At 36.5% G+C, this 57,404-nt stretch carries 60 protein-coding genes (2 of these 60 only partly in view); 23 read left to right on the plus strand and 37 right to left on the minus strand.

The window, feature by feature from the left end; all coding sequences use genetic code 11:
* From ASG31_RS10855 to ASG31_RS10915, 13 genes are all read right to left on the minus strand, one after another.
* Nucleotides 1-96, minus strand: partial view of an RNA polymerase sigma factor gene (locus tag ASG31_RS10855; protein WP_056032053.1) — the beginning only. Its footprint begins 483 nt before the window's first position; only the first 96 of its 579 coding nucleotides appear in the window; it begins with the start codon at nucleotides 94-96; the stop codon falls past the left edge of the window.
* 344 nt (nucleotides 97-440) lie between these two features.
* A complete protein-coding gene (locus ASG31_RS10860) occupies nucleotides 441-884 on the minus strand; it encodes an SRPBCC family protein (protein ID WP_056032055.1) in 444 nt (147 codons plus the stop codon).
* Nucleotides 885-1,084: 200 nt separating this feature from the next.
* Nucleotides 1,085-1,513, minus strand: a complete 429-nt coding sequence (locus tag ASG31_RS10865) for a hypothetical protein (RefSeq protein WP_056032580.1) — start codon at nucleotides 1,511-1,513, stop codon at nucleotides 1,085-1,087.
* A gap of 164 nt (nucleotides 1,514-1,677) precedes the next feature.
* The gene (locus ASG31_RS10870) at nucleotides 1,678-2,538 is read right to left on the minus strand and encodes a VOC family protein (protein ID WP_056032058.1); all 861 of its coding nucleotides are present in this window, start codon (nucleotides 2,536-2,538) and stop codon (nucleotides 1,678-1,680) included.
* A gap of 9 nt (nucleotides 2,539-2,547) precedes the next feature.
* Nucleotides 2,548-2,784, minus strand: coding sequence for a hypothetical protein (locus ASG31_RS10875; RefSeq protein ID WP_082504543.1), 237 nt, complete (start codon nucleotides 2,782-2,784; stop codon nucleotides 2,548-2,550).
* A 194-nt stretch (nucleotides 2,785-2,978) separates the two neighbouring features.
* Nucleotides 2,979-3,392: an SRPBCC family protein gene (locus ASG31_RS10880; RefSeq protein ID WP_056032061.1), complete on the minus strand. Its 414-nt coding sequence runs from the start codon at nucleotides 3,390-3,392 to the stop codon at nucleotides 2,979-2,981.
* A 95-nt stretch (nucleotides 3,393-3,487) separates the two neighbouring features.
* Complete coding sequence (locus tag ASG31_RS10885; protein WP_056032064.1) at nucleotides 3,488-3,925, minus strand: VOC family protein; 438 nt, start codon at nucleotides 3,923-3,925, stop codon at nucleotides 3,488-3,490.
* Nucleotides 3,926-4,092: 167 nt separating this feature from the next.
* Complete coding sequence (locus tag ASG31_RS10890) at nucleotides 4,093-4,875, minus strand: alpha/beta fold hydrolase (RefSeq protein WP_117585843.1); 783 nt, start codon at nucleotides 4,873-4,875, stop codon at nucleotides 4,093-4,095.
* Nucleotides 4,876-4,947: 72 nt separating this feature from the next.
* Entirely contained in the window at nucleotides 4,948-5,472 is a 525-nt protein-coding gene (locus ASG31_RS10895) for a hypothetical protein (RefSeq protein ID WP_056032070.1), read from the minus strand.
* Nucleotides 5,473-5,626: 154 nt separating this feature from the next.
* Nucleotides 5,627-6,034, minus strand: a complete 408-nt coding sequence (locus ASG31_RS10900) for a VOC family protein (RefSeq protein ID WP_056032073.1) — start codon at nucleotides 6,032-6,034, stop codon at nucleotides 5,627-5,629.
* A gap of 78 nt (nucleotides 6,035-6,112) precedes the next feature.
* Nucleotides 6,113-6,697 carry a Crp/Fnr family transcriptional regulator gene (locus ASG31_RS10905; protein WP_056032076.1) on the minus strand — a complete coding sequence of 195 codons (585 nt, stop codon included), beginning with the start codon at nucleotides 6,695-6,697 and terminating at the stop codon, nucleotides 6,113-6,115.
* Between the two features lie 132 nt (nucleotides 6,698-6,829).
* Nucleotides 6,830-7,423 carry a hypothetical protein gene (locus tag ASG31_RS10910; RefSeq protein WP_131725543.1) on the minus strand — a complete coding sequence of 198 codons (594 nt, stop codon included), beginning with the start codon at nucleotides 7,421-7,423 and terminating at the stop codon, nucleotides 6,830-6,832.
* Between the two features lie 83 nt (nucleotides 7,424-7,506).
* Nucleotides 7,507-7,947 (minus strand): RNA polymerase sigma factor, encoded by a 441-nt coding sequence (locus tag ASG31_RS10915; protein WP_410493191.1) that lies wholly within the window; start codon nucleotides 7,945-7,947, stop codon nucleotides 7,507-7,509.
* A 185-nt stretch (nucleotides 7,948-8,132) separates the two neighbouring features.
* Between ASG31_RS10915 and ASG31_RS10920 the strand changes: the two genes are divergently transcribed.
* Nucleotides 8,133-8,963: an alpha/beta fold hydrolase gene (locus ASG31_RS10920; RefSeq protein ID WP_056032082.1), complete on the plus strand. Its 831-nt coding sequence runs from the start codon at nucleotides 8,133-8,135 to the stop codon at nucleotides 8,961-8,963.
* 62 nt (nucleotides 8,964-9,025) lie between these two features.
* Here ASG31_RS10920 and ASG31_RS10925 read toward each other — a convergent pair whose 3' ends face one another.
* Nucleotides 9,026-9,442 carry a VOC family protein gene (locus ASG31_RS10925; protein ID WP_056032586.1) on the minus strand — a complete coding sequence of 139 codons (417 nt, stop codon included), beginning with the start codon at nucleotides 9,440-9,442 and terminating at the stop codon, nucleotides 9,026-9,028.
* 225 nt (nucleotides 9,443-9,667) lie between these two features.
* The gene (locus ASG31_RS10930; protein ID WP_056032085.1) at nucleotides 9,668-11,296 is read right to left on the minus strand and encodes an NADP-dependent glyceraldehyde-3-phosphate dehydrogenase; all 1,629 of its coding nucleotides are present in this window, start codon (nucleotides 11,294-11,296) and stop codon (nucleotides 9,668-9,670) included.
* A gap of 199 nt (nucleotides 11,297-11,495) precedes the next feature.
* On the opposite strand from ASG31_RS10930, the gene tpx reads away from it, so the two are divergent.
* From tpx to ASG31_RS10950, 4 genes are all read left to right on the plus strand, one after another.
* Nucleotides 11,496-11,993, plus strand: coding sequence for a thiol peroxidase (gene tpx / locus ASG31_RS10935; protein WP_056032088.1), 498 nt, complete (start codon nucleotides 11,496-11,498; stop codon nucleotides 11,991-11,993).
* 93 nt (nucleotides 11,994-12,086) lie between these two features.
* Complete coding sequence (locus ASG31_RS10940) at nucleotides 12,087-14,093, plus strand: adenylate/guanylate cyclase domain-containing protein (protein ID WP_056032092.1); 2,007 nt, start codon at nucleotides 12,087-12,089, stop codon at nucleotides 14,091-14,093.
* Between the two features lie 208 nt (nucleotides 14,094-14,301).
* The gene (locus ASG31_RS10945) at nucleotides 14,302-14,886 is read left to right on the plus strand and encodes an HD domain-containing protein (RefSeq protein ID WP_056032095.1); all 585 of its coding nucleotides are present in this window, start codon (nucleotides 14,302-14,304) and stop codon (nucleotides 14,884-14,886) included.
* 7 nt (nucleotides 14,887-14,893) lie between these two features.
* Nucleotides 14,894-15,775 (plus strand): YitT family protein, encoded by an 882-nt coding sequence (locus tag ASG31_RS10950; RefSeq protein WP_056032099.1) that lies wholly within the window; start codon nucleotides 14,894-14,896, stop codon nucleotides 15,773-15,775.
* Between the two features lie 113 nt (nucleotides 15,776-15,888).
* Here ASG31_RS10950 and ASG31_RS10955 read toward each other — a convergent pair whose 3' ends face one another.
* A complete protein-coding gene (locus ASG31_RS10955) occupies nucleotides 15,889-17,424 on the minus strand; it encodes a S41 family peptidase (protein ID WP_056032101.1) in 1,536 nt (511 codons plus the stop codon).
* Between the two features lie 117 nt (nucleotides 17,425-17,541).
* Here ASG31_RS10955 and ASG31_RS10960 point away from each other — a divergent pair, with 117 nt between their 5' ends.
* Nucleotides 17,542-18,633 (plus strand): MBL fold metallo-hydrolase, encoded by a 1,092-nt coding sequence (locus ASG31_RS10960; RefSeq protein WP_056032103.1) that lies wholly within the window; start codon nucleotides 17,542-17,544, stop codon nucleotides 18,631-18,633.
* 1 nt (nucleotide 18,634) lies between these two features.
* Here the strand turns inward: ASG31_RS10960 and ASG31_RS10965 are convergent, their stop codons facing one another.
* Nucleotides 18,635-18,922 carry a GNAT family N-acetyltransferase gene (locus ASG31_RS10965; RefSeq protein ID WP_056032106.1) on the minus strand — a complete coding sequence of 96 codons (288 nt, stop codon included), beginning with the start codon at nucleotides 18,920-18,922 and terminating at the stop codon, nucleotides 18,635-18,637.
* Between the two features lie 329 nt (nucleotides 18,923-19,251).
* On the opposite strand from ASG31_RS10965, the gene ASG31_RS10970 reads away from it, so the two are divergent.
* Nucleotides 19,252-20,460: an MFS transporter gene (locus ASG31_RS10970; RefSeq protein ID WP_231433751.1), complete on the plus strand. Its 1,209-nt coding sequence runs from the start codon at nucleotides 19,252-19,254 to the stop codon at nucleotides 20,458-20,460.
* A gap of 65 nt (nucleotides 20,461-20,525) precedes the next feature.
* On the opposite strand, the gene ASG31_RS10975 is transcribed toward ASG31_RS10970, so the two are convergent.
* From ASG31_RS10975 to bla-A, 5 genes are all read right to left on the minus strand, one after another.
* Nucleotides 20,526-20,765, minus strand: a complete 240-nt coding sequence (locus ASG31_RS10975; protein WP_056032111.1) for a hypothetical protein — start codon at nucleotides 20,763-20,765, stop codon at nucleotides 20,526-20,528.
* Nucleotides 20,766-20,803: 38 nt separating this feature from the next.
* Nucleotides 20,804-22,120 (minus strand): hypothetical protein, encoded by a 1,317-nt coding sequence (locus ASG31_RS10980; RefSeq protein WP_056032113.1) that lies wholly within the window; start codon nucleotides 22,118-22,120, stop codon nucleotides 20,804-20,806.
* A gap of 102 nt (nucleotides 22,121-22,222) precedes the next feature.
* Entirely contained in the window at nucleotides 22,223-23,116 is an 894-nt protein-coding gene (locus tag ASG31_RS10985) for a 3-hydroxybutyryl-CoA dehydrogenase (protein WP_185113212.1), read from the minus strand.
* Nucleotides 23,116-23,547 (minus strand): hypothetical protein, encoded by a 432-nt coding sequence (locus ASG31_RS10990; RefSeq protein WP_056032589.1) that lies wholly within the window; start codon nucleotides 23,545-23,547, stop codon nucleotides 23,116-23,118. The genes ASG31_RS10985 and ASG31_RS10990 overlap by 1 nt, the downstream gene beginning before the upstream one ends.
* Nucleotides 23,548-23,578: 31 nt before the next feature.
* Nucleotides 23,579-24,457: a CGA/CIA family class A beta-lactamase gene (bla-A, locus tag ASG31_RS10995; protein WP_056032119.1), complete on the minus strand. Its 879-nt coding sequence runs from the start codon at nucleotides 24,455-24,457 to the stop codon at nucleotides 23,579-23,581.
* A 334-nt stretch (nucleotides 24,458-24,791) separates the two neighbouring features.
* On the opposite strand from bla-A, the gene ASG31_RS18465 reads away from it, so the two are divergent.
* Nucleotides 24,792-24,983 (plus strand): hypothetical protein, encoded by a 192-nt coding sequence (locus ASG31_RS18465; protein WP_131725544.1) that lies wholly within the window; start codon nucleotides 24,792-24,794, stop codon nucleotides 24,981-24,983.
* Between the two features lie 128 nt (nucleotides 24,984-25,111).
* Here the strand turns inward: ASG31_RS18465 and ASG31_RS11005 are convergent, their stop codons facing one another.
* Nucleotides 25,112-26,074 (minus strand): Gfo/Idh/MocA family protein, encoded by a 963-nt coding sequence (locus ASG31_RS11005; protein WP_056032125.1) that lies wholly within the window; start codon nucleotides 26,072-26,074, stop codon nucleotides 25,112-25,114.
* Nucleotides 26,075-26,384: 310 nt separating this feature from the next.
* Between ASG31_RS11005 and ASG31_RS11010 the strand changes: the two genes are divergently transcribed.
* The 7 genes from ASG31_RS11010 (at nucleotide 26,385) to ASG31_RS11040 (ending at nucleotide 36,564) form a co-directional block, all read left to right on the plus strand.
* Complete coding sequence (locus ASG31_RS11010; protein ID WP_056032128.1) at nucleotides 26,385-27,035, plus strand: protein-L-isoaspartate(D-aspartate) O-methyltransferase; 651 nt, start codon at nucleotides 26,385-26,387, stop codon at nucleotides 27,033-27,035.
* 2 nt (nucleotides 27,036-27,037) lie between these two features.
* Entirely contained in the window at nucleotides 27,038-27,436 is a 399-nt protein-coding gene (locus tag ASG31_RS11015) for a DUF1801 domain-containing protein (protein WP_056032131.1), read from the plus strand.
* Nucleotides 27,437-27,555: 119 nt separating this feature from the next.
* Complete coding sequence (locus ASG31_RS11020; RefSeq protein WP_056032134.1) at nucleotides 27,556-28,527, plus strand: 2-hydroxyacid dehydrogenase; 972 nt, start codon at nucleotides 27,556-27,558, stop codon at nucleotides 28,525-28,527.
* Between the two features lie 248 nt (nucleotides 28,528-28,775).
* Complete coding sequence (locus tag ASG31_RS11025) at nucleotides 28,776-29,141, plus strand: hypothetical protein (protein WP_185113210.1); 366 nt, start codon at nucleotides 28,776-28,778, stop codon at nucleotides 29,139-29,141.
* Nucleotides 29,142-29,341: 200 nt separating this feature from the next.
* Complete coding sequence (locus ASG31_RS11030) at nucleotides 29,342-33,541, plus strand: T9SS type B sorting domain-containing protein (protein WP_056032137.1); 4,200 nt, start codon at nucleotides 29,342-29,344, stop codon at nucleotides 33,539-33,541.
* A 393-nt stretch (nucleotides 33,542-33,934) separates the two neighbouring features.
* Nucleotides 33,935-34,351, plus strand: a complete 417-nt coding sequence (locus tag ASG31_RS11035; RefSeq protein ID WP_056032140.1) for an endonuclease domain-containing protein — start codon at nucleotides 33,935-33,937, stop codon at nucleotides 34,349-34,351.
* A gap of 227 nt (nucleotides 34,352-34,578) precedes the next feature.
* Nucleotides 34,579-36,564 (plus strand): urocanate hydratase, encoded by a 1,986-nt coding sequence (locus ASG31_RS11040; RefSeq protein WP_056032143.1) that lies wholly within the window; start codon nucleotides 34,579-34,581, stop codon nucleotides 36,562-36,564.
* A gap of 152 nt (nucleotides 36,565-36,716) precedes the next feature.
* On the opposite strand, the gene ASG31_RS11045 is transcribed toward ASG31_RS11040, so the two are convergent.
* Genes ASG31_RS11045 through ASG31_RS11055 form a run of 3 tightly spaced genes read right to left on the minus strand, consistent with a single transcriptional unit; the run spans nucleotide 36,717 to nucleotide 38,710 of the window.
* Complete coding sequence (locus tag ASG31_RS11045) at nucleotides 36,717-37,445, minus strand: hypothetical protein (RefSeq protein WP_056032148.1); 729 nt, start codon at nucleotides 37,443-37,445, stop codon at nucleotides 36,717-36,719.
* A 54-nt stretch (nucleotides 37,446-37,499) separates the two neighbouring features.
* Nucleotides 37,500-38,087, minus strand: coding sequence for a Swt1 family HEPN domain-containing protein (locus ASG31_RS11050; RefSeq protein WP_056032151.1), 588 nt, complete (start codon nucleotides 38,085-38,087; stop codon nucleotides 37,500-37,502).
* Complete coding sequence (locus ASG31_RS11055; RefSeq protein WP_056032153.1) at nucleotides 38,084-38,710, minus strand: DUF5343 domain-containing protein; 627 nt, start codon at nucleotides 38,708-38,710, stop codon at nucleotides 38,084-38,086. The genes ASG31_RS11050 and ASG31_RS11055 overlap by 4 nt, the downstream gene beginning before the upstream one ends.
* Before the next feature lie 402 nt (nucleotides 38,711-39,112).
* Between ASG31_RS11055 and ASG31_RS11060 the strand changes: the two genes are divergently transcribed.
* From ASG31_RS11060 to ASG31_RS11085, 6 genes are all read left to right on the plus strand, one after another.
* Nucleotides 39,113-39,520, plus strand: a complete 408-nt coding sequence (locus tag ASG31_RS11060; protein WP_056032156.1) for a DUF6261 family protein — start codon at nucleotides 39,113-39,115, stop codon at nucleotides 39,518-39,520.
* 678 nt (nucleotides 39,521-40,198) lie between these two features.
* On the plus strand, nucleotides 40,199-40,657 hold the full coding sequence (locus ASG31_RS11065; RefSeq protein ID WP_056032159.1) for a hypothetical protein: 459 nt from the start codon (nucleotides 40,199-40,201) through the stop codon (nucleotides 40,655-40,657).
* 17 nt (nucleotides 40,658-40,674) lie between these two features.
* A complete protein-coding gene (locus ASG31_RS11070; protein ID WP_056032162.1) occupies nucleotides 40,675-41,433 on the plus strand; it encodes an NAD(P)-binding domain-containing protein in 759 nt (252 codons plus the stop codon).
* A gap of 114 nt (nucleotides 41,434-41,547) precedes the next feature.
* Nucleotides 41,548-41,889 (plus strand): hypothetical protein, encoded by a 342-nt coding sequence (locus ASG31_RS11075; RefSeq protein WP_056032165.1) that lies wholly within the window; start codon nucleotides 41,548-41,550, stop codon nucleotides 41,887-41,889.
* Entirely contained in the window at nucleotides 41,873-42,175 is a 303-nt protein-coding gene (locus ASG31_RS11080; RefSeq protein WP_056032168.1) for a type II toxin-antitoxin system RelE/ParE family toxin, read from the plus strand. Before ASG31_RS11075 ends, ASG31_RS11080 begins: the two co-directional genes overlap by 17 nt.
* An 11-nt stretch (nucleotides 42,176-42,186) precedes the next feature.
* Nucleotides 42,187-43,194: a cytochrome-c peroxidase gene (locus ASG31_RS11085; protein WP_082504538.1), complete on the plus strand. Its 1,008-nt coding sequence runs from the start codon at nucleotides 42,187-42,189 to the stop codon at nucleotides 43,192-43,194.
* 47 nt (nucleotides 43,195-43,241) lie between these two features.
* Here ASG31_RS11085 and ASG31_RS11090 read toward each other — a convergent pair whose 3' ends face one another.
* Together ASG31_RS11090 and ASG31_RS11095 are read right to left on the minus strand one after the other, a co-directional pair.
* The gene (locus ASG31_RS11090) at nucleotides 43,242-43,742 is read right to left on the minus strand and encodes a hypothetical protein (protein ID WP_056032171.1); all 501 of its coding nucleotides are present in this window, start codon (nucleotides 43,740-43,742) and stop codon (nucleotides 43,242-43,244) included.
* Nucleotides 43,743-43,786: 44 nt separating this feature from the next.
* On the minus strand, nucleotides 43,787-44,473 hold the full coding sequence (locus tag ASG31_RS11095) for an RDD family protein (RefSeq protein ID WP_056032174.1): 687 nt from the start codon (nucleotides 44,471-44,473) through the stop codon (nucleotides 43,787-43,789).
* 398 nt (nucleotides 44,474-44,871) lie between these two features.
* On the opposite strand from ASG31_RS11095, the gene ASG31_RS11100 reads away from it, so the two are divergent.
* Nucleotides 44,872-47,091, plus strand: coding sequence for an NADP-dependent isocitrate dehydrogenase (locus ASG31_RS11100; protein WP_056032177.1), 2,220 nt, complete (start codon nucleotides 44,872-44,874; stop codon nucleotides 47,089-47,091).
* A 91-nt stretch (nucleotides 47,092-47,182) separates the two neighbouring features.
* Here the strand turns inward: ASG31_RS11100 and ASG31_RS11105 are convergent, their stop codons facing one another.
* The 9 genes from ASG31_RS11105 to ASG31_RS11145 form a co-directional block, all read right to left on the minus strand.
* Entirely contained in the window at nucleotides 47,183-47,626 is a 444-nt protein-coding gene (locus ASG31_RS11105; protein ID WP_056032180.1) for a nuclear transport factor 2 family protein, read from the minus strand.
* Nucleotides 47,627-47,799: 173 nt separating this feature from the next.
* Nucleotides 47,800-48,222 carry a hypothetical protein gene (locus ASG31_RS11110; RefSeq protein ID WP_056032183.1) on the minus strand — a complete coding sequence of 141 codons (423 nt, stop codon included), beginning with the start codon at nucleotides 48,220-48,222 and terminating at the stop codon, nucleotides 47,800-47,802.
* Between the two features lie 251 nt (nucleotides 48,223-48,473).
* Nucleotides 48,474-49,553, minus strand: a complete 1,080-nt coding sequence (locus ASG31_RS11115) for a diphosphomevalonate/mevalonate 3,5-bisphosphate decarboxylase family protein (RefSeq protein WP_056032186.1) — start codon at nucleotides 49,551-49,553, stop codon at nucleotides 48,474-48,476.
* Nucleotides 49,554-49,742: 189 nt separating this feature from the next.
* Nucleotides 49,743-51,512 (minus strand): AMP-dependent synthetase/ligase, encoded by a 1,770-nt coding sequence (locus tag ASG31_RS11120; protein WP_056032188.1) that lies wholly within the window; start codon nucleotides 51,510-51,512, stop codon nucleotides 49,743-49,745.
* Nucleotides 51,512-52,528, minus strand: a complete 1,017-nt coding sequence (locus ASG31_RS11125; protein ID WP_056032191.1) for an NAD-dependent epimerase/dehydratase family protein — start codon at nucleotides 52,526-52,528, stop codon at nucleotides 51,512-51,514. Before ASG31_RS11125 ends, ASG31_RS11120 begins: the two co-directional genes overlap by 1 nt.
* Nucleotides 52,529-52,814: 286 nt before the next feature.
* Nucleotides 52,815-53,600, minus strand: a complete 786-nt coding sequence (locus ASG31_RS11130) for an alpha/beta fold hydrolase (protein ID WP_056032194.1) — start codon at nucleotides 53,598-53,600, stop codon at nucleotides 52,815-52,817.
* Between the two features lie 177 nt (nucleotides 53,601-53,777).
* Entirely contained in the window at nucleotides 53,778-54,083 is a 306-nt protein-coding gene (locus ASG31_RS11135; RefSeq protein ID WP_056032197.1) for a DUF6922 domain-containing protein, read from the minus strand.
* A 20-nt stretch (nucleotides 54,084-54,103) separates the two neighbouring features.
* Nucleotides 54,104-54,823, minus strand: a complete 720-nt coding sequence (locus ASG31_RS11140; RefSeq protein WP_056032200.1) for a pyridoxine 5'-phosphate synthase — start codon at nucleotides 54,821-54,823, stop codon at nucleotides 54,104-54,106.
* Nucleotides 54,824-54,914: 91 nt separating this feature from the next.
* Complete coding sequence (locus ASG31_RS11145; protein WP_056032202.1) at nucleotides 54,915-56,180, minus strand: mechanosensitive ion channel family protein; 1,266 nt, start codon at nucleotides 56,178-56,180, stop codon at nucleotides 54,915-54,917.
* Between the two features lie 168 nt (nucleotides 56,181-56,348).
* On the opposite strand from ASG31_RS11145, the gene ASG31_RS11150 reads away from it, so the two are divergent.
* On the plus strand, nucleotides 56,349-57,404 hold the 5' portion of the coding sequence (locus ASG31_RS11150) for a carboxypeptidase-like regulatory domain-containing protein (protein WP_056032205.1). Its footprint extends 120 nt past the window's final position; the window shows 1,056 of its 1,176 coding nt (coding positions 1-1,056); it begins with the start codon at nucleotides 56,349-56,351; its stop codon lies off the right edge, out of view.

The raw sequence follows: 57,404 nt of genomic DNA on the forward strand, positions 1-57,404 counted from the left end.
AAAAGACATCAGTTTTCCGCCGTAATTCGATACGGTCTGCGAGATGATATTTTCTTTCTCCTTCTGTGGCATTGTTATTTTCTCGGCAATCTCCATATTGCTATGACGATTGTGATTTTTATTTTACTTTAATGAATGTAAAGATTTTTTCTGACATTACAATTTTCCTCTTTCAATCGTGTTTTTATAGATTTTTTTAGGAGCTAATCCGGCTATCCACTATTACTCCTCACGCCATCGCTTCTGCCTTGGCCTGCTGTGGGGTAACCGTTACTATCCGGGCTAGGAGACAATTCCGCTTAATTTTAAACGTGTTTTTCCGCTAAAACCTGTAAATCTAAATCTTTTTATCATTAGAAAATTCAACAGTATACAAACAACACTGCCAGCGTTTGAAACGCTGGCAGGGATCACTCAGTTTTATCGTATTTTTAAACTTATTAATTGCCCTCAGCAATCTTTTTCACCACTTCAAGTCCTTTTGTAAAGCCGGTTGCAATGTGTTCCTCCCATTCCTTTTCCACCTGAACTTCTACGTGAAGTTTGGTCTGTGCATCATAATCGATAAGAAAATATTTCTCTGAACAACCACTCCACTGCTTGATTTCCATGCTTTCGGTATCTTCCACGCCGTCTTTGTCAACCATGCCCAAATGTTTAAAAACAACCTGATTGGGTTTTTCCAGACTGCCAATCGTAGACACCATTCCTGCGCCTTCCTGATTGACAAAATAGGTTTTTCCATTCACCTGCCAATCTGTTTTCATCTGCGATCCCGGGCTGAAAAACTGCGTCCACTGTCCATAATTTTCGCTTGCGAAAAGTGCGTCCCAGACCTTTTCTTTTGGAGCATTGATGATGATTTCGTAATCTAATGTTTCCATATTTTTGTTTTTTTAAATTAATTTAAAATAATTCTCAATTTTATTTCATATAAATTGACATAAAAACAGTTGAAATTACTGATTCTATTCAAACCCAAATTTTAAATTCCCGATTCTACAGCAAAGATTAAATCATTTTTCAATACAGATTAAAGATGCATTTTTGCGAAAATTCGAAGAAATTCAGGTCATTTGTAGAATTACAATTGATTTTCAGCAAGATGCTTCACATTTTGAATAGCCATCGGAACCTTTTCTTCGAAAAAGCTTTTAAATTCTTCAGAGCTTTTGATTTCCAATGTCAGTTTTGTAAAATATTCTGTTTCTTCAAGAAAATAAGATTCGGTAGCATCGCCCCAATCCATAGGCGTTTCAATACCGCTGTAAATTTCTCCCAAATGCAGAAAAACCATTTCTTTCTGAGGAATATTTTTTACTACTTTGCTGAACATTCCGTTATTTTCGGGGTCTAAAAACTGAACTTTGCTGCCTTCTTCCAGCGTTCCCATATAATAGGAACCTTCAGTAAAAGCAGAGGTCCATTGACGGAAAGATAACTCATCCCAGAGTACACTCCAGACTTTTTCTGGCGTTGCATCTATTGTAATTTCAAATTTTAAAAGTTCCATTTTCATTAAGTTAAGGTTAAGGTTGAGGCGGAAGTACGATGAATACTTATATAGTCTGCCAAACAGTTGCAAACAGCAAGCCGAAAATTATTTCCACAATCGTTTAAAAAAATCCCGTCCACATGGCTCACTATATTTTTACCGGGTTCTTTTACTTTTACCTCTTAACTCGCCGCTTCTTCCAAATCTTTAATCACAATTTTCTGCATTTTCATCATCGCCATCACCACTTTCCGGGCTTTTTCCTGATCTGCATCATTCATCAGCTCGATCAGTCTTTTAGGAACAATTTGCCAGCTAACTCCAAACGGATCTTTAAGCCAGCCGCACATGCTCTCTCTGCCTCCATTCTGGGCTAAAGAATTCCAGAGATGATCTGTTTCTTCCTGATTATCGGTCATCACCACGATTGAAACACCTTCATTAAAATCAAATTTGTGGTCATAAGAATTATCCATACAGAAAAAACTGTAACCATTGATTTCAAAGTGGGCATGCTGCACATTTTCAGGAATTTCGTGGCTCTCATTACCCACCCCTTCGCCGTATTTTAGAACTCCGACGATTTTTGAATCCGGAAATGTTCTGGTGTAAAGTTCCATTGCCTGCACTGCTTTTCCGTTGTTCTGATGAATGTACATAAGCGTGGGAACTATTTTCTGTTCGCCCTGTTTTTCGCCCAAATAAACCTGCCAGGTCACGCCAAATCTATCACGCACCCAACCGTATTTTTTACTCCACGGGTATTCGCCAAGTTCCATCAGAATGATTCCGCCATCGGCTAAGTGATCCCAATAATTCTGAACTTCGTCTGCACTTTCACACAAAACCATAAAAGAAATAGAAGCGTTTTTCTCGAATTGCGGACCGCCATTTAGCAGCATTATTTTCTGACCGAAAAGTTCAATATTCAAGACCATCTGCATATCTGCAGTGATTTTTCCACCGAAAACTTTGCAGTAAAATTCAGCTGATTCTCTCGCATCACCGTCATACCAAAGGCATGGAAATATATTGTTATTCATTACTAAAGTTTAAGATTTTAAAGTAACATTTTTTTCTTTAAGATGATTTTTAAGTTTCAGCATTGCATTTTTTCCGAAACCGTGCAGCTTCATCAGTTCAGATTCTGAAAAGCCGGAAAGTTTTTCCAGAGAATCTATTTTTTCTTTTGCCAGTGCTCTTCTTGCAGGCATGGCAATAATTCCCTGCAAAAATGAGTTCTCCAGATTCGAACTCTCCGGATTACAAGTTGTAAGGCTTTTTGCCATAATTATGAGATTAATGATGATGAAAAAATTTATCAGTTTATTTAGATAGTAAGTATTACTGAACAGAGTTTGGAAACTCTTATTTATCGCATATCCTTCGATAACCTCAGAGTGATCATTCCTATATTCAGATATTTTCAGACCGTGCGCGTAGAAGCCTTTACTGTCAAAAACATTAGTCCGAATTTCATTACTCAATTATTTTCCACATACTTGTGAAAATTATTGAGAATAGCATACCACCCGTCGCGCTGCATTTCTGCTGAATTCTGCGTTTCAGGCTCGAAAATTTCGGTTACTTTGGTTGTGTTGCCGTCGATTTTTTCAAAAAAAACCTCTACTTTTCTTCCGTCTTCGAGGTGATACAGCAATTTTTCGTTGGGAATGATTTCATCGTAGATTCCCACCAAATCAAATCCGAAACTTCCGTCTTTGGCTTCCATTCTGTTTTTCAGTTTCCCTCCTACTTTCAAATCGTTTTCAGAACTCGGGCAATGCCAGGATTCGTGTGCAAAATTCCACTGAACGATGTCTTCGGGACTGTTAAAACACTTCCAGACCTTTTCCACAGGAGCTAAAATGGTGATGTCTATTTTTATTTTTTCCATTGTTTTGAATTTTATAATAAGTCTTTGATGAATTGTTTTGTACTTTTTTGGGATTTTACGATTTAAAAATCTGTCTTCAGGTTAAGAAATATTATTTATCCTTCGTAGCCTTGATCTGTAGAAAAATTAATCATCCAGTAGACACCAAATTTATCCTGAAAACTACCAAAGTAATCTCCCCAAAACTGGTCTTCAAGCGGCATTTCAATATTTCCACCTTCAGAAAGCATTTTGAAAATTCTGTCTGCATCTTCTCTGGAATCGGGGAAAATCGAAACGTAATTATTGTTTCCAACGGTTAAATTCTGTCCGAATGACGGCACAATGTCTGATGCCATCAAAAGGTCACCTCCCACGGGAAGTGCAATATGCATGACTCTGTTTTTTTCTTCGTCTGAAAGATTTTCGGTTCCGGGAGCGTTGCCCATTTTGCGCACGCCACCTACAAACTCACCTCCGAAAACAGATTTGTAAAATGTGAAAGCCTCTTCTGCTTTACCGTCGAAATTGAGGTAGGGATTTAATTTTGCCATGATTTTTAGGTTTAAAATTAAGATTATTTTTTTTTAGTTGGGGCTGTTTCTAATGTTTAAATGGTATTCACTTTCAATGAGACCACGAATTTTGGGACAAATGTTTTAAAAATTTAGAGGTTAAGATTTAAAGTTTACTGACAAAACATCGTTGATATCTAAAAATTCTACTTTCCATTTAGAAATTTCTCAACCTCGTTTGCTGTAAAATCTATTGTTTTGAAGTCAATATTTCCTTCAAAATCAGGCATCATGTATGAGCCGTGAGTGGCAGGAAGAATCATCAATTCAGAACCTTTTATCAGTCGCCACATTTCCACAGTATGTTCCGGTCTCGGCATATCTTTATCGCCGGAAATCAGTAATACAGGAACTTTTATTCCTTTTAAAATATCTTCACTCCAATCGGTGAAAGTCTGCATTCTTTTGCTGTCTTTTTCAAACATATTTTTGAGCGCAGACTGATCAGGATTCAATTCTAAAAAATTATCTTTCAGTGATTTCGGCATTGATTCGAATGTGATGTTTTCCATTCCGTCAAAAAAGCCATCGGGCATCCCACTTTTTTTGTAAAATGAAGAGGCAACCACCAATTTTTCAACCCTCTCAGGATATTGATGAGCGATCTGCATTACGGTATTTCCGCCATTGCTGAAACCCCAGAATGAAGCTTTATCAATTTTAAGTTTTTTCAGAAGTTCGGCTACATCTTTTGCATCCTGCTCGAACGTTTCAGGAATATCCCGATGTTCTGATCTGCCGTGATTCTGAAGATCAATGCCTATCAAAAGAAAATTTTTGTGTAATCTTGGAATGATTTCTTTAAAATCAAAACCTATCGAGCCGGCACCACCGTGAATCAAAACCAAAGGCTTTCCCGACCCGTAAATTTCGTAGTACATTTTGATTCCGTTGACCGTTTCGTATCCTTTTTTTACCGGATTTACCATTTTTGATTGTGAATGAAGCATAATTGTTGTTAAAAAAAAGAGTTGCTAGCAAAATCTTCGTCATCGCATGAGTTAATATTTCATTTCTTCATCGAAGTTGTATTTCATCCCTTCGTAGTTGAGGATTCTCCGCATGAGGCCGATTTGTCCCGAGAGGTAATCTTCACGTCCGATGCACATTCCTACGAAATTTAACACATTTTCGGGGAAGAAATCGATATTCATTCCCATTGGAAAGGCTTTATCTAAATCTTCATCAGTTGCTTCCAATAATTTATTATAAACCAGCGGAGAAATATGATGAAAACTCTTTTTGAGCTGCTCCAGCGTGGGATATTTAAAACTTTCATCCAAAGCTTTTCCTTCAGAGAAACACTGTCTGAATTCAAATTTTTCTTCCAATCCAAGTACATTTCCCATAGCATAACGCATGTCGAGGAAGTTTCCGATCATCCAGATGATGTGGTTGGTTCGGCCTTCAATTCTTTTCAAAGCATCTTCCTCAGAAATTCCGTCGAGCACCATCAGAAAATTCTGACTGTGACCGCGAAACGCCGGAATGATAATGTCTAATTTTTGTGATTTTGGTTTGTCCATATTATTTGAGATTTACGATTTTGATTTCGCACAGATTTCACAGATTGCACGGATTGCACGGATGATTTGGGGAATTAATTTGAGGTTTGAGATTTGAGATTTGACGTTTGAGGAGATTGGCTGAAAAATCTGCTAAATCTGCCCGGGTTAAAGCCTACTCTGTCGGCATTTGAGACATATCTGCAAAAGTGACGTTCCAGCCGTGGCCGTTGATATCCCAAAAAGAATTCTGGTACATCCAGCCATAGTCCTGTGGCTCTTCGTGCTGCGTGGCGCCGTTGGCAACTGCCGTATTGACGATCTGATCAACCTCCTCACGGGAATTCATTGATATGGCTACTAAAACCTGTGTGGTATCGCCCTTTGGGACGGGTCTTTCTGAAAACGTCATGAAATATTCTTCAGTAATAAACATTACGCAGATATTGTCTGCGAAGATGAAGCAGACTGCTTTTTCGTCACTGATCTGTTCATTGACTGGGAAACCGAGACGGGTCCAGAATTCTTTGGTTTTCGGGATATCTTTAACGGGAAGATTCACATAAATCTGATTGATTTTCATGCTGTAATTTTTAAATTAACTTTTATCAAAGTTACCTGATTACAGTAAAAATCCACTTGCCATAAGACAAGAATTAATTTATCCTGGATGAGAAACCAGTTCTTTGCGGATTCTGCTCAGCGAGGTGTCTGTAACTCCCAGATAGGAAGCGATTTGCTTAAGTGGAGCATACTGTACCACCTGTGGTTTCTGCTGTAAAAGATTGAGATAGCGTTTTGTTGCCGAAAGGGCAAACATCTCTACCGACCGCTGTTTATAGCTGAAAAGTTCCTGAGACATCCACGCTCTTCCCCACTCGCTTAAATTTGGAATTCTGTGGTAAAGTTCCTGGAAAACTTCAAAATCAATCTTCCACAATTCACAGTCTGTGATGCAGACAATATTCTCCTGAGTGGGAATTCTCTGAAATAATGATGACACTTCTATTACGATTTCATTTTCCACAAAAAAGTGTGTGGTAACTTCGTTTCCGTTAAAATCATTGACGAAAGATCTGGCTAAGCCTTTTTCAAGAATCAGATATTCATTTGCAGTTTTGCCTTCTTTAAGAATATATTCACCTTTCTGAAAAAATGCTTTTGTGTGAGCGTTTTTTATTTCTTCAAGTTCTTCAGGAAAGAAAAACGGAAAATCGTGATAAACGTTAAAAGCCTGTGTTGTCATTAAATTATGTTTTTTCAGCCCTTAAATTTAATTTTTTTTTCTGGAACTGAAAGTGAAATATGTGCAGTAAAAAATATTGTTCTGCTATTTTTAACCCAGTCCCTGTCTTTCATAGAACAAAATCCGGTAAAGCTATTTTTTAAGATCATCAACAAGTTTTTTGATGGTGTCTATATTTTTACCGTAAAATCTGTTAAACCACCATTTTCCTATATAATACAGAGCAAAAATGCCTGCAATCAAAGTGCCTATTGAAACAGAGGCAATCTGAATATTGGTAAGGGGAACCGGCCTTGGAATAAATTCCAGAACGATGATCATTTCGCAAACCAAAAACGGGACAAATGCAATATAAAAGGAAAGATAATACTGTTTATTAAGCTCCAGCTGATGCAGAAGATCCCGCAAACCGTCGTAAGTGCTGAGTTCAGGATTTCCCATCTCTTTATAGAGTGTAAAGAATTTAGAAAAGAAAAATGCAGTCACAAACATCATCGAAGTTACTAATAAATTGATGTAAAAATTAAATTTGAAGGGAGCCGGACTGAACGCCATTAAAACAAACGCAAAAACGAAGATTCCTACGGTGGACCAAAATTCGCCACGCATATTTTTGCGCATTTTTTCCAGAGGGAGATTAAGTGTTTTACGCTGTTCTGTACTTATTTCGGGAATGTAATCAAGATTTTCTTCATTCCAAGTATTTTTCAGGTCGTCGATATTCATACTGTTTGTTTTTATAATTTCTTGGCTGGAAGATGGGAGTTCGAAGCTGGAAGACTTCCAGCTTCGAACTCCCATCTTCCCATTTATTTATTCAAAATTTCTTTTAATTTATTTTTGGCCCGGTTCATTTTCACTCTTACGTTTCCTTCAGAAATACCCACCTGTTCAGCAATCTGTTTTCCTGAAAAATCTTCGAGATAATAAAATATGAAAGCTTTGTCTATGGCATTCAGTTGGTGCACAGCTTTGTATATTTGACTCAGTTTTTCTTCTTTTTCCCAATCATAATCATCCTGAGTAATTTTAAAATTTGAAACATCCCCGTTGGCAATAAAGCTTCTTTTCTTCTCAGATTTCAGAAATACAATTGCGGTGTTCAGGGCAATTCTGTACAGCCAGGTAGAAAATTCAGATTCTCCACGAAATTTCGGGTACGCTTTCCAAACCTGATACGTGATTTCCTGAAAAAGATCGGCACGGTCTTCAGCATCATCCATATACATTTTCGAGATCTTAAAAATGATCTTTTTATGTTTTTCGATACGTTATGTAAATTCTTTTTCGAAACTCATGGTTTTTGTTAAACTCTGATATGTTAGTCAGGATTTTAAAAAAATGTTACAGAATTTTTAAATCCTGAGATGCGAAGATGTTTTGCTGGCTCAGTATTTGTAAAAATTGAGTTACATCAAATTAAAAATTTTAAATTATGCCTTACATCACAAAAGAAAATGACAAAAATTTCAATCTTTATTACGAAGACTTCGGTTCCGGGCAGCCTATCATTTTGATTCATGGCTGGCCTTTGAGCGGCAGAAGCTGGGAACTGCAGATACCTGCTCTTACAGATTTGGGTTACCGAGTAATTACCTATGACAGAAGGGGCTTCGGGAAATCTTTACCTACAGGAGATTTGTATGATTATAATGCTTTAACGGCAGATTTACATGAATTAATCACTCAGCTGGAGCTTAAAAATGTAATCCTGATGGGCTTCTCTATGGGCGGAGGCGAAGTGGTAAGATATTTCACCAATTTTGGTTCAGAAAATATTGATAAAGTTGCCCTGATAGCATCTATAATTCCTTTGGTGAAACAGAAAAACGACAATCCGGACGGAGTTCCTGTTGCCGATCTGAATGGAATTTTAGAAAGTCTGAAAAAAGAAAGAGTAACATTCTTAGAAACATTTCACAAAAATTTCTACAATTACGGACTGTTATCACAAACTGTAAGCCAGGCACAGCTGAATTATGACTGGCAGACATCATCTCAGGCATGCCCGATGGCAACGTTAAAAACAGCCGAAGCGTGGGCTGACACAGATTTCCGATCAGAATTGGGAAATGTAGATAAAAAAACACTGATCGTTCACGGTGATGACGATAAAATTGTTCCCATTGAAACCTCTGCAAGACAGGCTGCTACAGGAATTGCAAACAGCGAACTTGTAGTCATTGAAGGCGCACCACACGGACTGAATATAACGCATGCAGAAAAACTCAATGAAATTCTGAGAAGGTTTCTGACTTCAAATTAGACATTACTATATCATTGATTCGGGCGGTCATTTTTGGCCGCCCGAATTTTTTTAATTTAGCTTTACATACCTTTTCCGACCAGTAAAACATTGAATTTATGCCCGTCAGGATCCGAAAAAACGCAATAATAATAGCCATCCTCCTGCATTTTTGCTTCTTTATGGATCTTCCCGCCTGCATTCTTAACTTTGTCAGCCCATTCATTTACCTCGTTCTCTGTATTAGCAGAGATTGAGAAGATAATTTCATTACCATTTTCCAGGTCACTTGCTTTTCCGTTCATTGCAAATTCAAGCTGTTCTTTTTCGAAAAAATGAATTACAAAATCAGATTCGCCAAAGAAAAAACTCACGATCTTTGGTTTGTCTGTTGTTTCTACACAAGAATAATTTAATTTTAAACCTAAATCTCTATAGAATATTTCTGTTCTATGAAGATTTGCTACGGCAAAATTTGCCCAGATTTGTTTGAATTTCATATTATTTTGCATTTTGATAATGTTGGAATTATGAACAAGAAGTTCACTATGCTTTTCAATATTAAGCATCTTTTTGCTTTACAAAGGAGCTAAAGCTTATAAAAGTTATATCAATTTTAATTTTTAAAACTCATTAATCTTCTGCAGGTTTATGACTTTGTGAAGCTTCCTAAATTCTGCAGGAAAAAATCTCTGTGCACTCTGTGTTTAATTATATTCTAAATCTTAAAACAGATAATCTGTACTCAGAAAATTAGAATCATGATCTCTCACAATGGTGTTCAGAAGATTTTTGTTGGAATCTGTAGCTTTTGCAGCAACCAGTGACCGAATTGAGAACGAACGCAATGCATCGAACACAGAGAGGGTACCTTCTGCACTGTCTTTTCTCCCCGTAAACGGAAATACATCCGGGCCACGCTGTGACTGACAGTTGATATTTACTCTGCTCACCAAATTGACAAAAGGATCAATAAGTTTTGAAATTTCTACGGCATCTTCACTGAAAATACTTACCTGCATCCCGTGGGAAGCATTCACTTGATATTCAATTGGTTCCTCAATACTATCAAAAGGTACAACCGGGATCACCGGACCAAACTGCTCCTCATGATACAGTTTCATTTCAGAATTTACAGGAAAGACAACGGCAGGAAAGACCAATGATTCTTCGGTAAAACCTCCGTTTTTGTTTAAAATTGCGGCGCCTTTTTTCTTTGCATCGTCAAGGCATTCTTTCAGGTAATCAGGTTTATTGGTTTCCGGAAGCGGTGTGATTTTCACATCTTTTTCCCAAGGCAGGCCTGGTTTCATTTCGCTTACCGCTTTACTCAGTTTTTGGGTAAATTCTTCTGCAACCTCTTTCTGAACAAAAATTAATTTCAAAGCCGTACATCTCTGTCCGTTAAATGACAAGGCACCCAAGAGACATTCACTCACAGCAACATCGAGATTGGCGTTTTTTGTAACAATTGCAGCATTTTTGGCATCCAGACTTAAAATTGCTCTTAGACGGTTCACTTTCGGGTGTATTTTTTTTAATCCGTTGGCTACTTTACTCGATCCGATGAAGGCTAAAACATTTACTTTTCCGCTTTCCATGATGGGAGTGATAATTTCTGAACCTTTTCCGTAAAGAGTATTCACCGTACCTTTCGGGAAGGCCTCACGGAAGGCTTTCAATAAAGGATAATGTGCCAAAACGCCGTGTTTCGGAAGTTTAAAAATAATCGTATTCCCCATAATTAATGCGGGAATAAGCGTGGTGAAGATTTCATTTAAGGGATAATTAAAAGGCCCCATACTTAAAACCACACCGAGAGGAGCTCTCCGGATCTGGGCAATTGTGCCTTCAGCCTGCTGAAAACGGGAAGATTCACGGTCAAGATCTTTTAAGGCATCAATGGTTTGGTTGATATAATCTACAGTTCTGTCGAATTCTTTTGTAGAATCCGGGAGTGTTTTTCCGATTTCCCACATCAGGAGCTTAATCACCAAGTCCCGCTCCTGAATCATGAGATAGACAAATTTCTGCATGCATTTAATTCTTGCGTCTACAGACATCGTTGGCCAATCGCCGAGGCCGTTGTCATAGGCTTTTACAGAAGCTTCCAAAACGTCCATGGCTTCTTTTACGCCGATGTTTGGGATGCTTCCCAGAAGTTTTCTTTCTAAACCATTCTCTGTGCGGATGCACACCGGAGAGTAAATATTAGTGGTTTCTCCGTTCCAGGGGACAAGTTCACCGTTGAGAAGATATTCTCTCTGATGGATTACTTCGGTTTTAAATTCTGAAGGAATTTGGTTTTCGTGTTTAAAGATTTCTCCAAAGGGATTTTCGTTGCCTGAATTCATTAGAAATAGTATTAATAGTTTTGATATTTAAAGATTAAAGTTAGTGGGAAATATTGGTTTTACAAGACAGGTTTTTACAAATTAAATTTCTATTTTATACTTCATGACACAGAATAATTTTAAGAATTATTTAACCATTCCGAAGAAGACATTATTTTATGATTTACCTAAATTTGATACAACTTAAAAAAAATAAATTATGTCTACAATTACATTTAAAGGAAGCCCGATCAATACAATAGGAAGCCTGCCGGAAATAGGAAAAAACGCGCAGGAATTTACAATGGTATCTTCAGATTTGTCTGAAAAAAATCTTGCTGATTACACTGGGAAAAGAGTGGTTCTAAACATCTTCCCAAGTATTGATACAGGAATCTGTGCGGCTTCTGCAAGAAAATTCAACGAGGAAGCTTCTACGCTTGAGAATACTGTTGTGATTAATGTTTCGAGAGATCTTCCATTTGCTTTATCAAGATTTTGTGCTGCAGAAGGTTTAAATAATGTGGAAACATTATCAGATTTCAGAGGGAACTTTGGAGAAGATTATGGTGTAACTCTTACAGATTCTCCTTTCAAAGGACTTTTGAGCAGAGCTGTGGTTGTTTTGGATGAAAAAGCAAAAGTAATTTATACAGAGCAGGTGCCTGAAATTGGCCAGGAGCCAGATTACGAAGCGGCGATTGCATCATTGAAGTAAAGAGTAAATTTTTTCTCAATTAAAATCATTCTGTTGTTTAACAGAATGATTTTTCTATTTTTGTGCATAAGCTAATCGCCAAAACTCTGTATCTTGAAAAAAAATATACTCTTCACTTTTTTAATTGTAACACTGGTTGCTGTGCACAACTTGTTTTTTGCACAAAATTCACGTGAGAAACCAAAAATCTTTACTGCAAAAGAAATTAAAGATGGTGCAGAAATAAATGAACCAGGCAAATTCTTTGCGGGAGACAACCCTGATTTTTCGTCTTTTGAATTTGATGATTCTAAATGGAAAAATCAAGAATTTGCTTTAAAAAAAAATTACACCAAAGATCATCCTTACTGGGTGCGATTTTATTTTAAAATAGATTCTACACTGATTAACGAGCCATTATGTTTTGATGTGAAGCAGGTGGGTGCATCTGAAATTTATCTGAATGGCAAAAAAGTTCAAAGCATCGGTAAAATAGGAGATTCTAAGACAAGGGTTTTTAAAATAAAGAATGATGTTCCTCAGTTATTTTCTTTACATAATACAGACGTCAATGTACTGGCCATCCGTTTTCTGCCCATCGTGAATGAAAAGAAGACAGCGATCAACTACAGTCCGGTAGCACTTGATGTGGAGCTGGCTTCTGCCAACGAATTTATGGAAGAAAATATAGAGATGACTGAAGGCTTCAACTTCATAGCAATGCTCATCTGTGGTGTGTTTTCGGCATTAGGATTTATTCATTTGCTGCTGTTTCTGTTCTACAGAAAAGCGGTTTACAATCTTTATTTTTCTATTTACAATTTATCCATAGGCCTGCTCAGTTATATGGTTCTTTCTTTTTATCAGATGACAGACCCAGACAGTGTAGACCTCTACAGCTTTCTTTCTTTTCTCGCTATACTTCTTTTTGGTGCGTCTCTTACAGGTTTTGTAAACACCCTCTTCGGAAGAACAAAGATCAGACTGAAAATCATGCTCGGCATCGCTGCAGCTTTACTTCTACTCTATTACTTTTCTGCAAAATCCGCTGTTGGCATTTTGGTTTTTTACATATTTTTCGTTTGGTTTGAATCTCTGTATCTCATCATACGTGCCATGATAAGAAGAGAAAAATCTGCGTTCATTGTAGGAGGCGGCATTCTTACATTTTTTGCAATTATTATTCTGGCCATCATTGCAAATATTCTGGACTCTATGAACATTGCACTGCCTTCAATATTTTCCGGAGATGCATTCGGTACATTTGTTTTGGTTTTAATTATTATCAGCTTTCCAATTTCAATTTCCGCATATCTTGGGTGGCAGTTTGCATCCACCAATCTGAGCTTAACCAAACAGCTTGATGAAGTGAACCGTCTTTCTGATATTAATCTAAAACAGGAACAGGAAAAACAGCAGATTCTTCAGGATCAAAACGATCTGCTTGAGAAGCAGGTAGATGAAAGAACCTTTGAACTTCAGAAAGAAAAACAGAAAACAGAGAATTTACTTTTGAATATTCTTCCCCATGAGGTAGCGGAAGAATTGAAGGAAAACGGAAGTTCGGAGGCTAAATATTACGATGAAGTCACTGTTTTATTTACCGATTTTGTTAATTTTACCCAAAGTTCTGAGAAACTGGGAGCCGAAAAAATGCTGGTAGAACTCAATGAATGTTTCACCGCCTTCGATTTAATTATGGAGAAGCACGGTTTGGAAAAGATAAAAACCATTGGTGATGCCTATTTGGCGGTATGCGGTTTACCTTTGAAAAATGAAAATCATGCCTATCAGACCACCTTGGTAGCATTAGACATTATTCAGTTTATCGAAGAAAGAAAAAAGACCAATCCTAATGCTTTGGATATCAGAATCGGGATTAATTCAGGCTCTTTGATTGCGGGAATTGTGGGAGTAAAAAAATTCGCTTACGACATTTGGGGCGATACCGTGAATACTGCCGCCAGAATGGAACAAAACAGCGAAAAAGGAAAGATAAATATTTCAGAATCTACCTATCAACTGATACACGACAAGGTAATCTGCGAATACAGAGGGAAAATTCACACCAAAGGAAAAGGTGACATGGACATGTATTTTGCGCTGGAAATAAAAGATTAAATACAATCAAAAATCAGAGAACTTTAAAACCACAAAAGTTGATCAGAGAAACTTTTCGGATTTTAAAAAGACCAAAAAAAAAATTTATTAATTTCAAGTTCTGCTTTTTTTTGAACTTCTCAAGATTACTTGTAAAGCTTTAAATAAAAACCAGACAGCTTTTGTGACTTTTGCGGCTAAAAATTTAAACACATTTTCTATTTTAAATATGGAATACGAAAAACTAAAAAAAATCATTATCAGCAGACTCCGGGAAAATCTTCCTGAGCACCTTTCTTATCACAGTGTAATGCATGTAAAAGACGTGATTGATTCTGTAGAGAAAATTGCAGAAGCTGAAAAGGTAAACGAAGAAGATCTGATACTCCTCAAAACAGCCGCTCTCTTTCATGACACCGGATTTTTATACGGCTCTAAAAATCATGAGGAAAAATCCTGCGAAATTGCTGAAGAATATCTCTCAGATTACGGATATTCTGAACTGCAGACTGAGAAAATTAAAGGGATGATTATGGCGACTAAAATCCCGCAGACGCCGCACACCCATTTGGAACAGATTCTGGCAGATGCTGATCTGGATTATCTGGGTAGAGATGATTTTTTTGTGATTGGAGATAAATTATTTGAAGAACTTTCGATGTTCGGCATCGTCAATTCTGAACGCGACTGGAATTTGCTCCAGGAAAAATTCCTTGAAAGCCATCATTATTTCACAGAAACTGCCATCAGTACAAGAAAAGAAAAAAAGCAGGCTAATCTGGATATTATTAAAAGAAAACTAAAAAAAGATTAATCACTGTATGAGTTCAGAAACTACTAAACATGGTCCACTTTTCACTTTTTCGGATGTAATCTATCTTATTTCAGGAGTGATTTCTGCCAGTTTTGCTTTAAAATCTTTCCTCGTTCCCAACCATTTTTTGGATGGCGGCGTTACCGGAATTTCACTTTTAATCCACGAAGTCTATCACTGGAATCTGGGTGTTGTTTTATTGGTTTTAAATCTTCCTTTCGTGATTCTGGCCTATTTTCAGATCGGGAAACATTTTGCTGTAAGAAGTTTTCTTACGATATTATTGATTATTGTCACCATATCTTTCGTTCCTTTTCCGGAAATGACACACGATAAATTATTAGTCGCTATGTTTGGCGGATTTTTCATGGGAATTGGGATTGGGCTTTCCATGCGTGGTGGCGGAACGTTCGACGGAATGGAGGTTTTAGCTCTGCTGACATTCAAAAAAAGCAGTTTCAGCATCACTGAAATTATTTTGGGTATGAACGTCATTATTTTTATTATTGCAGCCGTCTTCCTCAAGGTTGAAACCGCTCTGTATGCGATTATGACTTATCTTGTGGCCAGCCAGATCACCAAATATGTGATTGAGGGAATAGAAGCCTACACAGGAGTTACGATCGTCTCCGGAAACAGTGAAGAGATAAAAAAAGCTTTGGTTTTGACGATGAATAAAGGGATTACCGTTTACAGAGGTGAAAGAGGTTTCATGAAAGAATCCTTCGAGCACAGCCAGGACGCCGATATTATTTTCACGATTGTCACCCGTCTGGAAGTAAGAAAATTACAGAATATCGTTCGGGCTATTGACCCGAAAGCATTCATTTTCACCCAAACCGTTAGAGAACCTCAAGGCGGAATTGTAAAAGAAATTGTGAAACACTAATGTAATATGATATCCATAAAGCCTTATGAAATTTAATCATAAGGCTTTTATTTTGTCCAATTCTCAACCTCAACCTCAACCTCAACCTCAACCTCAACCTCAACCCAAAGATATTAATTTCCGGATTTCTCTTTTTGAATCTCGGTTTTCACCCACTCCAGTTGCAGATCCTGTTTATTTAAAGTGCTTTCAAGAGTATTCAGTATTTCAACATTTGGGGTAACTCCTTTTTTTGTCCCCGTAAAAGTGATATTCGGCTGTATAAACAGCACGCCAATCGGAAGCTGCAGTTTAGAATTTGGAAGGCTTTGATAAGAGTAAAATCCTGCAACCGTTCCGTCATTCGCACCACCTGTTTCTTCACCCACCAAAACTGCACGCTGATCGTTTTTCAGTTTTGAAGTAATAATTGATGATGCCGAAAAACTTCCGCCGTTGATCAACACATATACTTTACCGTGAAAAGCAGTTTCTCTGGGTTTCGTTTCTTTGCTTTGTTTCATTCTGTAATATGCCTTTCCGTCTGCTCCTTTTATGCCTACCAGCAGCTGTCTTGTAAAAATAACCGGTGACATGATGGCCTTGATCACAAAAACCAAAGGATTTGATTTTTTGAAGTAATTGGTTTTCAGCGGACTGTATTTTGAGGTCATCTCCGGCTTATTCACCAGCGTAAAAGGTTCTTTAGCAAGATAAGAGTACAGATTTGTAATCTCAGAAAGCGAACCTCCGTAATTTTCCCGGACGTCAATCACCAGGTGTGTGGCTTTTTTATCTTTAATTTTCTGAAAGGTTTCCTCATAAAAACGGTTTGAATAAGATTTTGAAAAACTTTTCACTTTAATATAAGCAATCGTGCTGTCTCCATCCAGATATGTAAAACTTCTGTTGTAAGAATCAGTTGCTGCAACATAGTCATTGGTGCGCTTTTCTGTATTTCCTTTTTTCTGTGCTTTGTCTTTTTCTTTGTCAGCTTCAGATTTAGATTCTCGTGTAAGATTTACTGTTTTTATCACATCATCATACTTCGTTTCAACTTTTGCACTGTCTAAAAATCCTATTTCTGCAGAGTAATAATTGAAAAAACCGTCTTTCAGATAATAAGGATAAAATGTAGTATTAAACCCGTCACTGGTCATCAGTTTTCTGTATTTCTTCATATAATTTTCCACAGGAACGCCGTTGATGGAGAGAATCTCAGTTCCCGGAAGGATATTTTCTATCGAATCTTTATTGTTTTTAACGTACAGTTTTTGATTTTCAACATAGTAATCCAGTCTGGTAAAAAGCCCTTTCTTGTTTTTCATCCCGCGGATTTCTTTGTTCGAATATCTTTTACCCGGAATTCTCACCGCAAGATGACCTTCTTTAATATCTGCCACCACCGGCTGAAGTTTAAAATAAAAATCGACAGGAGAAAGAGAATCTGTGATGCTCATTTTCAGACTGTCAAATTTTTTGGTTAAATCTTTCTCTGCAATATACCAGAAGAGATTGGGATGAAGCTCTTTCAGCTTTCTGTAGGTGTAATCTACGTCTTGTCTAAGCTTTTCCGGAGCTATTTTTGCAAGTCTTTGTCTGTTGTATTTTTGTACTGATCCGCAGGAAATGATGGTGCAAAGAATGAAAAGAATACCGAGTTTTTTCAAAGTAAAGTAGTTTTAGTACTTAAAAATAAAAAAGTTTTGGAACTTTAAAGGTATTTTTATCATCAAACCGTTATATAATTTAGGTTTAAACAAAATTTTCAAATAAAAAACTAAAATATGTTCTATTTAATCGCAATTATAGCAGTGGCCGGTGGTTTCATCTCTTATTTTCTGGCAGGTGATGTTTTTGGCGCAGAATCTTCCGGTAGAAGAAAACAGAGGATTCTGCAGTCTCAAAATTTCAGAAACGGGCAGTTTCAAAACCTCAGCGAAACGCCTCAGCTTGCGGAAGGAGAAAGCATGCCGAAGGTGATGATGAATTTTCTGTTTGGTAAAAAGGATCCAGATTTAAAGCCCAGAAAAAGCATCCCTTCTGTAGATACCGACCTCAAAAATCTGAAAAAAGAAGACAACATCTTTATCTGGTTTGGTCATTCATCCTATTTTATACAGCTTAACGGCGTGAGTTTTCTTATCGATCCTGTATTCAGTAAATTCGGATCTCCCGTGCAGCTTTTCAATAAAGCCTTTCCCGGTGCAGATTTTTACACAGCTGAATCTATGCCCGAGATTGATTATCTGGTCATCACCCACGACCATTATGACCATTTGGATTATCCCACAGTTAAGGATCTGAGGCCCAAAATAAAGCAGGTCATTCTTCCGTTAGGCGTTGGCGCACATTTCGAAAAATGGGGTTATGCTGAAGAACAGATTCTGGAGGAAGACTGGGGCGGAAGTTTTGTACTGAAAAATAATCTTCACATTACCTTTACGCCTGCAAGGCATTTTTCCGGCAGAAAATTTAAAAGAAACAATACTTTATGGACGTCTTACGTTCTTGAAAGTAATGATCTGAAACTTTATCTGGGCGGCGACAGCGGGTATGACAGTCATTTTAAAATGATCGGAGAAAAATACGGACCTTTTGATTTTGCTGTTATGGAAAACGGACAGTACAATGAAGCATGGAAATATATTCACACACTTCCTGCAGATGTTCTTCAAGCCTCTTCAGATTTGAATGTAAAGCAGGTTATCCCTGTACATTCCGGAAAATTTGCACTTGCACTGCACCCGTGGGCAGAACCTCTGCAAAAAATTTCTTCAGGTGCAAAAGAAAAAAATCTCTCTGTGCTTACGCCAAAAATTGGAGAGATTTTATATTTAGATCAAGAAAACAAGAATTTTGAAAAATGGTGGGAATAGGCTAATCATGCCAGATTCCCCGGTATCTTTTAGGATGGTTTTCGAGCTGCTGTCTTACGAAATCACATTCCGGATCGATCATATAATCTTTTTCTTCGGCAACACGCACGAGCTCGTCAAGCAGTAATTTGGCATAACCCTGACCTTCAAGTTCGGGGTTTATTTTTGTATAATACACATCAATCAATCTTCCATCGATGGAAATCGACATGTATCCTGCTTTCTCACCATCTTTATACATTTGAAGCTCATCCTGATATTCTGATATTTTAAACTGTACATTTTCCATAATTTCTGATATTTTTGATTAGACCTGATTTCTGTTTCTCAAAATTATTCTTTTTTGATATGTTTAAAATTACAAAATTAAATTGAAATGTTTACTTTTAAAAAGTGAAAAATACTTTAATTCACCCCATTTTCCATGGCTTTCCCGTCATAATTTCAGAAATAAATTCAGATGATCTCACAAGATTCTTCAGAAAATATTATCTGAACAAAAAAATATTCAGATTACTTATTTCTCACTGCTTCAATTCTGGTGATTGAATTTTTTAATATGATATTTAACTTTTATTCATCGTCATTACCTCAGATATTCAGATAAAAACCGGAGTTTTGTCTTCGAAAAAATTAATGCTGATGCTTACTGAAAAAAACAAATTCATTGCAACCATTCTTGCGTTTGCAGTGATCCCAATGTCTGGTCTTGCAACGGATATTTACTTACCGAGCATGCCGAGCATGGCCAGAGATCTTCATCTGCCTGAAAGCAGCATCCAGCTTACACTTTCTCTGTTTTTAATCAGCTATGGTGTGACTCAGTTTTTTGCGGGAAGTGTTGTAGATTCTTACGGTCGTTACAGAATTACACTTATTTCACTGGCTCTTTTTGTAATTTCATTTTTAATCACTGCCAATACTGACAATATTTATGTGATTTATGCGATGAGGATTCTCCAGGGGGCGCTTTCGGGATTTGCGGTGGTGGCCAAAAGAGCGTTTTTTGTGGATGTATATGAAGGTGACGAACGTAAACATTACCTCAGTATTATGACGATTGTATGGTCTGTAGGTCCTATCATTGCTCCGTTTATCGGTGGTTATCTCCAAAAAATATTTGGTTGGGAATCCAATTTTTATGTGTTGGCAGGCTACAGCTTTATTCTCCTGATATCAGAATTCATTTTCTCCGGTGAAACCTTAATGTTGAAGAAAGTTTTAAGTTTAAATCTGCTGAAAAAAGAATACAGCATGATGTTCAGAGCCAAAGATTTCTTCTACGGAATGCTGATGTGCGGCCTGAGTTACTCGATGATCATGTTTTTTAATCTCTGCGGATCTTTTATTATTGAGCACAAAATGGGATATTCTGAAGTGGTGGCAGGCTATGTTTCGCTGATTTTAGGATTTGCCTGGATGCTTGGCGGATTTTTGGGTAAGGCATTGATCAACAGAGCTTTTTTACCAAAGATCAGAATGGCTAATTTTTTACAGATCGGTTTAATTGGGCTGATGCTTTTTGCTTCATTTTTTCTCAATACGATTTACAGTCTTGTAGCTTTTGCGTTTGTGATTCATGTGACAGCAGGGTTTATTTTCAACAATTATTTCTCTTACTGTATCGGAAGATTTCCAAATTCTGCGGGAATTGCAGGCGGATTAACCGGCGGAATGGCTTTCATCATCACCTCAGCCATCAGCTATGGAATTGTTGCCATTTTAAAACCTGAAATCCAGCTCGAAGTAGCAGAAGGTTATCTGGTGATGGGAATTCTGGGATTATTTGTATTAACTTTAATCAAAGTGAGAAAAGCGCACGGTTGATTTTCTTTTCAGAGCACAAAAAAAGCTGCCAAAATAATGACAGCTTGATATTTTTTTGTTGATTCTTAGTCTTCCTCTTCTTCGTCGTACTTAGCTAACTCTTCGTCGCACCACTTGAATGCGGCTTCTACAACCTTAGTTGCTTCATCTGCCATCGATTCTTCATCATCGCCTTCCAAATCATCCAGCCACTCAACTTCCTCTTCTTCAACGTTCAGGATAAATCTTGGATACTCTGTGTGAACCACGAATAAATCTTCTGGAAATTCCGAATTATCTGCTAATAAAAACTTTGGTAATTTCATTTTTTATAATGTTTTAACTTTAATCAAAGATAATAAAATTATTGAAACTTATTCTTTCTGAGCTTAATTTTTTCCAAAACTTTATGTTGTGTTAACGTTGTATTTTTTATGGTATCACTGGCTTTCAATGTGAAATCTAAATCTGAATTTACTGTGCTGATGAGCTCACCAATCTGCCCTTCATCCAAATCTTCAATATCTTTTACATAATAAAGAAGCTTTGCATTCTGCAGTTTCTCAGCTTTTAAAAACCGGGTAATTTCTCTCCGGTTTTCAAGATAATCTCCTTTGGAAAGCCATGTAAAAAAAACACCAGAAAGTAAGCTTAAAAACCCCAAAGCATAGGTTTTAACTTTAAAGGTCTCAAACAGCTTTTTTAGATAAACCAGCCAAACCGGGAATGAAAACGGAGCCAGTAAGCGATAATCCAGCGGTGTAATCCAATAAAAATACTGTATAAAATAAGAGCAGACAATACCGCAAACACCAATCAAAAAAAGAAATTTATCAGTTTCAGAAAGTCTTTTAGTAAAAAACAGATAAAGCATTAGCAAAATACTCACAGCCCCCACTCCGTAAATGGCAAAATTGATTTTTCCTCCACCCGGATCAGCTATATGAATGAAAGGATTAAAAGAAGTCGAAAGTCCCTGGAAAAACTCAGGTATTAATTTAGAGGTCGGATTGAGGCCAATTTCTAAGGCTTCATTGATGTAATTTGAATTAAAGTAATCTATAAACAAAAATTTATATGCGATCATAAAAACAAGCCCAATAAATGCTGAAACAGTAAAGGTTTTAGCATAATTTCTCCTCCAGTAAATCAATCCGAAAAGTCCGGTTCCTCCAACGAAAAACAGAGAACTGTATCTGATATTATATAAAGCAATCAGCGATACTGAAAGGTAGAAAACGGCTTTTCCACCAGAAATTTTTCCGTTTATAATCTGATGCGCACAATAAAAAAACAGGTATACGAAAGGCAAAATCAATGCTTCACTCATCGTAAAAGAAAAGATGGAAACAAAACTGAAAAGCGAGCAAAGCACAACAGTTTCCCTGAAATAAAATTTCTTTTTCCACGCAAAAAATATGATGAAAAGAAACGAAACAATCCCAACAATTTTGCTTGCCCAAAACTCATCAGTTCCGAATAATGTAAAGAATTTGATGGATAAAGGATATCCGAGCGGTGTAATCGTGTTATCCATTTCCGGCAAAACGTGGGCAAACCTCATGTATCTGATGGAATCCGGATTCACCCTACCCTTTTCGTTCAGTAAAAAACGCAAAATGGTCATCACTAAAGTAATGATGACCATTGATATCTGAATGTTTCTTTCTTTAAAATTCATAAGATGTGAAAATAGTGAATTTTGCTATGCAAGTCAATTTTCTTCGAAGTGAATTTATAATATTGCTAAAATTCACATTTGACTTATTCACCTTTCACTTATTTACTTCTTCACAAACATCTTAGCCACTTTTTCAGCTTTTTTGCTTTCGGAATAATCGTAGAAACCTTCACCGGATTTTACTCCTAATTTTCCAGCCATTACCATGTTCACTAACAATGGATTCGGGGCATATTTCGGATTTTTGAAGCCGTCGTACATTACATTTAAAATGGCAAGACAAACATCAAGTCCGATAAAATCTGCCAACTGAAGCGGCCCCATCGGATGCGCCATTCCAAGCTTCATCACCGTATCAATTTCTTCAACACCCGCAACGCCGTTGTACAAAGTTTCGATGGATTCGTTGATCATCGGCATTAAAATTCTGTTCGCCACAAAACCCGGATAATCGTTCACCTCAACAGGAACTTTTCCTAAAGTTTTGCTCATTTCGTAGATCGCATCAAAAGTTTCTTTTGAAGTAGAATATCCTTTGATGATTTCCACCAGTTTCATAATCGGAACCGGATTCATAAAGTGCATCCCGATTACCTTGTCTGCTCTTTTTGTAGCGGCAGCAATTTTAGTGATAGAAATAGAAGAAGTGTTTGTAGATAAGATGCAGTTTTCAGGTGTAAATTCATCCATCTGAGCGAAGATTTTTAGTTTCAGATCCTGATTTTCCGTTGCTGCTTCCACTACAAGATCCGCATCGGTTACAGCGTTTTTCAACTCTGTAAAAGTTGAAATATTTCCTAAAGTTTCAGCTTTTTGCTCTTCCGTAAGATTTCCTTTTGCAATAATTCTGTCAAGATTGGTGGTTATCGTTTTTAAACCTTTATCTAAAGCATCCTGAGAAACATCCACAAGATTTACTTTAAAACCGCTTTGTGCGAAAGTGTGTGCGATCCCATTCCCCATGGTTCCTGCGCCGATAACTACAATGTTTTTGATCATTTTATTTTCTGTTTTGTTATTTCTGTTTTGTTTAAAGTAGTGTTGGGTAAAGCTGATAAAGCACTTTTTGAAACCATAAAAGTCCCCATGAAATCTACTGTTCCATCGCTTCCTCCCTTTGAATTATTCTGTGCATTAATCGCAGCTTCAAGACCCGAAATAAATTTTCTTCTGTTTGATTTTGAAAGCGCATCAATTCCTACAAAAAGTTTGAATTCACCTTCTCTTCCCAAACCGGTCTGCTTATAAATCTCAACGGTTTTGCTTTTATTTTTACCCTGAAATTTCTGGATATAATCACGCACAGGCTTTTCTGAAGGTGGCCCGCAGCAAATGCTGTTGTAGCTGATCTGGTAAAAGTTTTCGCTCTTCTGTGCAAAGAAAATTGCAGAAGTGAAAATCCCGAATATTAATAATACTTTTTTCATTTTTGAAGTTTTTAAAATTAAGCTTAAATTTCTATTTATTAAAATAATCCCAGACAACTTTAGAAATATCTGAAATCATTTTACAGTTGACCTCGCTGCTTTCTGTTGAGTTGCTGACGAATACAGCTATTGCATAATGTTTGCCATTGGGTAAAGTGACGATGGCAATCTCGTTTTCAGCGCCTGTAAGACCTGCATCATTCTTTCCTGAAGATCCCGTTTTCCTTGCCACAGGCGTGTTTTTGGGAAGCTGCTCAATCAGTTTATTTTTTCCGGTAGATGTGGAAAGCATTACTTTCATCAGATATTCTGTCGATTTTTCAGAAAGAAGTTTTCCGTCGTAGAATTTTTTTAAAGCATCCACCGCAGCGTTTGTGGTGGAATAATTTTTATACTGAACTTTCCAGTCTTTGTGCATTTCTGCCTCGCCGGAAATAATCTGAAAATTCTTTACATTTTTAGAATCAAAAAACTGCTGCACTGTTTTTGGTCCGCCCAAAAGTCCGAGCAAGATATCGCAACCGCTGTTATCGCTTTGTGCCACGGTAAGCTCCAAAATTTCACTCAAAGGAACTTCTACTCCACCGTTTGGATATTTATCACGCAAAGGCGACCATGTGTTTTGCATTAAATTATCTTTCGTCAGTAAAACTTTCTGATCGAGAGACAGTTTTCCTTTATCAACATAATCCAAAACCGCTGCAGCGATGTGAAATTTGAAAACACTCTGCATCGGCAGTTTTTTTTCCGCGTTTTTACTGTATTTAAAACCATTTTCAAATCCCAAAACAGAAATTCCGACTGTTGCTTTTTTATCTTTTACGACTGCATTTATTTTCTTGTCTAAAACCGATTGCTGGGCACAGAAAAATGCGGAAATCAGGAGGAATAGTAAGCTTATTTTTTTCATAATTTTTTATCTAAAGTAAATCCCTTTCATACGCCGAAAGGGATTTGCAATTTAAGATTTTTATTTTTTCAACTCAAAATAATTGTAAAATTAAGGAGTTTCTTTTTCGATCCAGAAATTGTATTATATTTAAGATGGTGAATCTTTTTTTTTCTAAAATTATTCAGATCAGTGTAAGTAATAAGATATCACTGTAAGAAAAATTCCACAAATAATTGTGGTGATTTGCTTTTTAAGTGTAACCTCCTTAAAGTAAAAAAATACCAGAACAGAAAATAAAAGTGTTGTAAAAACAACTGCAGTTTCATCTATATAGTCTGAAAAATTTTTAAAGATGAAAAATTCAAACAAGATCATCAAAACCGCCTCTGTCATATTCATAACTACAAACAAAGTAGTAAATATATTGACCCTCCTGTTTTTAAATACAAACAGGTTAAAACCAATAAAACCAAATAATCCTTTTAATGGAGCAATAAAAATATTGTTAAAAGAGAAAGGAGAAATCTGCAAAAAAGTTTTGTAAGGCTGGTAAATACTTTTTGTAATATTATAATCTCTGATGATGTAAAGATAAGCCACGTATAAGCAGAGAAGAGACAAATACACAAACAGTATCGGCAGAATATAATTTTTGATTTTGTTCATTATAACTTATTTAATCAACTCCATAATCTCCAGCGCCACCTTCAAAGCTTCAGTCCCATCTTCCAAAGAAACTTCTACATTTTTCTCCTGAATAATAGCATCTGCAAACGAATTCAATTCATCCAAAATGGCATTATTCGCCTGAATATTTGGGTATTCAAATAAAATCTGATTCTTTTCACCTTCAGCATTTTCAATAATCATATCGAAAGGTGTTGGGTTTTCCGGAGCTTCTTTCATTCGGATAACTTCGGCTTTTTTCTCTAAGAAGTCTACAGAAATATAAGCATCTTTCTGGAAGAAACGGCTTTTTCTCATCGCTTTCATTGAGATTCTTGAAGTCGTTAAATTGGCTACACATCCATTTTCAAATTCAATTCTCGCATTCGTAATATCCGGACTTTTACTCACCACGCAAACACCGCTTGCGTGGATATTTTTCACCTTGGATTTAACCACACTCAACAAAATATCAAGATCGTGAATCATTAAATCCAAAACTACCGAAACATCAGTCCCGCGTGGATTAAATTCTGCCAGACGGTGAATTTCAATAAACATCGGATCCTGAATATAATCCTTCGCACCAATAAACGCAGGATTATACCTTTCAACATGCCCTACCTGTGCTTTGATACCGTTTTCACGGCATTTTCTTACAATTTCTTCGGCCTGTTCCAATGTTTGGGTCACCGGTTTTTCGATGAAGAAATGAAGTCCTTTTTCAATTGCTTTTAAAGCATAATCGTAATGATAAAGTGTTGGCGTCACAATGTCCAGCATCTCTATCTGATCCAGCAACTCATCAAAATTTTCAAAATATTTGTACCCGAATTCTGCTTCGAGTTTTCTGCCGTTTTCGGCATCTTTATCGTGAAAACCAACAAATTCATATTTATCTGACTGATTAAGAAGCCTCAAATGGATTTTTCCTAAATGACCTGCACCTACCAAACCTGCTTTTAACATAGCTGTATTAAATTTTTGTAAATATAAAGCTTAATTTGAAATTTGAGGTTTGAAATTTGAGATGCGAGGTTCGAGATCCGGGGTGCGAGGTTCGTGATTCGGGGTTCGAGATGCGGGATTGGAGATTCAAGGTGCGGGATTCGGGATTCGGGATGCGAGGTTCGGGGGTTTATTTAATTTTATTATTTAATTGTAAAGTGGGATTTTTGAAAATTGCATCATGAAATATGTTGATGTAATTTTGATAAAATCATGGCAAAATTTCAAATCCCGAACTTCAAATCTCAAATGAAATCATTATTTTTGCTCAATGCAGGATTCATTTGTACATAAGGGAAAGAGAAGGAATTTGGTAGATTATCTCAGACGCAGCATCGGGATTTGTGATGAAAACGTTTTGGCTGCCATCAACCACGTTCCCAGACATCTTTTTATTGAAAGTATTTTTGAAGATTACGCTTACGAAGACCGCGCGTTTCCCATCGCTGCACACCAGACGATTTCGCATCCTTCCACGGTTGCAGAACAGTCTGAACTTTTGGAGGTAAAGGAAGGTGAAAAAGTTCTGGAAATCGGAACCGGTTGCGGTTACCAGACTGCAGTTTTAATCGCCATGAAAGCCTTGGTTTACACAGTTGAAAGACAAAAAGATCTTTTTGATTTTTCTAAAAAGAAACTGAGAGAAATGAATCTTTACCCTAAATTTCAAAGTTTCGGGGATGGTTTTGCCGGACTACCGACTTTTGCTCCTTTCGACAAAATTATCGTGACCTGCGGCGCTTCAGTTTTACCCACGGAATTATTGAAACAGCTGAAAGTGGGTGGCAAAATGGTAATTCCACTGGGGCCGACTGATCAGCAGGTTTTGTACAGATTTACCAAAATTTCTCCCACAGAATTTGAAAAAGAAGAATTCGGTGCCTATAAATTTGTTCCGATGCTGAATAGTACCAATCAATAAATATGATTAATCCTGATATTCTTGATTACATTGAAAAACAGTCAGATTCAGATCAGGAAATCTGCGATATACTTTCAAAAATAATTGATGCGGAACTGAATGATGCCGAAAATAAAATCTGGCATTCTCATCCCGTTTGGTTTTTGGAGGAAAATCCGATTGTGGGTTTCAGCAAACAAAAAAAGGGAATCCGGCTGATGTTCTGGAGCGGAAAATCTTTTCAGGAAGAAAAACTGAATGTAGAAGGCAAAAAATTTCAGGATGCATCAATATTTTTCAATGATAAAACTGAGATTAACTTAGATGATTTAAGGTTATGGCTTAAAAAATCTGTAGAAATACAGTGGGATTACAAAAATTTAGTTAAAAGAAAGGGCGAATTGATTAAAATCACGGGTTGAAATTTCGGCGTTCGGAATGATAATTGAATTTAAAAATTATTTAAAAATTAATTTAAAATAACACTAAATACACCTCATCATAAAACAGTGAGGTTTTTTATTTGAACACACCATAAATTATGAGAGTATTTGTAAACAAAAGAATTCCTGAAATTGGAATTAAGATAATGCAGGAGAACGGGCTGGATGTATTCATTCCCGAACATGATAACCTTTCGGATGAACAATGGCTTAAATACTGTCAGGATTCTGATCTTATTTTAAATGTCGGCTTCCATAAATTTGACAAGGATTTTTTTGACCAATGCCCGAATCTGAAAGCCATTGCGCTCCTGTCGGTTGGTTTTGATCATGTAGATATCAAGGAAGCCAATGCCAGAAACATTCCTGTAGGAAATACACCGGACGTTTTGAGTGTAGCCACGGCAGATACTGCTTTTCTTTTGATGCAGTCGGTAGCAAGACGCTCAAGCTTTTATTTTGAGAGAGTAAAAAACGGTGAGTGGGGAGATTTTGATCCGCTTTTTGCTCTGGGTCAGGAACTTACAGGGAAAACTCTGGGAATTTTTGGTTTGGGAAGAATTGGTTTTGAAATGGCTAAAAAAGCGAAATATGCTTTCGGGATGAATATCATTTACCACAACAGAAATCACAACGAAGAAGCGGAAAAAGAGCTAGATGCAAAATACGTTTCGTTCGATGAACTGGTGGCTCAGTCTGATGTGCTGTCCATCCATGCAAATTTCAAACCTGAACAGAGCGAACTTTTTAATGCTGAAGTTTTTAAAAAAATGAAACCCAATGCCATTTTTATTAATACAGCGAGGGGTGGTTTTCAGAATGAGCATGATTTGTACGAAGCCCTGACAAACAAAGAAATCTGGGGGGCAGGTCTGGATGTCACCAATCCCGAACCGATGAATAAAGAAAATCTTCTGCTCGGCCTATCCACCGTTTGTGTACTACCACACATCGGTTCGGCAACCGAAGAAGCCCGAAACGGAATGGCAAAACTGGCCGCCGAAAACCTGGTCGCCTTCTCAAAAGGAGAAAAAATGCCAACCTGTGCGAATGAAGAAGTGTACGGGTAAAATTTGAGATTTGAGATTTGAGATTTGAGATTTGAGATTTGAGATTTGAGATTTGAGATTTGAGATTTATTAACAACTTTTTTCTCAAATACTTATTGTGTGAAGCAAAAACTTTAACATCTCAAACTTGGATCTTTTTCCTTTACACTTTGATCTTAAAAACTACTTATCTCTTTCTACTTTTTACTTGGCTCTTTTGAAATTGGACTCATTTTTGTCTTATCAGAAACATCACAAAAAATAATATTATGATTACAGAAGACAATGCTGCAGAGCAAGAAAGAAAGCTCGATGAGATGGATTACAATCCGGGTGAAGATATTTTCAACAGGGAAGAACACATCCCTTTGGATGGAGACGGTAATCCAATTTTAAATCCCGGCCATGTAAATGATGGAATGCCTTACGGACTTGATATTCCGGGTGCGGAAGATGACGATAATTTTGAACAGATTACCGATCAGTTACCAGCAGAAGAGGACGATGTTTACAATATCGCTGATGACGATGAAGATCAGTTCGAGGATGAAGATGATCTGATTGATGACATGGAAAATGAAGAGGATGATGAGAATTACGAAAACGCAGATGAGGAAGATGACATTGATAATTAAATCATTATAAAATTACAGATTTAATATAACCAAAAACAAAGGCTGTCTCGATAGGGACAGCCTTTGTTATGTTAATTCATTTTTAAATAATTATAAATAAATATTTATGAATATGTTATTAATATTTTAAAAGTTATAACTTTGCATAATATTCAAACATAACCAGATTTAATTAAAAAATAACCAAATAATTATTTTTAATGAAAAGAATTTTACAAATTATTTATTTATTCATCAGTTTTACAGTTTATTCACAAAACAACTTAAATGTTTTAATAAAAGACAATTCAGGAAACGAAAATTTTCACGTGACCTGTACGAATGATTTAAATACCAATGGATGTATTGCCCTACATGCAGAATATCCCACGATAAAACAGACGACAACATACAATCTTACTCAAAGCACTTTCACTCCTGCGATTGCATTCGATGCGGGTACAGCAATGAATGCGAATTTTGATGATGCTTTTACCTCAGCAATCAATTTACCATTTATATTCTGTTTTTTCAATCAGAATTTTAATGCTTTGGTGATTGGTTCCAACGGAATGATCACTTTTGACGCCACTCAGGCAGGAAAAATCAATTTCCCGAATGTCAACTGGCAAAATCCCAATACCGGACTTCCGAAAAATTCTATTTTCGGGGTTTATCACGATATGGTTTTTTCGGCTGCCGATCAGTCTGAAATTTTTTATTCCACCATCGGGACAGCGCCCAACAGAAAATTTGTTGTGAATTTTTATGAAGGAAGAATGGCCGGATGCACCGAAAGATCATCTTCCCAGATTGTACTGCACGAAACCACCAATATCATTGAAGTTTTTATTGATAAGAAGCTCATCCCATGCGCAACAAGAAAATTTGAAAATGCTCTCGTGGGAATTATCAATGACAGCGGAAATTTGGGCTACTCTCCTGCTTCAAGAAACACAGGGAACTGGGAAGCACAGCAGGAAGCATGGAAATTCACACCCTCAGGAAACGACATTACACCTGAAGTGATCTGGAAAAATGCGGCCGGACAAACCCTTGCCACGGGAATTCAGACGACACTCTGCCCTACTCAGAATGAAATTTACACCGCTGAAGTCAATTTCAACACCTGCGGAAACAGTGTTCTGACGTTGACAGATACTTTTAATCTTACTTTTGACCCAACATATCCAACAGCGATTAATTACAGTCAGAATTTTTGTGGAAACAATCCGATAAATCTTAATCTGGACAGTTTTAAACCTAATTTAACCTCACAAAACCCTTCCAACTTTAATTTCACATATCACAATACTTTACAGGATGCCCAAAATAATGTAAATGGAATATCAAATTCCTATCAGCTGAATTCGAACAAAATTATTTATGTCAGAATTCAAAACCCGTCTACCAGCTCCTGCTTCAGGGTGGCTACGCTCAGTCTGGAATTTTTAACGAAGCAACTTTTGACCAGTTCAGTAGTTCTTTGCGACACCAATAATGATGGTGTTGAAGACAATTATGACCTCAGCCTCTTGAATAATTCACTTTTGGCATCTGGGAATACTTCTGTGGCTTATTTTTTAAGTCAAAACAATGCTCAGAATAACATAAATCCTGTTACTGTAGCCAATATATCTGCGGGAACACAAATCTGGCTGAGGGTTCAGGATACCAACTGCACCTACGTTTTAGGTCCGGTGACCTTCCAGTTTAAGCCTGGAGTAAATGCCCATGGAATCAATTATCCTATAACGATTTGCGACATTAATGATGATAATAACGAGCCTTTTGAATTTGCTTTACAACTCGGTTCGTTAATCAGCACGCAGGCCGGTGCCACTTTTACACCCTATTCAACTTATGCTGCTGCTTATGCCGCTCAGGGAACAGTTTTGCAGACCATTAAAGAAGGTATTTATCCGGTTTTTATCAGAGTACAAATTCCTGGAGGATGTTTTACAGTCGTTACAGTGAACATGAATGTGACTTTCACAAAAATTAAAGCCAATCATAAAAATGAATACATCTGCTTCAATGGAACCGAAGATATTACGGTAAATCTCAGTACTTTATCATCCAATCTTCTGATCGATCCGCTTACTGTGCCGGTTACAGAGTTTTATGCAAGTGCAGATGACGCATTTTATGCCAATAATCCCATCCCGCTAACTCAGATGATAACAGATAACGGAAATCTGGTTAGCCAGACTTTTTATGTAAGATTTGAGCAGAGTGATGATTGCTTTACCGTGCGGCCGATTACTGTGAATCTAGTGCATCCTGTGATTGTCGGTTCCAGTTTTACAGTTTGTGATTTTAATAATGATAATTCAGAAAATGTCAATTTAAATCAATTCTCTGCAGCTATTGTCGGTAATCAAAATGCGACAACTACATTTTATAGTTCTCAGTCCAATGCATTAGCGGGAACAAATCCTTTAACTACAGTTAATTTAAATGGCTCGCAGCAATATTTTGTAAAGATCAATTCTTACAACTGTACTCAGGTTTATCCGTTTACCGTTGGTTTGGTTGCAACACCATCCGTCAATCCGAATGTAAATATTGTTCTGAATAATATTTGCGACAACAACAATGATGGTGTGGAAAATTACAATCTCACTCAGGCCCAGCCGCAAATCTACTCAGGTTCATCAGCTGTCAATTTTTCGTATTATCAAAATTACAATGCCGCCAACCAGACGTTTTCCAACGAAATAACCAACATAACAAGCTATCCGGTAACCGGAAATGCGACGGTATACGTTAAAATTAAGTTCAATTCAGGAGAATGTTTTTCAGCTTCAAAACTGACCATTCAGATGAACTTTCTGCCTGTTGTCGTCATCACCAACAATGCTGTTCTAAACAAATGTGATGAAGATTTCAATTTAAGTGAAACCTTCACCCTCACCGATGCGATTCCGCAGATGTATAATCCTGCGCAAAACACGTATCCTCTATCAAATATTAATGTTAAATTTTACTTTACTCAGGCTGAGGCCAACGCAGGAAGCCCTGCAAATCAGATTGGAAACACTTTGATTACGGATATTTCCAGCGTTCAGATTTGGGCAAGATTTACCGCTACCACTACAGGATGCTTTTCTGTTGCCCCATTGCAGCTGAACACGTATTTCCCTCCAAAAGCCATCAATTCTACCATAAAAATATGCGATGACAATCTCGACGGAAACTACGAGGTTAATCTGATGAATTTCACAAATCAATACGTGGATTTGCCCAATCCAATGAATACATTCAGCTTTTTCCTGACGCAACAGGATGCCCAGAACGGAATCAACGGTATTCAAAATCCAACGCTGTTTACAGCGAATCCTTTCCCTGCACAGATTTGGGTTCGCGTGATGAATATTCCAGGTTGTGATGATATCGCAAGTATCAACTTTGTTTTTGGTGACAAACTCATCATGCAGCCCGGGCCTTATTTACTGAACAATGTCTGTGATCAAATGAACGATGGAATTGAAAGCGTGAATCTGACTCACTTCCAGAACCAGATGTACTCCGGCAGTAATCCGACTTTCACGTACTACCCCTCTTTACCTGATCTTCAGGCAAACTCGAATGTAATTTCGAATCCGGCTGCATATAATTTCAATCAAAATACAGGTCCCAACACGATTTTTGTCAAGGTGGAAGCTCCCGGACTTTGCCCTGAATACACAACGATTAAAATCAGCCTTAAAAAAGTGCCTGTTTTTGAAATTCCGACACAGTTTTTCTGTCCTGACGCAACCTTCAGCTACACTCTGAAAGTGGAAGGACACACTATTGTAAGTTACGTGTGGACAAATCCTGCAGGTCAGGTCGTTTCAAATTCAAATACAGTTACAGATATGAATCTTGTGGGAACTTACACAGTTACTGTTACTTCGGATAACGGATGTTCGTACACAGCGACATTTGAAGCAAAATATTATGATGTTCCCGTAATCCAGCAAATGGTGGCGAGCGGAAACACCTACACAATTACAGCAACAGGTTCACAGCCGATTGTCTATTCAATTGACGGCATCAATTGGCAGCAAAGTAATATTTTTACAAATCTTCCTACCGGAATCACAACATTTTACGTAAAATATGTTGAAGGAAAATGTATCGTAAAACAGGACGGAGTAATTCTGGATATTAAAAATGCCATCACACCCAACGGCGACGGTATCAATGATAAATGGATCATCAAAAACCTTCACGTTTTCGGAAAGAAAATGACGAACGTAAAAGTATTTGACCGTTATCAGTTCAAGATTTTCGAACAGGATACTAATACCCAAATTATCTGGGACGGAACGATTGCAGGAAGACCAATTCCGTCATCAAGTTATTGGTACGTCATCACACTTCCCGACGGCCGAACCTTCACGGGATGGGTTTTAGTGAAGAACACAAATTAATTATATATATTGAACGATAAAACCTCGCCTTTGAGCGGGGTTTTGTTGTTTTGAGCAATAGAAAAAAAACAGTCGAATCATAATTCCCCTCCTCTGGAGGGGTGGATTCGACCAAAGGGAGAAGACGGGGTGGTTACGCGCAATTTGAGAAGAAAATATTATTTTTAAATAAGAGTTTGTTTAAATTTTTATAAAATAAATAATTATGGTTCAAAAACTCTTCGACAAGCTCAGAGTGACACCGTAAAATTGAGCGGTTGGTATTAGATTTGTCAGTCTGAGCCTGTCGAAGACTCAATAAATAAAGCCGGTAATAACCAATATAATGAAACTGTTTTAATAATTTTTAAAGAGGCTCAAAAAATATTCTTATCTTTCATTAAACACAACGCTATGAAAGAAATCCTCACAGAAATAAACGGAATTACGATTTACAAAAATTGCTTCCATTATCTACCCTACAATCCAAATTTAAAAATACTTTTACCTCAAAAACGCAAAGCAGGAATTCTAAATGAAGTAATATTCTGGAAGAAAGTGAGAGCCAAAAATTTTCATAAAATTGATTTTGACAGACAGAGAATAATTGGAAATTATATTGTTGATTTTTATGTAAAAACACTCGGATTAATCGTAGAAATTGAAAGCACAAGCCATGATGAAAAAGATATTGATGATGGTATACGACAGGATTATATGGAATCATTGGGATTGAAAGTATTCAGAATTTCAGATTTTGATATTAAAAACAATCTTTCCGTAGTGATGAAAGAAATGGAAGATTTTATCATCAAAAATTATAGCATATAAAATTCCCTCCGGATGGTTGGATTCGATCAAATGGAAAGTAAGGGTGGTTGAATTGCGCATAAACCACCCCGTCAAAAAATCAAAGATTTTTCGCCACCCCTCCAGAGGAGGGGAATTTTCTACGCTCCTTTATATTCTCTTTCTTTGTTTGCAGGGATTTTTTAATTTGAATATCTTTAAAACCTTAATTAATTTCAACTATCGAACTTCAAATATCAAATTAAACAATGACATTTAAAGAACAAATACAGCAGGGAATTCCCACCGAATTCCCTCGGCCAAAACCATACGAAACCCACATCAACCACGCCCCAAAACGTAAAGAAATCTTAACAGACGAAGAGAAAAAACTCGCTCTGAAAAATGCTTTACGCTATTTCGAACCAAAATTCCATGCAGAATTGCTGCCGGAATTCAAGGAGGAACTGGAAAAATACGGAAGAATTTATATGTATCGTTTCCGTCCGGATTACGAGATGAAAGCGAGAGATATCGCGGAATATCCAGGGAAATCTGAGCAGGCAAAAGCCATTATGCTGATGATTCAGAACAATCTGGATTATGCCGTGGCGCAACATCCGCACGAACTGATAACTTATGGAGGAAACGGTGCGGTGTTCAGCAACTGGGCGCAATATCTTTTAACAATGAAATATCTGTCGGAAATGACGGACGAACAAACGTTGACAATGTATTCCGGTCATCCGATGGGATTATTTCCTTCACACAAAGATGCACCGAGAGTCGTGGTGACGAATGGAATGATGATCCCCAATTATTCCAAGCCGGATGATTGGGAAAAATTCAATGCGCTGGGTGTTTCGCAGTACGGACAAATGACGGCAGGATCTTATATGTACATCGGTCCGCAGGGAATTGTTCACGGAACAACAATTACGGTTTTGAATGCTTTCAGAAAAATCAATAAAGAACCAAAAGGCGGATTGTTTGTCACTTCAGGTTTAGGCGGAATGTCCGGAGCTCAGCCAAAAGCCGGAAATATCGCAGGCTGTATTACGGTGATTGCCGAAGTGAATCCAAAGATTACCAAAATCCGTCACGAACAGAAATGGGTGAATGAAATCCACGAAAATCTGGATGAACTGGTGGCAAGAGTAAGAAAAGCTCAGGAAAATCAGGAAACGGTTTCTCTGGCTTACCTTGGAAATATCGTCGATATCTGGGAGAAATTTGATGAAGAAAATTTAAGAATCGATATCGGTTCAGACCAGACTTCGCTTCACAATCCCTGGGCGGGCGGTTATTATCCGGTCGGGCAAACCTTTGAGGAATCGAATACGATGATGGCAGAAAACCCTGAATTATTTAAAGAAAAAGTTCAGGAAACCTTGAGACGACACGCTTCCGCCATCAACAAACATACCGCAAAAGGAACCTATTTCTTCGATTACGGAAATGCCTTTCTACTCGAAGCTTCCAGAGCCGGAGCCGATGTAATATCGGAAAATCCTACGATTGGAAGAGAGTTTAAATATCCGAGTTATGTTCAGGATATTATGGGGCCGATGTGTTTTGATTATGGTTTCGGGCCGTTCCGTTGGGTTTGTACCAGCGGAAAACCTGAAGATTTGCAGAAAACCGATGATATTGCGTGTGCCGTTTTAGAGGAAATGATTAAAACGTCGCCGGAGGAAATTCAACAGCAGATGAAAGACAATATCACGTGGATTAAAGGCGCTCAGGAAAACAATCTGGTCGTTGGTTCGCAGGCGAGAATTCTGTACGCTGATGCGGAAGGAAGAATGAAAATCGCTGAAGCCTTCAACAAAGCCATTGCCAACGGAGAAATCGGAGCGGTGGTTTTGGGAAGAGACCATCACGATGTTTCGGGGACAGATTCGCCGTACAGAGAGACTTCCAATATTTATGACGGGTCGAGATTTACGGCAGATATGGCGATTCAAAATGTGATTGGCGACAGTTTCCGTGGGGCAACTTGGGTGAGTATTCACAACGGTGGTGGCGTTGGCTGGGGCGAAGTCATCAACGGTGGTTTCGGGATGTTGCTCGATGGAAGCGATGATGCCGACAGAAGATTAAAATCTATGCTTTTCTGGGACGTCAACAACGGAATTTCCCGACGAAGCTGGGCAAGAAATGAAGGTGCAGTTTTTGCGATTAAAAGAGCGATGGAAGCTGAACCGAATTTGAAGGTGACGCTGCCGAATTTTGTGGATGAGAGTTTGTTTTAAAACTTTTTAGATATGGAAAAACCTGCTGTAAGGCAGGTTTTATCTTTTATGATAGTAATTCGTTCTTTTTTCTGTATTTGCTCACCGATTGAAGAACTGAGAGGTCAAATATTATGATAAATTTCTAAAAGTTGTAAACAGCTAAATAAAATCTATTTTTTAAATTTTTCATAAATCCTTTTATAATCCTCAATCGCTTCATCTATAGTTAAGTCTTGCGAACCAGGAATATCCCATTTTAAAATTGAAGGGTGACCTGTAGCAACAAATTGTAATTTTGTTTTTTTTTGCAATTCTTTAGTGCTTGAACTATTTACTTCTTTTTGATGAAAATACAATTTAGTACATTCTTCTGAAAATTCTGATTTTAAAATATTTAAGATAGTCATTTGAAGTGATGTGGTATAATTCGCATATTTCTTTACTTCGTCAGATGTTGCAATATATCCTTTATGAATTACATTATTTCTAAATGAAACCATATCAGTGTTTAAATGCCACGAAGTTTTTGAAACTTTTAAGTACTGAGAGCAAAATGCACCTATTTGCCTTTCAGATTGATTTTTTAATTCTTTCCAAAATGAGTCTATAGACTCAAGAGTAATTTCCTCTTTTAGCATAGTTACTTTAATAAAAAATTCATAGGTTCTTTCTAATGAGGCAGTAAAGCTCATAACACTTTCCGAATAACTCCCATTAAAAAAAGAATCCAAAGCAGATAAATATAGAATGTCAAATAGTTCATGCATCAGACCACTAATAAATCTGTGTCCATTTTTACACTCGCAAATTGCAATTAAATTGGAATTTATTTCTCCAATTGCGATAGAATCTCCTCTGTCTTCTTCATTACATTGATAACAATACGTATAATGCTTCATTTAAATTAATAATTTATAGTTTATATTGTGTCCTTAGACTTTTCATTCAACTTTTTAACCTACTTGATTGAACCAATCCCTAATATACATTCCAATTCGTTCAATATCTTGATTTACTAATTCTCCACTATGCATAATAACATTTCTTGAACGTTCAATAGTCCGGATAATTTGATCAGCCCATTCCATTGATGTTATGTGTGGTTCAAAAAAAGTCCAATTTTCTGCATTTCTAATAATTGATAGTAAATCCCCAAATTCAGTATAATTTATAATGGTGTCTCCCCTTGGCGTATGCCATCTTATTTTACTTTCTTCTAATCTTCTGGATTCAGCTTTATTTCTGATCTTTTCAGAAACACATATTTCCCACCAGTTTTCACCTTTGTTTTCTAACAATTTTTTTGAAATAAATTCTCTAACAGTATTTTCAAAAGCAGTAATTGCCGTGTAAACAACAGCCATTTTTTGAGCTTTAATAAGCAACTCCTCGTCGAAATCTTCGTAACATAGTGACTGCTTAATTTTTTGCAACTCTTCATTTCCAAATTTTGACTTTTTTAATCTTGCAGTCTTATCTAAAGCTTCTTCTGTTAATAATCCTTTAAATGCAAATGAATATAAAATGTCATTATTTTTCATAATAAGTGTTCCTTTAAACTTTTAAAAATAGCATCATAAACAGATATATCTCTAGTCTCTGGTAAATGGATTTGAATATTATAATGCATTTCAGTTGAAATTTTTTTACTGATTAACTCTTGTGTGAATTTATTTGGATTTTCTTGAAATTCTTCTTGAGAATAATTTTCAGTGTTTTGATAAGGAATAATATTAGTACTTGTAAAATCAGCATATTTACACAAAGCTGTAAACGTATTAGCCATTAAACCTAATATATTATCTGTCTTTGTTCCTTGAGTTAATGTTTTAAGTTTATTTTTAACTTCACCAGAACTCATCTCATTTGCCTTTATATTTATATTAAATAGATCTGAATATGCATTTTTAATAGCATCAGCTAAAATAGCTTTTGACTGAGTTTGATCTAAGAAATGAAAATAAATTTCTTGGGGAATTCCATTGCTGTCAATAAATCCAAGCATTTTTAAAATTCCTATAAAAAGTCTGTCATTTGTACTTTTAAACTCTAATTGTTCTAAAAATTTGTTTGTGAATTTTGAAGGAGCTTGAGCATTTAAGAGTGAATTAAAAAAACTCTCCAAGTTCTTTGTTGTCTGTAGATACTGTTCAGGTACTGCCATATTAATATTTATAAAATAGTTATTGTATGTATTCAAATATATCAAAAACTTTAATTGATTTGATATAATTTGATAAATGTAAATTTAATTTAGCAGTATTAATTACGTGTTCCCTTAAAACAAGAAAAAAAACAAAAATTTATTTCCAAAAACACCTCCAATCAAAACCACCCGCACCCGCAAAACCTTACAAACATCCTTAAAACAAACCTCCTGCACCCGCATTTTATTTAAAACAACCTTGTTTGTAACCTCCTGCAATTGCATGAAGTCTCCAACAAGTTGCGGGAAACTTCATGCAGCTGCATTTTATTCTCCACAAAATGTTTTAAACTAAATGTAGAATTATTTATATTTGTTTTGATTAATTAATACATTTTTAACAAATAAACACATTAAACGATGAAAATTTCATTAGTGAGATTGAGCACTAAAGACCTTGCGACTTTAGCTCAAAGAATTATTACCAACATTCAGTCAGGAAAATATCCTGTGATTTCCAACCATCCTCTTACCGCAACTTTGCAGACTTCCTACAACGAATACGATGCAGTCTACACCAAACAAATCTACAGCGGAAAAGGAAAAGACGTTGCCACGGCAGACCATGAAAGAGATGTTGCTTATACCAGTTTCAAAGCATTTCTGGATGGTTACCGAAAACTACAGTCGGCACCCAATTCTCAGTCGGCGGAAGATCTGTACAGTGTTTTCAAAACTTTCGGACTGGATCTCGACCGCCTCAGCTACTCCTCACAAACCGCCCAGATGACCAAACTCAGCGGAATGCTGAGTTTTTTGTTTAAATAAAAAGAAGTCGAGCTGTCGTCAGTTCGAGTAGGTTTTTGAAAAAAAACGTATCGAGAACTTTTTGTTTGAGAAAACCGTTGTTTGTTCACTCGTTCTCGATACATTTTTCTCCGCTTTGCTGCGAAAAACACTCGAACTGACGATATTAACAAAAGCGTCGAAACAGTACGTCAGTTCGAGTAGGTTTTTGAAAAAAAACGTATCGAGAACTTTTTGAATGGGTGACGAATTTTGTTTTCTTTAGCTCACTGGTTCTCGATACATTTTTCTTCGTTTCACTACGAAAAACACTCGAACTGACGATGCTAACAAAAGTGTCGAAACAGTGCGTCAGTTCGAGTAGGTTTTTGCAGAAAACCGTATCGAGAACTTTTTGAATGGTGACAAATTTTGTTTTTCAGCTCACAGATTCTCGATACATTTTTCTCCGCTTTGCTGCGAAAAACACTCGAACTGACGATATTAACAAAAGCGTCGAAACAGTGCGTCAGTTCGAGTAGGTTTTTGAAGAAAACCGTATCGAGAACTTTTGTTTGACAAACCGTCGTCTGTGCATTGGCTCTTGATACATTTTTCTCCGCTTTGCTGCGAAAAACACTCGAACTGACGATCTTTTTTCTCTTCAAATTAAATGAATCACAGTGATGAATGTTGATATTAAATTAATATTTTTGGTACATGAAATTACTAACCGTTAAACGAACAAAAAATTCATTGCAGTTAATTGATGAAAATAAATTTCTGATTGGAGAGCGTTTATCGGGATTTTTTGCGGGAGCAAATGAGCGGTTAAAAATAAATGACACTATATACAAAATAAGACATTCAGGTTTTTTGTACCGTAATACTGAATTTTTTGACAGCAACGGAAAATTAGTGGTAATGATTGATTTCGAGAAAGACAGGTTATTTTATTACGGTCAGCCCTATACTGAAATCTACATTTTAAAATCTAACGGTTGGTCGAATGGTTCACAATCATTATATAATTTTTATAACGACGAATTCGTAATGAGATTTGATTGCAGAAGGTCATTTTTCAAATCACGATATGAAATTCAAATCAAAGAAGATTTTACCAACTCAATCATAATTCTGGCTTTTTTACAGTCCAACATAAAAGACCTGGAAGACTAATTAAATAAAAAAATAAAATGAAAAAACTAGGAATCATCGGCTGCGGCTGGCTCGGAAGCCATATAGCAGAAAGGTTATCAAGCCAATATCAAATTTTTGCGACCACGACGACAGAATCGAAGTTCGAAGAATTCAAATCTAAAGGATATCAGGCTACGTTGGTTAACTTCCCGAACGAACTGGATGCCGAAATGAAAGAATGGGAAGCCGCAAAAGATTTAGATGCCATTATCATCAGCGTTCCGTTTTCAGGAATCAGAGGTGTGCAAATTCCGATGAATGAAAAGAGAGAAAATCTGCTAAATTTTCTTGGGGATTTTAAAGGACAGCTTTTTCTGATGAGCTCCACTGGCGTTTATGCTCAGGAAGATCGGGAATTTACTGAAGACGATCAGCCTGCAAAAGATGTGGAAAGTGAAAGTTTTATTATAGAAAAATTTCCTGTAACAAATATCCTGAGATTGGCCGGATTGATGGGTGGTGACAGACTTTTAAAAAATTATAATGTCTCAGGTCTTGACCAGCTCGTGAATCATATTCATTATGCAGATATTGCTTCGGTGATTGAAAAAATGCTGGAAAATAATTCTGAATCGAAAGTTTACAATGTTGTTGCCCCGATTCATCCAAATAAAGAACAGGTGATCAATGCGCAGAAAAGTATGCCATACAATGGCGAGAGAACGACGGTTGGAAGAACTATTTCTCCTGAAAAATTAATTAGCGATTTGGATTTTGAGTTTCAGTATCCTGATCCGAGGTATTTCCATTTGTAGAAATTATATCTGTGGATTTCGACGCACAGATTTAATTCAAAGCTGAAAATTTTCAAAAAAAATAAGAATTTTATTATATTTGTCTCATAAAGTGATACCAAAATTTATAAAATTATGATAGCTGAAATAGAAAAATATATAGAAATTCAAAATAATATCGATGAGATTCTGAAAAATTCTCCTTTTAAAATGTCTTACATTATTGAGAAATCCGGGATTAAGAAACCTACGTTTTTCAAGAAATTAAAGGAAAAAAGATTCACACCCGAAGAACTTCTGGTGATTTCAAAAATCATCGAACCAAAAGAATGGAGAAACGAAACAAAAGAGGAAATTCTGGAATCATTTTTAAGAGCTGAGGAAGATTTTAAAAACGGAAGAATCTACAGCTATGATCAGGTAAAAGAGCGTTCCAGAAAAAGATTAGAAGATTACAGAAATGGAAATTCAATTTAGTAAGGAAGCCTTCGATGATCTGGATAAAATTGAAGACTATCTTTTAAAAAGATGGAATGATAAAGTGCTGGAGGATTTTAATTTTGAACTCGACCGCTGTTTACAAATCATCGTTGATGGAATTGCTGTATTTCAGAAATATGAAAATACCAAGTATCAGAAAATACTGATTACAAAGCATAATACACTTATCTATTACATTGAAAATAATGTTGTGAAAGTGATCCGCATCCTTAAAAATTTCCAAAACCCAGAAGATAATTACGATTCTCTGAAAGATCTGTAAAAAACAAACCCTTGTATTCAAAATTTAAATATTTTGCCTTTGCAACTTCTTTACTGCTGCTGTTTTCTTACGGTCTGCAGGATATCGGATTAATATATCCTTCTTATTTTCCAAAACCTGTCTATGATTTTAAGAAAAAACCATTAAAATCAGCTACGATTGATTTGGGAAGAAAACTTTTTTACGACCCCATTTTATCGAGAAACAATACCATTTCCTGCTCGTCCTGTCATAATTCCAATCAGGCTTTTTCGCATGCGGGAAATCATTTGAGCAAAGGGATTGAGGACGGAATCGGGGACAGAAACTCTCCAGCAATTTTTAATCTTGCGTGGCAGAAAAATTTTATGTGGGATGGCGTAATTCCAAATATTGATGCGCAGGCTTTGGCTCCAATTAATCATCCCGCAGAAATGGGCGAAGACATCAATGTTGCTGTAAGAAAACTCAACAAATCCAAGGAATACAGAACACTTTTCTACAAAAGTTTTGGCGACAGTTTAGCAACTTCTGAACGTCTGATGAAGGCGCTTTCGCAGTTTCAGCTGACTATTGTTTCTGCCAATTCAAAATATGATAAAGTGAAACAGAAAAAAGCTCAATTCACTGATTCTGAAAAAAATGGTTACCTTCTGTATCAGCAAAACTGCAGCTCATGCCACAGCGAACCTCTTTTCTCCACTTACGGTTTTGCAAATAACGGACTTCCCGTTGACCCCAAATTAGACGACCACGGAAAATGGAACAAATCTTTTGAGCCGGCTGACCAGTATATGTTTAAAATTCCAAGCTTAAGAAATCTTGGCCACACCTATCCTTACATGCACGACGGTAGATTTAGAACTTTAAATGAAGTTTTGGATCATTACGAAAAAGGAATTGTAAAAAGCCCAACTTTGGCGAGACAGCTGGAAAAACCGATTGTTTTTAGCACGATAGAAAGAGAAGATTTGCTTTCTTTTTTGGCAACTTTAAATGATTCTACTTTGGTTTCAAACCGCAACTATCAGAAAAAATAATATTAAGATTTAAACTAAAAAAAGCTGCAATGACGCAGGTCTTCGTTTTACTTATTCACCAAAATATTCTCAACCGATTCTAAAATTTCTCTTTCAATATCTTCTTCAGAAAGATTATCGAGCGTGTAATTTTTTTCTTTCAAAGCTGCATTACCGGTTCCGTTCTGGAAAATCGTGTCCTGATGAATGACGATTCTTTTTAAATTTTTATCAGCCACAAACATAATGTGCGGAAATTTGTCATTCACATAGAAATTAGAATCCACATTTCTGGAAATCTGCAATTTAATATTGGTTTGAGAATTAATACCTAAACCATTTTTAATCTCTTCATTAAATGAAATCTTACACCCAAAACCGTTCTCACGAAGCATTCTTCTGAATTCCTGCATTTTGGGATCGATAAAGTTCTTACACAAAGTTCTGAAACCTTCGATAAATAAATCGTCTTCGCTTTTTTTCTTTTCCATGCTCTCTTTGAGCTTCTGTTCTTCAGATTTTAAATTGGAAAAGAGAGAATTGAGTTTATTGATATTTTCTTCTTTCATTTTTTGGTTAAGGCTGAGGTTAAAGCAGAGGTTGAGGTTTATAATTAAAATCTTCTTTCTCTTCTGAGCTCTGACACTACGATGGTGCTTGAAATACTGTCGTGCAGGCACTGATTTCTCCTGTTGAAAAAGAACATGAAAAAGCCTATAAAAAATGTCATTACATTCAGGATATTGGCGAAAAACCTACCGGTTGCCTGTCCGAAATTTACTTTCATTCCGTCTGTGCTGAGAAGTTTGATACCTGCCGCTTTCTGTCCCAGTGTCTGCTGGTCTTCCCCACTGTGCATCAGTGAAAAATACAGCCACCCCGGCAAAAGAGGGATGATCATTGAAGGAATAACGATAATTAAAACATCCAGCAGTCTTGCTCCCAGTCTTTCGCCGAAATTTGCAAAACGGTACTGGATAATTTCTTTTTCGTAATGAACTTTTATAGTATTATCGTTGAGATATTCAATTTTGCCAATTTTGTAATTCACATTATTGCTGGCTGTGGTTTGCGGCAGGCTTGGTGGCAGCACCTGAATCTCTTTGCTTAAATTGATTCCCGGAGTGGGTGTCATTTCAAATAGACTTTTCAGTTCGTAGAGTTTTTCGGCTTCCGTCCAGTTGTTGATACCGCCGTGCCAGATCAGGGTATATCTTTTTATATTCTGCGACCTGAGTTCTTCTAAAGTATAAGGACCTTTCTTATCTATCCCGTCATGAATAAAATACTTTTGTTCCATCGTTGTTTTTTATATTTATGAGGCGTAAATATATAAAATACCAACAATTTATGAGATTTTTTTTCACGCGGAAAAGAGAAAATAAAACAGAAGACTTAATTCTTTGTATTCCAAAATAGTAATTTGAATACTTACAGCACGTTAAGAGAATCAAAAAAAATTGACTTAAGAAGTATCTTATTTCAGAAAAATCAGCAAATTATATCATCAGAGAACAAAACAATTTTCAGTAAAATTTTCATGAAACATTTAATTTCCGAATAAAAATGTGAAAATTGAGAAGAAATGTGCAGAAGAACTAATTTTTAACCAAGAAAAAATTAAATTCTAAAAAGCATTCCTAATAAAAATCCTTAAATTTGTCTGTCTTAAAAATCAAACAATAAACTAACATAATAATGTCAGAAAAATCAACAATCTACTACACACTTACAGATGAGGCTCCAATGCTGGCAACACATTCGTTTTTACCGATTGTAAAAGCGTTTACAAAACCAGCAAACATTGAAATCGCCGTTCCGGATATTTCTTTGGCAGGTAGAATTTTAGCCAACTTTCCAGAGTTTCTGAAAGACGATCAAAAAACCGTTGATGCTTTGGCTCAATTGGGAGAATTAGCGACTCAGCCTGATGCAAACATCATTAAATTGCCAAATATTTCTGCTTCTGCACCTCAGTTGGATGCTGCAATCGCTGAATTACAGTCTAAAGGATTTGCGGTTCCAAACTATCCTGCAGAACCTAAAAATGATGAGGAAAAAGCAATAAAAGCTAAATATGCGAAAGTATTGGGGAGTGCTGTAAACCCAGTGTTAAGAGAAGGAAATTCTGACAGACGTGCTCCAAAAGCGGTTAAAAACTATGCAAAAGCAAACCCTCACAGAATGGGCGACTGGGCCTCTGACAGCAAAACTGACGTTGCCCACATGATCAGCGGAGATTTCTACGGAACTGAAACTTCGACGACTCTTGAGAATGCTACAAAATATAAAATCGTTTTCAAAGGAAATGACGGTGCTGAAACTTTATTGAAAGATTTCGCAGGTCTTCAGGCTGGCGAAGTGATCGATTCTTCTGTAATGAATCTGAATTCTTTAAAATCTTTCGTACAGGAAGCGATTGAAGAAGCTAAAAACAGAAACGTTCTACTTTCTGCTCACCTGAAAGCGACGATGATGAAAATCTCAGATCCAATCGTGTTCGGAGCAATCGTTGAGACTTTCTTTAAAGATGTTTTCGCTAAATATGCTGAGACTTTTGATTCTTTAGATGTCAATCCAAACAACGGTTTGGCTGATCTTTTCGATAAAATCAAAGGAAATGCTCAGGAAGCTGAGATCAAAGCTGATATTGAAACTGCTTTAGCAAATGGCCCAAGAGTAGCAATGGTAAACTCTGACAAAGGAATTACCAACTTCCACGTACCTTCTGATATTATTGTTGATGCTTCTATGGCTGCTTTGGTAAGAGGTGGCGGAAAAATGTGGAACAAGGAAGGAAAAGAAGAAGATACAGTTTGTATTATTCCTGACCGTTCTTACGCTGGTTTTTATCAGTCTGTGATTGACGATATGAAAGCACACGGAAAATTAGATCCTACCACGATGGGTTCTGTTCCGAACGTTGGGTTGATGGCTCAGAAAGCTGAAGAATACGGATCTCACGACAAGACTTTTCAAGCTACAGCTGAAGGAAAAGTTGAAGTTCAGGATGAAAACGGAAACGTTCTTCTTTCTCAAAAAGTTGAGAGCGGAGATATTTTCAGAATGTGTCAGACGAAAGATGCTCCAATTCAGGATTGGGTAAAACTGGCTGTAAACAGAGCGAGACTTTCTGATACACCTGCTATTTTCTGGTTGGATAAAGGAAGAGCGCACGACAGAGAAATGATCAAAAAAGTTGAAAAATATTTAGCTGATCACGACACCAACGGATTAGACATCAAAATTCTTGATGTAAAAGACGCAATGACCGAGACTTTACAGAGAGCAAGAGAAGGTAAAGACACGATTTCTGTTTCAGGAAACGTATTAAGAGATTATCTTACTGACCTGTTCCCGATTCTTGAGCTTGGAACTTCTGCAAAAATGCTTTCTATCGTTCCATTAATGAATGGTGGTGGATTGTTCGAAACAGGTGCCGGAGGCTCTGCTCCTAAGCACGTTGAGCAGTTCATCGAAGAAGGTTATTTGAGATGGGATTCTTTAGGCGAATTCTTGGCTTTACAGGCATCTTTGGAGCATTTGGCACAAACTCAGGGCAATACTAAAGCTCAGGTTTTAGCCGATGCGCTGGATGAAGCAAATGCTAAATTCTTAGCGACAGATAAGTCTCCTGCGAGAAAAGTCGGACAAATCGATAACAGAGGTTCTCACTTCTATCTGGCAATGTACTGGGCGGAAGCTTTAGCAAACCAAACTGCTGATGCTGAATTGGCTCAACAATTTGCTCCGGTTGCAGAAGCGATGCAGGAAAGTGAAGATGTAATCAATTCTGAATTGATCGGTGCTCAGGGCAAGCCTCAAAACATCGATGGCTACTTCAAAACTGACACTTACAAAACGTATGAGGCCATGAGACCAAGTACTGTTTTAAATGAAATTATTGACGGGATTTAATTTAATACGAATTATTCGAATTTCCCGAAGTACTATAAACAAAGGAACACGCAGAGTTATTTTGCGTGTTTTTTTTTATTTCAGAGATATACTATTTTAATTCTTTGCAGTTATCTTTTCTTCTTGTATCAATTAGATACTGAATTTTCCATTCATTATTCACCTTAATCAGTTGAAAACTGTTGGCGCCGCAATGTGAAAATTTCCCTTTAAAATAAAATGTGTACGGCGTAAAAACGCTTGCAAGATTTCCGTCTGTATGAATACCTTCCACAACAAATCTTTCATCCAAATCATCTTTTTTCATTTTGGAAATGGATGCAATGAAATCATTGATGTTTTCAGTTTTCACACCATCTTTTGTAATGGTTTGAAGAATGGCAGCATCAGAAAAAACCGTTTTCAATAATTCGGAATCTGCATTTTTCATGGCTGAAAATAAATTTCTTATCGGTTTTTCGATCTCCGAATTTGAGGTTTGCTGTGCAAATGACAGGCTTCCGAGAAATAATGTGAGTGCAAGTATATTTTTCATTGTAAAGGATTTAAACTTGGTTTAAAATTAGAAAATTTTTTAATGTCAACCGGCATTAAAATAAACTGCAAAAATTTGTGACCTATTCAATATCGTCTTAAAACACTGAGCAATAAAAAAAAGATGACTGCACTTTCGTACAGCCATCTTTTAGTTTAAATTTTTATGAATTATTATCTATTTCCTTTTGCCTTTTTAACTTTATAAACCTTTGCTTTTTTATTAATGTGTTTATATCGCTTATCATTGTTTTTATTACTGTTATATACAGCTACAGGATTTTTTCCTTTGTAATATTTGGTTTTAAACTTTGTATATTTATCCCTTCCCATGATTCTTTCCAGCTCAGAATATCTGTCTGTAGACCATCTGTCAGGTTGGTTTGCATATACTCTGTTCCATCCGTCGTAGTCATTGTATCTGCTGTTTAGATTATTGATCTCATTGGCCTGTGTTGGTGATAACAATAGATCTGAAACTACAGACTGCCAGTTGACATCTGTTACACTTCTTCTGTAATCATTGTAATAATCTGACTGTGCATATCCTAAACTAAAAGTTCCAAGGAGTATTGCTGTGATGAATAATTTTTTCATTTTGTATAAACTTGTAATTCTGTATTTTCAATATCAATGCCAAAAATTTAAATTAAATCATAATTTTTTATTAAATATTACCGTAGTATGGTAAAGATACTGTCTATTTCACAACTGTCGGAACTAATAATGTTAATGAAATCTCGAAAAATGCAGGACTTTATATCCTTCAAAAATGAAAGCGGACTACTGCCCGCTCCGTGCTGAAATTATCAGCTATCAACTGTTGTTTATTAAAGATTGCTATATCATTACCATTTCATCACATCCTTCACTACTCCATTTTTCTGGGTATGTGGCAGCAATTCAGATTCGATAAAAGATTTTATCTGGTCTTCTGAACCGTCATTCGGGAAGAGCAAATGAACATTGGCACCAGCATCGAGAGTAAAAAATAACAGTAATTTGGTTTCTATTCTGAAATCCCAGATTTTATTGATGACTTCCAAAGTTCCTGTTTTCATCAAAATAAATGCAGGATCGCTAATCATCATCATCGCATGAAGGGTTAAAGCTTCGTGTTCTACGAGTTTTATGAAACTTTCCATATCACCCGCTTTCAAGATTTCTTTTAAAATTTTAAAATTTTCGTGCGCTTCCTGAAAACGTCTTTCTGCATAAGGATTGGTATTCATCAAACCGTGGCCAACCGTAGAACTCACCGATTTTTCACCTTCGTGAATAAGCAGAACCCAATCATTAAAATCTTTGAAAATTGGATGAATTTCGTCGTCAGAATATTTCACTGCAAACAGATCTGAACTTCCTTCCACCACATCAGATTCGCCCCAGACAACTAAGCCGTTATACAAACTTCTGCATGCGCTTCCGCTTCCTAATCTCGCAAGAAAAGAGGCTTTTTTGGATATGAATGATGATTGATGATTGATAATTGATGATTCTGAGTTTTCGTTTGAAAACTGCTCATCTAAACTCATCAAACATTTTGCAATTGCACCAAAACCTGAAGCTGAACTCGCAATTCCTGAGCTGTGAGGAAAAGTGTTTTCGGTTTTAATGATGTACTTTCCTTTCAAAATCCAAGGAAGATATTGCTCGATATTTTTGAAATATTTTTCAATTTTTTCGGCAAATTTCACCTCTTCATTACCTGCTAAAAAAGTCTGAACAGAAAACGGTTCGTTTGCCACAAACTCCATTTCCGTATTGGTTTTACAGTGATTCAGAGTAAAACTGATGCTTGGATTGGCAGGAATCTGATCTTTATATTTGCCCCAATATTTGATCAAAGCAATATTTGACGGACAGCTTTCTGAAACTCTTTTATTGTGTATTGTAAATTCGTTTGTTCCTAAAAAATCGTTTGTCATAATTTAATTTTTTTTTACCACAAAAGTCACAAAAGCTTTTTTCTGATTGAGTATATTTAAGTTTAGATAGAAACTTTATGTAAGTTCAAATAAGGGTGAAAAAAAATTATATTATATCTTATTTGAACTTTAAAGATTCAGAATTTAAACTTTATCTTTTGTGACTTTTGTGGTTATTTATGCTGAAACCTAATACATTTCCTCAATCAAATCTGCATATTTTTTCATCACCACATTTCTTTTTACTTTTAAAGTTGGGGTAATTTCTCCGCTGCTGATGTCAAATTCTGCCGGCATTAAAGTAAATTTTTTCACTTTTTCATAATCTGAAATCTGATGTTGCAGTTCGCTTACTTTTTCTTTATAGAAATCGATAATTTCTTTCTTTTTAACAATTTCGTCCCAGTTGGTAAACGGAATGTTTTTCTTCTTTAAATATTCCGTTAAAAACTCAAAATTCGGGACTATTAAAGCAGACACAAACTGCCTTCCTTCTGCAATCAAGGTTATCTGACTGATGAAATTATTGTTTGTGAGAAGATTTTCAATCATTTGCGGAGCAATGTATTTTCCGTTGGAAGTTTTCATCAAATCCTTTATTCTGTCGGTAATAAAAAGATTTCCGTTTTCATCAAATTTGCCTGCATCTCCGGTTTTAAACCAACCATCCTGCGTAAAAACTTTTTCGGTTTCTTCAGGTCGGTTGTAATAACCTTTCATAATTCCGTTTCCTTTAGCTTGAATTTCGTCCTGCTCGCCAATCCGAATTTCTACGTTTGGTAAAGGTTTACCACAACTTCCGTGTTCAAAATTGGTCAGTGGAAAAGCAGTTAAAGTTGCCGTGGTTTCCGTTAATCCGTAACCGACTGTAACGTGGATATCGACAGATTCAAAAAACTGTGTAACTTCCGGCGACAGCGATGCGCCACCGCAAGGAATAAACCACAATCTCCCGCCTAATTTCTCTTTAATTTTACTGAAGACCAACAGTTCTGCAACAGTTTCTTTAGCCTTTAATCCAAAAGGAATCGATCTTTCTGTCCGCTTAAATTCTGCAGTCTGTTTTCCAACTTCCAGAGCCCAGTTGAAGATTTTCTTTTTAAAAGATGAACCTTCTTCTGATTTGTCTAAAACTCCGGCATATACTTTCTGCAAAAACCTTGGAACCACGCACATCATCGTGGGCTTTACCTCAACTAAAGCTTTGGAAATTGCTTTGGAATCTTCAAGAAAATAAACTCTTGCCCCGCCGTACAGACATAGTAAACTCCAGCTTCTTTCGAAAACGTGAGTTAACGGTAAAAATGCGAGTGAAACTTCTTCTTCAAAATTTTTAAACTTAAAAAATTCAAAATGGGCATCGCATAATTTCACAAAATTTCCATGAGGAAGCATTACGCCTTTTGGATTTCCTGTAGTTCCTGAAGTGTAAATAATGGTTGCGTTATCGTCTTCATTTTTTTCTGAAAACTCAAATTTTGGGGATGATTTGGCGATAAAATCTTCCAGATAAAAACTGCTGAATTCTCTCTTAATCCAAACTGCTTTTTTGGATATGATGATGGATTTTAAATCTGTATTTTCCCTCTGTAAAATTTCAAGACACGAATCGTATTGTGCCTGGCTTCCCACCAAAACCGATTTTGCTCCTGAATCTTTTAAAATAAATTCTGCCTGCTCGGTATTATTGGTTGAATAAATTGGAACGGTAATGGCACCTAACGACAGCACTGCCAGATCAAAGATCATCCATTCTGCAGAATTTTCGGCATAAAGAGCTACTTTATCATTTTCTGCAATGCCTGAATCTTTTAATGCGTTTGCTGTTTTAAAAATAATTTCGCTGAATTTATTCCAGCTTAATTCTTTCCACTTTCCATCTTTTTTCTTAAAGCCAATTGCTGATTTTAAAGGATGTTTTTCTACATTTTTACTGATGATTGCCTGTGCAAGATTCATTACTTTTTATTCAGCTTTTTGTCGTTAATATAATTGGTGAGATGAAAGTTTATGCTTTCTGAAACGGGGATGAAATTATAGTCTAATTTCTCCTTGATTTTATGATTTGAAATTACATTTAAAGAGGAAACAGATTCAATATTTAATTTGGTCGCCATTTTGAGCTGTGGAATTATCCAACCCAACAACATATTGGCAATTCTCCCCATTTGTAATGTAGATTTTGAAAGAATTTTAGCTTCTTTCAGACCTAATTTTGATCTGATCTGCTTTCCGAGATCTGCATATTTTCTGTTTTCGGAAACGATGATAAATCTTTCGCCGAAAGCATTTTTCTCCATCAATTCAATTGAAATTCTGGCAACATCACGCACATCAACGTAGCTCGTTCCGCCCGAAAATGTGAAGCTGTTGTTTTCAAAAGTCGGGAAAATATCGCCGCTGCTTTTGCCCCAGTTTCCGGTTCCTATGATCATTCCCGGATTGATGATGATGGTGTTTAAACCTTCCGCAGAAGCTCTCCAGACTTCCATTTCAGAAAGATGTTTAGAAATTGAGTAGGCAGAATGCTCGTCTTTAGGGTTGAAATCTGAACTTTCGTCAAGTTCCCCTTTCTCGTTGTATAAATCCAGAACTGCAATCGAGCTTACATGAAGAAATTTTTCCACCATAGAATTTTCGCATGCAAAAAGAAGATTTTCTGTTGCTTTGATGTTGGTGTGATTCATTTCTTTTTCATCTTTCGGATGAAAACTTACTTTTGCAGCACAGTGATATACTTCTGTTACATTTTTCAAAGCAGATTCAACAGCGTGAATATCATCAAAATCCACATTAATCCATTCAATTTTATCGAAAAAATCATTGGGATTTTCTGTAAAATACTGATAGGAATGTTTTACTTCATTAATATTGCCCGACGGTCTTTTGGCAGCACGCACTTTTTTACCTTTTTTCAAAAGCTCAAGAACGATGATTCTGCCTAAAATTCCTGTTGCACCTGTAACAAAGACCATAGATTTTAATAGATTTTAAAACGTTCTGCAAATTTGCGGAAATATTACAAATGATTAATCAAAAAAGGTACAAAAGTTTGTTTGAAAACTTAGAGGCACTTTCAGATTTGAAAAGTTCGAAGCTAAAAAGTTGAAAAGTTGTGAAAAACCCAATTGAAGCAGATAAAAGTGATTTTAAAATTTTACTTTCATTTATCTGATCTTATCAACATATTACATTTAAACTGAAATTACTGCAAAAGCTTTTTTGCCTTTCGTGGTAATTGTTGCTCACAGTCTGCAATCTTCAGATCCCCAGAAACTCTTTTACAACAATTGCGAAATCTACAGGATTATCTGCCTGAACCCAGTGTGCTGCATTTTTAATTTTTACAAATTGGGCTTTTGGGAATTGCTGTTTAACCGCAAACTCATCCTGCGGCAAAATATAATTTGATTTTTCGCCTGCAATGAATAAGGTTGCACCGTCAAAAACGCCGAACTTAATTGCATTTGATACAAACTGATTGTATTTTTCTGAAAGCGTTTTCAGATTAAATCTCCAGTTGAGTTTTTTGGAATCTCCATTCTCTTCCCAGTACAGATTTTTTGCCAAAAACTGAATGGTAGATTTTTCAGGAATATATTGCGTTAACATTTTTTCCACTTCTCCGCGGGATTTTACTTCGTTGAAATTTACTGTTTCCAATGCTTTAATAATTCCCTGATGATGCGGTGGATAGGCTTTCGGACTGATATCAACAACAATAAGTTTTTCAACCTTTTCAGGATAGTTCATGGCAAACTGCATGACGGCTTTTCCGCCTAAAGAGTGGCCTAAAACATGGGCTTTATCAATTCCGTAATGATTCATATAATTGGCAATATCGTCTGCCAGATCATCATGAGAAATATTTTCTGAATGAAAACTCCTGCCGTGATTTCTTAGGTCAATGAGATGAACGGGCAAAATCTCTCCCAATTCTTTCCCGAAACTTCCCCAGTTATCGAGCATTCCAAACAAACCGTGGAATACGAGAAGCGGTGTTGACGAAAGTTTTTCACCGAATATTTTTGAATGTAAAATTTGCATATTTAATTTTTTAGGCTGGATGTTGGAAGATGGGTGCTGGAAGTTTATCTGAATCCTTAGATAATCAATTTTAAATATTCCTCTTTTATGGTTTTTTACATTTTTCCCGGAAAAATTCTTTGAGAACTTCTGGACTATTTTGGATATCAGAAAAAATTTCTGACTTCAATATATTGTTTAAGAGTTCAAGTAATTCTGGAGTAACTGCCTGTGTATGTAACATCTGAATTCAGTTTTATCACTATTGAAAATTGTGGAAAGAAAAGATAAAGTTACTGCATCAAGACTTCTCAAATTTAATGACACCTCTTTTATTTTATCTAATCCGTAGAATGATTTTAATAAATTCCAATCAGACATTCTTCCATATTCTAAGACTTTTTGAATCATGTGAACATTATGTTTTTCCAAATCAAAAGCCGCCAAATGCACATCACCGTAGAGATGCGGAGAAAAATCTTTAATGGTAATTTCAGAATTCATTTATCAAATATAAGCAAATTCTACCACTTCGCCAATCTCTTCAAATAAGCCTGAACCGTGTTTTCCATGCCCATGTACAGAGCTTCGGAAACCAAAGCATGACCGATGGACACCTCCAGCAGATTAGGAATATTGTCTGCGAAATATTTTAAATTCTCTAAGCTTAAATCATGACCTGCATTAATTCCTAATCCAAACTTCCCGGCTTCAAGAGCAGTTTCAATGTAAGGTTTGATGGCTTCTTCTTTGTTTTGAGCGTAATGTGATGCGTAGGCTTCGGTGTACAGTTCAATTCTGTCTGCTCCGGTCTCGGCAGCAAATTTTACCATTTCAGGATTTGGATCTAAAAAAATCGAGGTTCTGATTCCCGCATTTTTAAATTCTGTAATGACAGACTTCAGAAAATCCATGTTTTTTTCGCAGTCCCATCCTGCATTTGACGTAATTGCATCGTCGGCATCAGGAACCAAAGTGACCTGTTCAGGCTTCACTTCCAAAACCATATCGATAAAATCTCTGTGCGGATTTCCTTCGATATTAAATTCTGTATGAACAATCGGTTTTAAATCGTACACATCTTTTCTTGTGATGTGCCTTTCGTCAGGTCTTGGGTGAATGGTAATTCCGTGAGCACCAAATTCCTGAATTTTAATAGCCGCTTCGGTTACACTTGGGCTTTCGCCACCTCTTGCGTTTCTTAAAGTGGCAATTTTATTAATGTTTACGCTTAGTTTTGTCATATTTTTGTTGGATGATGGATGTTGGAAGCGGGATGTTGTTGCTTCTGGAAATTCATCTTTTTTTTATCTGTATTTTAATTCTCAGCAATTTTTATTTAAGCAAACCAATCTGCATAATCTGAAGATCAAATTCTTTGGAGGCTACCAAAAGGTGATCAAAAATATCTGCCTGTATTTCTTCAAAATGCTCCCATTTTGAATCGTTGGCAAAACAATAGATTTCTAAAGGAAGACCTTGCGTGGTAATCTCCAGCTGGCGCACCATCAAATGGCTGGTTTGGTCAATATCCTGATTATTTTCAAGATATCTCTGCGCATAATGCCTGAAAACTCCGATATTAGTAAGCTGTCTGCCATTAATGATTTTGTCATTGTGAATTAAAGCCTGCTTCTCACGGTTTATTTCAGACGTTTTTTTGTTGAGATAATCTGAGATGAGATTAATTTCTTTCAGTTTTTCAATTTCCTCTTCATTTAAAAATTTAAAAGAGGTAATATTAAAAACTATGGATTTTTTAATTCTTCGGGTATTGGATTCAGACATTACCTGAAGGTTTTTGATTTCAGTAGTAAGCAGGTCGTAAGTAGGAATGGAGGAAACGGTTTTATCGAAATTTGAAATTTTTGTGGTCAGCAAACTGATGTCTAAAATATTTCCTTCAATATTATATTTCGGAATCCCGATCCAGTCGCCCACTTTTAAACTTTTGGATGTAGCAACGTGAATTCCTGTTACAAATCCTAAAATTGTATCCCGGAAAACCAAAACCAAAACTGCCGTGATTGCCCCTAAACTCCCGACGATTGTTGTTCCCTTAATCCCAAAAACCACACAGATGCTTACAATGGTGAAGATAAATATACCTAAAATTTTCACCGTCTCAGAAATCGCATTGATAGCCATCACTTTATAATAATCCTGCTTGATGGTGAAGTAACTTCTGAAACCCGTTAAAGACCGGTACAACATCCCGGCAAGAATCAGTACCAAACCCAAGTTGACTGACCTGTGAATGAAAGTGGTAGTCTGTTTTAAAGCTCCTGCAAAAATAGATTCGTGAATAGATCCTACAATTGCCAATGCAACAAAATGCGCTAGAGAATTGGTAATTTTAGACTGATAAACAGATTTAAGAACGGGGAATTTGTTTTCGTTTCTGAAAAATTTAAAAGTATAATTAATAATTAATTTAAAAAGAAAATCCAGCAGAAAGAAAATCGCCGTCAGCAAAGCCAGCTTTACAATAATATGAAAAATCCACTCGGTACCCGCGGGTGAAATTTTGTTTATGTACAGATAGAGCTGCTCACTGGTTTCCTGAAAAAAACTTTTGGTGTTTGTGATTTCATCTTTCATCGTCTGCAAATTTAAGCAATTAAAAAGTCTTTAAAACATCTTTGACAAAGGAAAATTCTATAAATTTTTATTAAAAAAAATTAGTTTAATTTAAAAATTATTAAATTTTAATGAATTATTCGCAACAAATATTTAATTTAGTCAAAATAACCTATAAAACTATCTCCTATGAAAAAATTCAACCTTTTATTCATTTTAATCCTGATCTTATCGCTTGGCTCATGCCGTTCTGATTCTGAAACTGCTGAAACTCTCACAGCAATCGCCGTGCAAAACGGAAAGGTGAAAGGGAAAATCACCTCGCAAAACGGTACAAAATCCATTGGTGGTGCTTCTGTTTTTACTTTTGACGAAAAATATAAAATTTATCACACCACATCAGATTCAGAAGGAAATTTCACCCTTGAAGCCCCGGAAGGAAATCACACCATCTACATCCAGACCGGAAACGGAAGCAATTTCCGAACGCAGGCAGCGGCAAATATTAAAGCCAATGAAACAGTAAATCTTGAACTTACGCAAACCAAATTAACACAGGTTGCAAAAATTGCCTATGTAAAAGGAACTTACGATAAAATCGAAGATATCATCCAGACCTTGGGCTACACTGCCACGGAAATCACCAATACAGATCTGGCCAATTTGAACACGCTTGCTCAGTACGACATCGTATTTTTAAATTGTGGATCAAGAAAATTTTCTCAGTTCGCGAGCCTTTATCCCGTAATTGAAAACAATTTAGCAGTATTTGTAGCCAACGGTGGAAGTATTTATGCTTCAGACTGGGACGTCGCCTACCTTATCGGCGGAAATGACAATACCAACAACTGCAATCTTGCCGGAGGTTTTATTCCTGATACCAAACTGTGCTCTAAAAATATCGGTACTTCGGGAATTGTTCCGGGAACAGTGAGCAATGCACCTTTGGCGACAGCTTTAGGATTCAACACCTTAAATCTTGATTTTGATTTGGGAGCATGGCAGAAAATCACCAATTATGATCCTGCTTACTGGGAAGTTTTGGTGAAAGAAACTGCTACAAATGACCCATTGATGATCAGAACCAATCAGTTTACAGACAACAGTTTACCCAATATTCCGATTGGAAACGCTCCTACTTTAAACTTTGTAACAGTTTGCATCACGCTTTCCAATAATGTTCAGATCAGTATTTCTGTTCCGCAGGTTGCTGTTCCTGCTTTAGTAGCTTTGGGAGCGACTATC

This window comes from Chryseobacterium sp. Leaf404, assembly GCF_001424145.1.
Classification (GTDB): Bacteria; Bacteroidota; Bacteroidia; order Flavobacteriales; family Weeksellaceae; genus Chryseobacterium.

Excerpts from the sequence above, each read along its gene's own strand:
- ASG31_RS10860 (WP_056032055.1), bottom strand. The coding sequence starts at position 884 with ATGGAAACATTAGATTACGAAATCATCATCAATGCTCCAAAAGAAAAG.
- ASG31_RS10865 (WP_056032580.1), bottom strand. The coding sequence starts at position 1,513 with ATGGAACTTTTAAAATTTGAAATTACAATAGATGCAACGCCAGAAAAA.
- ASG31_RS10870 (WP_056032058.1), bottom strand. The coding sequence starts at position 2,538 with ATGAATAACAATATATTTCCATGCCTTTGGTATGACGGTGATGCGAGA.
- ASG31_RS10875 (WP_082504543.1), bottom strand. The coding sequence starts at position 2,784 with ATGGCAAAAAGCCTTACAACTTGTAATCCGGAGAGTTCGAATCTGGAG.
- ASG31_RS10880 (WP_056032061.1), bottom strand. The coding sequence starts at position 3,392 with ATGGAAAAAATAAAAATAGACATCACCATTTTAGCTCCTGTGGAAAAG.
- ASG31_RS10885 (WP_056032064.1), bottom strand. The coding sequence starts at position 3,925 with ATGGCAAAATTAAATCCCTACCTCAATTTCGACGGTAAAGCAGAAGAG.
- ASG31_RS10890 (WP_117585843.1), bottom strand. The coding sequence starts at position 4,875 with ATGGTAAATCCGGTAAAAAAAGGATACGAAACGGTCAACGGAATCAAA.
- ASG31_RS10895 (WP_056032070.1), bottom strand. The coding sequence starts at position 5,472 with ATGGACAAACCAAAATCACAAAAATTAGACATTATCATTCCGGCGTTT.
- ASG31_RS10900 (WP_056032073.1), bottom strand. The coding sequence starts at position 6,034 with ATGAAAATCAATCAGATTTATGTGAATCTTCCCGTTAAAGATATCCCG.
- ASG31_RS10905 (WP_056032076.1), bottom strand. The coding sequence starts at position 6,697 with ATGACAACACAGGCTTTTAACGTTTATCACGATTTTCCGTTTTTCTTT.
- ASG31_RS10910 (WP_131725543.1), bottom strand. The coding sequence starts at position 7,423 with ATGAATATCGACGACCTGAAAAATACTTGGAATGAAGAAAATCTTGAT.
- ASG31_RS10920 (WP_056032082.1), top strand. The coding sequence starts at position 8,133 with ATGCCTTACATCACAAAAGAAAATGACAAAAATTTCAATCTTTATTAC.
- ASG31_RS10925 (WP_056032586.1), bottom strand. The coding sequence starts at position 9,442 with ATGAAATTCAAACAAATCTGGGCAAATTTTGCCGTAGCAAATCTTCAT.
- ASG31_RS10930 (WP_056032085.1), bottom strand. The coding sequence starts at position 11,296 with ATGAATTCAGGCAACGAAAATCCCTTTGGAGAAATCTTTAAACACGAA.
- tpx (WP_056032088.1), top strand. The coding sequence starts at position 11,496 with ATGTCTACAATTACATTTAAAGGAAGCCCGATCAATACAATAGGAAGC.
- ASG31_RS10945 (WP_056032095.1), top strand. The coding sequence starts at position 14,302 with ATGGAATACGAAAAACTAAAAAAAATCATTATCAGCAGACTCCGGGAA.
- ASG31_RS10950 (WP_056032099.1), top strand. The coding sequence starts at position 14,894 with ATGAGTTCAGAAACTACTAAACATGGTCCACTTTTCACTTTTTCGGAT.
- ASG31_RS10960 (WP_056032103.1), top strand. The coding sequence starts at position 17,542 with ATGTTCTATTTAATCGCAATTATAGCAGTGGCCGGTGGTTTCATCTCT.
- ASG31_RS10965 (WP_056032106.1), bottom strand. The coding sequence starts at position 18,922 with ATGGAAAATGTACAGTTTAAAATATCAGAATATCAGGATGAGCTTCAA.
- ASG31_RS10975 (WP_056032111.1), bottom strand. The coding sequence starts at position 20,765 with ATGAAATTACCAAAGTTTTTATTAGCAGATAATTCGGAATTTCCAGAA.
- ASG31_RS10980 (WP_056032113.1), bottom strand. The coding sequence starts at position 22,120 with ATGAATTTTAAAGAAAGAAACATTCAGATATCAATGGTCATCATTACT.
- ASG31_RS10990 (WP_056032589.1), bottom strand. The coding sequence starts at position 23,547 with ATGAAAAAAGTATTATTAATATTCGGGATTTTCACTTCTGCAATTTTC.
- bla-A (WP_056032119.1), bottom strand. The coding sequence starts at position 24,457 with ATGAAAAAAATAAGCTTACTATTCCTCCTGATTTCCGCATTTTTCTGT.
- ASG31_RS18465 (WP_131725544.1), top strand. The coding sequence starts at position 24,792 with ATGAAAAATTCAAACAAGATCATCAAAACCGCCTCTGTCATATTCATA.
- ASG31_RS11005 (WP_056032125.1), bottom strand. The coding sequence starts at position 26,074 with ATGTTAAAAGCAGGTTTGGTAGGTGCAGGTCATTTAGGAAAAATCCAT.
- ASG31_RS11010 (WP_056032128.1), top strand. The coding sequence starts at position 26,385 with ATGCAGGATTCATTTGTACATAAGGGAAAGAGAAGGAATTTGGTAGAT.
- ASG31_RS11015 (WP_056032131.1), top strand. The coding sequence starts at position 27,038 with ATGATTAATCCTGATATTCTTGATTACATTGAAAAACAGTCAGATTCA.
- ASG31_RS11020 (WP_056032134.1), top strand. The coding sequence starts at position 27,556 with ATGAGAGTATTTGTAAACAAAAGAATTCCTGAAATTGGAATTAAGATA.
- ASG31_RS11025 (WP_185113210.1), top strand. The coding sequence starts at position 28,776 with ATGATTACAGAAGACAATGCTGCAGAGCAAGAAAGAAAGCTCGATGAG.
- ASG31_RS11030 (WP_056032137.1), top strand. The coding sequence starts at position 29,342 with ATGAAAAGAATTTTACAAATTATTTATTTATTCATCAGTTTTACAGTT.
- ASG31_RS11035 (WP_056032140.1), top strand. The coding sequence starts at position 33,935 with ATGAAAGAAATCCTCACAGAAATAAACGGAATTACGATTTACAAAAAT.
- ASG31_RS11040 (WP_056032143.1), top strand. The coding sequence starts at position 34,579 with ATGACATTTAAAGAACAAATACAGCAGGGAATTCCCACCGAATTCCCT.
- ASG31_RS11045 (WP_056032148.1), bottom strand. The coding sequence starts at position 37,445 with ATGAAGCATTATACGTATTGTTATCAATGTAATGAAGAAGACAGAGGA.
- ASG31_RS11050 (WP_056032151.1), bottom strand. The coding sequence starts at position 38,087 with ATGAAAAATAATGACATTTTATATTCATTTGCATTTAAAGGATTATTA.
- ASG31_RS11055 (WP_056032153.1), bottom strand. The coding sequence starts at position 38,710 with ATGGCAGTACCTGAACAGTATCTACAGACAACAAAGAACTTGGAGAGT.
- ASG31_RS11060 (WP_056032156.1), top strand. The coding sequence starts at position 39,113 with ATGAAAATTTCATTAGTGAGATTGAGCACTAAAGACCTTGCGACTTTA.
- ASG31_RS11065 (WP_056032159.1), top strand. The coding sequence starts at position 40,199 with ATGAAATTACTAACCGTTAAACGAACAAAAAATTCATTGCAGTTAATT.
- ASG31_RS11070 (WP_056032162.1), top strand. The coding sequence starts at position 40,675 with ATGAAAAAACTAGGAATCATCGGCTGCGGCTGGCTCGGAAGCCATATA.
- ASG31_RS11075 (WP_056032165.1), top strand. The coding sequence starts at position 41,548 with ATGATAGCTGAAATAGAAAAATATATAGAAATTCAAAATAATATCGAT.
- ASG31_RS11080 (WP_056032168.1), top strand. The coding sequence starts at position 41,873 with ATGGAAATTCAATTTAGTAAGGAAGCCTTCGATGATCTGGATAAAATT.
- ASG31_RS11090 (WP_056032171.1), bottom strand. The coding sequence starts at position 43,742 with ATGAAAGAAGAAAATATCAATAAACTCAATTCTCTCTTTTCCAATTTA.
- ASG31_RS11095 (WP_056032174.1), bottom strand. The coding sequence starts at position 44,473 with ATGGAACAAAAGTATTTTATTCATGACGGGATAGATAAGAAAGGTCCT.
- ASG31_RS11100 (WP_056032177.1), top strand. The coding sequence starts at position 44,872 with ATGTCAGAAAAATCAACAATCTACTACACACTTACAGATGAGGCTCCA.
- ASG31_RS11105 (WP_056032180.1), bottom strand. The coding sequence starts at position 47,626 with ATGAAAAATATACTTGCACTCACATTATTTCTCGGAAGCCTGTCATTT.
- ASG31_RS11110 (WP_056032183.1), bottom strand. The coding sequence starts at position 48,222 with ATGAAAAAATTATTCATCACAGCAATACTCCTTGGAACTTTTAGTTTA.
- ASG31_RS11115 (WP_056032186.1), bottom strand. The coding sequence starts at position 49,553 with ATGACAAACGATTTTTTAGGAACAAACGAATTTACAATACACAATAAA.
- ASG31_RS11120 (WP_056032188.1), bottom strand. The coding sequence starts at position 51,512 with ATGAATCTTGCACAGGCAATCATCAGTAAAAATGTAGAAAAACATCCT.
- ASG31_RS11125 (WP_056032191.1), bottom strand. The coding sequence starts at position 52,528 with ATGGTCTTTGTTACAGGTGCAACAGGAATTTTAGGCAGAATCATCGTT.
- ASG31_RS11130 (WP_056032194.1), bottom strand. The coding sequence starts at position 53,600 with ATGCAAATTTTACATTCAAAAATATTCGGTGAAAAACTTTCGTCAACA.
- ASG31_RS11135 (WP_056032197.1), bottom strand. The coding sequence starts at position 54,083 with ATGAATTCTGAAATTACCATTAAAGATTTTTCTCCGCATCTCTACGGT.
- ASG31_RS11140 (WP_056032200.1), bottom strand. The coding sequence starts at position 54,823 with ATGACAAAACTAAGCGTAAACATTAATAAAATTGCCACTTTAAGAAAC.
- ASG31_RS11145 (WP_056032202.1), bottom strand. The coding sequence starts at position 56,180 with ATGAAAGATGAAATCACAAACACCAAAAGTTTTTTTCAGGAAACCAGT.